This window comes from Gordonia sp. L191, from assembly GCF_030077625.1.
Classification (GTDB): domain Bacteria; phylum Actinomycetota; class Actinomycetes; order Mycobacteriales; family Mycobacteriaceae; genus Gordonia; species Gordonia polyisoprenivorans_A.
Map to the genome: position 1 here is coordinate 4,480,982 of NZ_CP125996.1, position 57,671 is coordinate 4,538,652.

44 protein-coding genes and 2 pseudogenes (2 of these 46 running past the window's edge) are annotated in these 57,671 nt (G+C 67.6%); 23 read left to right on the forward strand and 23 right to left on the reverse strand.

Annotated elements, in window-relative coordinates:
- Positions 1–1,432, forward strand: partial view of an MFS transporter gene (locus QNM97_RS20370; RefSeq protein WP_283820057.1) — the 3' portion only. It extends 89 nt beyond the left edge of the window; the window shows 1,432 of its 1,521 coding nt (coding positions 90–1,521); its start codon lies off the left edge, out of view; the stop codon is at positions 1,430–1,432.
- Here QNM97_RS20370 and QNM97_RS20375 read toward each other — a convergent pair.
- Positions 1,419–3,074, reverse strand: coding sequence for an acyl-CoA dehydrogenase family protein (locus tag QNM97_RS20375; protein ID WP_283820058.1), 1,656 nt, complete (start codon positions 3,072–3,074; stop codon positions 1,419–1,421). The genes QNM97_RS20370 and QNM97_RS20375 overlap by 14 nt on opposite strands.
- Positions 3,075–3,168: 94 nt before the next feature.
- On the opposite strand from QNM97_RS20375, the gene QNM97_RS20380 reads away from it, so the two are divergent.
- The 6 genes from QNM97_RS20380 (at position 3,169) to QNM97_RS20405 (ending at position 10,846) form a co-directional block, all read left to right on the forward strand.
- Positions 3,169–3,930 (forward strand): PaaX family transcriptional regulator C-terminal domain-containing protein, encoded by a 762-nt coding sequence (locus QNM97_RS20380; RefSeq protein WP_283820059.1) that lies wholly within the window; start codon positions 3,169–3,171, stop codon positions 3,928–3,930.
- A 145-nt stretch (positions 3,931–4,075) separates the two neighbouring features.
- On the forward strand, positions 4,076–4,648 hold the full coding sequence (locus QNM97_RS20385; RefSeq protein WP_283820060.1) for a nitroreductase family protein: 573 nt from the start codon (positions 4,076–4,078) through the stop codon (positions 4,646–4,648).
- A 15-nt stretch (positions 4,649–4,663) separates the two neighbouring features.
- Positions 4,664–7,648 (forward strand): ATP-binding protein, encoded by a 2,985-nt coding sequence (locus QNM97_RS20390; protein ID WP_283820061.1) that lies wholly within the window; start codon positions 4,664–4,666, stop codon positions 7,646–7,648.
- A 48-nt stretch (positions 7,649–7,696) separates the two neighbouring features.
- Complete coding sequence (locus QNM97_RS20395; protein ID WP_283823265.1) at positions 7,697–8,680, forward strand: ATP-binding cassette domain-containing protein; 984 nt, start codon at positions 7,697–7,699, stop codon at positions 8,678–8,680.
- Positions 8,677–9,525, forward strand: a complete 849-nt coding sequence (locus tag QNM97_RS20400; protein ID WP_502874941.1) for an ABC transporter permease — start codon at positions 8,677–8,679, stop codon at positions 9,523–9,525. The genes QNM97_RS20395 and QNM97_RS20400 overlap by 4 nt, the downstream gene beginning before the upstream one ends.
- Position 9,526: 1 nt before the next feature.
- Positions 9,527–10,846, forward strand: coding sequence for a hypothetical protein (locus QNM97_RS20405; RefSeq protein ID WP_283820063.1), 1,320 nt, complete (start codon positions 9,527–9,529; stop codon positions 10,844–10,846).
- Positions 10,847–10,863: 17 nt separating this feature from the next.
- Here the strand turns inward: QNM97_RS20405 and QNM97_RS20410 are convergent, their stop codons facing one another.
- Genes QNM97_RS20410 through QNM97_RS20420 form a run of 3 tightly spaced genes read right to left on the reverse strand, consistent with a single transcriptional unit; the run spans position 10,864 to position 14,631 of the window.
- Positions 10,864–12,237 carry a glycosyltransferase gene (locus tag QNM97_RS20410; RefSeq protein ID WP_283823266.1) on the reverse strand — a complete coding sequence of 458 codons (1,374 nt, stop codon included), beginning with the start codon at positions 12,235–12,237 and terminating at the stop codon, positions 10,864–10,866.
- 23 nt (positions 12,238–12,260) lie between these two features.
- Entirely contained in the window at positions 12,261–13,649 is a 1,389-nt protein-coding gene (locus QNM97_RS20415) for an amino acid adenylation domain-containing protein (RefSeq protein ID WP_283820064.1), read from the reverse strand.
- Between the two features lie 10 nt (positions 13,650–13,659).
- Positions 13,660–14,631, reverse strand: coding sequence for a glycosyltransferase family 2 protein (locus QNM97_RS20420; RefSeq protein WP_283820065.1), 972 nt, complete (start codon positions 14,629–14,631; stop codon positions 13,660–13,662).
- Between the two features lie 615 nt (positions 14,632–15,246).
- Between QNM97_RS20420 and QNM97_RS20425 the strand changes: the two genes are divergently transcribed.
- Genes QNM97_RS20425 through QNM97_RS20435 form a run of 3 tightly spaced genes read left to right on the forward strand, consistent with a single transcriptional unit; the run spans position 15,247 to position 19,387 of the window.
- Positions 15,247–16,713 (forward strand): condensation domain-containing protein, encoded by a 1,467-nt coding sequence (locus QNM97_RS20425; protein WP_283820066.1) that lies wholly within the window; start codon positions 15,247–15,249, stop codon positions 16,711–16,713.
- Complete coding sequence (locus QNM97_RS20430) at positions 16,710–18,110, forward strand: condensation domain-containing protein (RefSeq protein ID WP_283820067.1); 1,401 nt, start codon at positions 16,710–16,712, stop codon at positions 18,108–18,110. Before QNM97_RS20425 ends, QNM97_RS20430 begins: the two co-directional genes overlap by 4 nt.
- Positions 18,110–19,387, forward strand: coding sequence for an amino acid adenylation domain-containing protein (locus QNM97_RS20435; RefSeq protein WP_283820068.1), 1,278 nt, complete (start codon positions 18,110–18,112; stop codon positions 19,385–19,387). The genes QNM97_RS20430 and QNM97_RS20435 overlap by 1 nt, the downstream gene beginning before the upstream one ends.
- Positions 19,388–19,727: 340 nt before the next feature.
- Here the strand turns inward: QNM97_RS20435 and QNM97_RS20440 are convergent, their stop codons facing one another.
- Positions 19,728–21,017 (reverse strand): HNH endonuclease, encoded by a 1,290-nt coding sequence (locus QNM97_RS20440; protein WP_283820069.1) that lies wholly within the window; start codon positions 21,015–21,017, stop codon positions 19,728–19,730.
- Positions 21,018–21,892: 875 nt separating this feature from the next.
- Positions 21,893–22,054, reverse strand: a complete 162-nt coding sequence (locus tag QNM97_RS20445; protein WP_208793970.1) for a hypothetical protein — start codon at positions 22,052–22,054, stop codon at positions 21,893–21,895.
- A 158-nt stretch (positions 22,055–22,212) separates the two neighbouring features.
- On the opposite strand from QNM97_RS20445, the gene QNM97_RS20450 reads away from it, so the two are divergent.
- Together QNM97_RS20450 and leuA are read left to right on the forward strand one after the other, a co-directional pair.
- Complete coding sequence (locus QNM97_RS20450) at positions 22,213–23,835, forward strand: FUSC family protein (RefSeq protein ID WP_349632364.1); 1,623 nt, start codon at positions 22,213–22,215, stop codon at positions 23,833–23,835.
- A 196-nt stretch (positions 23,836–24,031) separates the two neighbouring features.
- Positions 24,032–25,882: a 2-isopropylmalate synthase gene (gene leuA, locus QNM97_RS20455; RefSeq protein ID WP_283820072.1), complete on the forward strand. Its 1,851-nt coding sequence runs from the start codon at positions 24,032–24,034 to the stop codon at positions 25,880–25,882.
- Positions 25,883–26,068: 186 nt separating this feature from the next.
- On the opposite strand, the pseudogene QNM97_RS26690 reads toward leuA, so the two are convergent.
- The 3 genes and pseudogenes from QNM97_RS26690 to QNM97_RS20470 form a co-directional block, all read right to left on the reverse strand.
- Positions 26,069–27,477 (reverse strand): annotated as a pseudogene (locus tag QNM97_RS26690) (DUF2252 domain-containing protein).
- Positions 27,474–27,776: an SHOCT domain-containing protein gene (locus tag QNM97_RS20465; RefSeq protein ID WP_283820073.1), complete on the reverse strand. Its 303-nt coding sequence runs from the start codon at positions 27,774–27,776 to the stop codon at positions 27,474–27,476. The pseudogene QNM97_RS26690 and the gene QNM97_RS20465 overlap by 4 nt, the downstream one beginning before the upstream one ends.
- 21 nt (positions 27,777–27,797) lie before the next feature.
- Positions 27,798–28,229, reverse strand: a complete 432-nt coding sequence (locus QNM97_RS20470; RefSeq protein WP_502874942.1) for a DUF6325 family protein — start codon at positions 28,227–28,229, stop codon at positions 27,798–27,800.
- A 185-nt stretch (positions 28,230–28,414) separates the two neighbouring features.
- Here QNM97_RS20470 and QNM97_RS20475 point away from each other — a divergent pair.
- A pseudogene (locus QNM97_RS20475) lies at positions 28,415–28,794 on the forward strand (SHOCT domain-containing protein).
- Positions 28,795–29,050: 256 nt separating this feature from the next.
- On the opposite strand, the gene QNM97_RS20480 reads toward QNM97_RS20475, so the two are convergent.
- Positions 29,051–30,457, reverse strand: a complete 1,407-nt coding sequence (locus QNM97_RS20480; RefSeq protein ID WP_283820076.1) for an amidohydrolase family protein — start codon at positions 30,455–30,457, stop codon at positions 29,051–29,053.
- Positions 30,458–30,537: 80 nt separating this feature from the next.
- Positions 30,538–31,701 carry an ATP-grasp domain-containing protein gene (locus tag QNM97_RS20485; protein WP_283820077.1) on the reverse strand — a complete coding sequence of 388 codons (1,164 nt, stop codon included), beginning with the start codon at positions 31,699–31,701 and terminating at the stop codon, positions 30,538–30,540.
- A gap of 256 nt (positions 31,702–31,957) precedes the next feature.
- Here QNM97_RS20485 and QNM97_RS20490 point away from each other — a divergent pair, with 256 nt between their 5' ends.
- The 3 genes from QNM97_RS20490 (at position 31,958) to QNM97_RS20500 (ending at position 34,510) form a co-directional block, all read left to right on the forward strand.
- On the forward strand, positions 31,958–33,064 hold the full coding sequence (locus QNM97_RS20490) for a DMT family transporter (RefSeq protein ID WP_283820078.1): 1,107 nt from the start codon (positions 31,958–31,960) through the stop codon (positions 33,062–33,064).
- A gap of 63 nt (positions 33,065–33,127) precedes the next feature.
- Positions 33,128–34,000 (forward strand): SCO6745 family protein, encoded by an 873-nt coding sequence (locus tag QNM97_RS20495; protein WP_283820079.1) that lies wholly within the window; start codon positions 33,128–33,130, stop codon positions 33,998–34,000.
- Positions 34,001–34,054: 54 nt separating this feature from the next.
- Entirely contained in the window at positions 34,055–34,510 is a 456-nt protein-coding gene (locus tag QNM97_RS20500) for a nuclear transport factor 2 family protein (protein WP_283820080.1), read from the forward strand.
- Between the two features lie 347 nt (positions 34,511–34,857).
- Here QNM97_RS20500 and QNM97_RS20505 read toward each other — a convergent pair whose 3' ends face one another.
- From QNM97_RS20505 to QNM97_RS20530, 6 genes are all read right to left on the reverse strand, one after another.
- Entirely contained in the window at positions 34,858–37,458 is a 2,601-nt protein-coding gene (locus QNM97_RS20505) for a helix-turn-helix transcriptional regulator (protein ID WP_283820081.1), read from the reverse strand.
- 78 nt (positions 37,459–37,536) lie between these two features.
- Positions 37,537–38,319 (reverse strand): DUF2705 family protein, encoded by a 783-nt coding sequence (locus tag QNM97_RS20510; RefSeq protein ID WP_283820082.1) that lies wholly within the window; start codon positions 38,317–38,319, stop codon positions 37,537–37,539.
- Positions 38,316–39,449 carry an ABC transporter ATP-binding protein gene (locus QNM97_RS20515; RefSeq protein ID WP_283820083.1) on the reverse strand — a complete coding sequence of 378 codons (1,134 nt, stop codon included), beginning with the start codon at positions 39,447–39,449 and terminating at the stop codon, positions 38,316–38,318. The genes QNM97_RS20510 and QNM97_RS20515 overlap by 4 nt, the downstream gene beginning before the upstream one ends.
- A gap of 93 nt (positions 39,450–39,542) precedes the next feature.
- The gene (locus tag QNM97_RS20520) at positions 39,543–40,247 is read right to left on the reverse strand and encodes a thiazole synthase (RefSeq protein ID WP_283823267.1); all 705 of its coding nucleotides are present in this window, start codon (positions 40,245–40,247) and stop codon (positions 39,543–39,545) included.
- 85 nt (positions 40,248–40,332) lie between these two features.
- Entirely contained in the window at positions 40,333–40,530 is a 198-nt protein-coding gene (gene thiS, locus QNM97_RS20525; RefSeq protein ID WP_283820084.1) for a sulfur carrier protein ThiS, read from the reverse strand.
- Positions 40,527–41,639: an FAD-dependent oxidoreductase gene (locus QNM97_RS20530; RefSeq protein ID WP_283820085.1), complete on the reverse strand. Its 1,113-nt coding sequence runs from the start codon at positions 41,637–41,639 to the stop codon at positions 40,527–40,529. Before QNM97_RS20530 ends, thiS begins: the two co-directional genes overlap by 4 nt.
- Positions 41,640–41,816: 177 nt before the next feature.
- Here QNM97_RS20530 and thiE point away from each other — a divergent pair, with 177 nt between their 5' ends.
- Together thiE and QNM97_RS20540 are read left to right on the forward strand one after the other, a co-directional pair.
- Positions 41,817–42,518 (forward strand): thiamine phosphate synthase, encoded by a 702-nt coding sequence (gene thiE / locus QNM97_RS20535; RefSeq protein ID WP_283820086.1) that lies wholly within the window; start codon positions 41,817–41,819, stop codon positions 42,516–42,518.
- Positions 42,519–42,823: 305 nt separating this feature from the next.
- Positions 42,824–43,192 (forward strand): hypothetical protein, encoded by a 369-nt coding sequence (locus tag QNM97_RS20540; protein ID WP_208793956.1) that lies wholly within the window; start codon positions 42,824–42,826, stop codon positions 43,190–43,192.
- Between the two features lie 14 nt (positions 43,193–43,206).
- Here QNM97_RS20540 and QNM97_RS20545 read toward each other — a convergent pair whose 3' ends face one another.
- Positions 43,207–43,689 carry an NUDIX hydrolase gene (locus tag QNM97_RS20545; protein WP_208793955.1) on the reverse strand — a complete coding sequence of 161 codons (483 nt, stop codon included), beginning with the start codon at positions 43,687–43,689 and terminating at the stop codon, positions 43,207–43,209.
- A gap of 262 nt (positions 43,690–43,951) precedes the next feature.
- Between QNM97_RS20545 and QNM97_RS20550 the strand changes: the two genes are divergently transcribed.
- From QNM97_RS20550 to QNM97_RS20565, 4 genes are all read left to right on the forward strand, one after another.
- Positions 43,952–45,397, forward strand: coding sequence for a GlnX family signal transduction membrane protein (locus tag QNM97_RS20550; protein ID WP_283820087.1), 1,446 nt, complete (start codon positions 43,952–43,954; stop codon positions 45,395–45,397).
- The gene (locus tag QNM97_RS20555; protein ID WP_283820088.1) at positions 45,394–46,407 is read left to right on the forward strand and encodes a transporter substrate-binding domain-containing protein; all 1,014 of its coding nucleotides are present in this window, start codon (positions 45,394–45,396) and stop codon (positions 46,405–46,407) included. The genes QNM97_RS20550 and QNM97_RS20555 overlap by 4 nt, the downstream gene beginning before the upstream one ends.
- 6 nt (positions 46,408–46,413) lie before the next feature.
- Positions 46,414–48,921, forward strand: coding sequence for a serine/threonine-protein kinase PknG (locus QNM97_RS20560; RefSeq protein ID WP_283820089.1), 2,508 nt, complete (start codon positions 46,414–46,416; stop codon positions 48,919–48,921).
- A 603-nt stretch (positions 48,922–49,524) separates the two neighbouring features.
- Positions 49,525–50,814: an HNH endonuclease gene (locus QNM97_RS20565; protein WP_283820090.1), complete on the forward strand. Its 1,290-nt coding sequence runs from the start codon at positions 49,525–49,527 to the stop codon at positions 50,812–50,814.
- Between the two features lie 514 nt (positions 50,815–51,328).
- Here the strand turns inward: QNM97_RS20565 and QNM97_RS20570 are convergent.
- Genes QNM97_RS20570 through QNM97_RS20590 form a run of 5 tightly spaced genes read right to left on the reverse strand, consistent with a single transcriptional unit; the run spans position 51,329 to position 57,478 of the window.
- On the reverse strand, positions 51,329–52,825 hold the full coding sequence (locus QNM97_RS20570; protein WP_283820091.1) for a flavin-containing monooxygenase: 1,497 nt from the start codon (positions 52,823–52,825) through the stop codon (positions 51,329–51,331).
- Complete coding sequence (locus tag QNM97_RS20575) at positions 52,822–53,406, reverse strand: TetR/AcrR family transcriptional regulator (protein WP_283820092.1); 585 nt, start codon at positions 53,404–53,406, stop codon at positions 52,822–52,824. The genes QNM97_RS20570 and QNM97_RS20575 overlap by 4 nt, the downstream gene beginning before the upstream one ends.
- A gap of 54 nt (positions 53,407–53,460) precedes the next feature.
- Positions 53,461–54,672, reverse strand: coding sequence for an acetate kinase (locus tag QNM97_RS20580; RefSeq protein ID WP_283820093.1), 1,212 nt, complete (start codon positions 54,670–54,672; stop codon positions 53,461–53,463).
- The gene (gene pta / locus QNM97_RS20585; protein ID WP_283820094.1) at positions 54,669–56,858 is read right to left on the reverse strand and encodes a phosphate acetyltransferase; all 2,190 of its coding nucleotides are present in this window, start codon (positions 56,856–56,858) and stop codon (positions 54,669–54,671) included. Before pta ends, QNM97_RS20580 begins: the two co-directional genes overlap by 4 nt.
- Before the next feature lie 29 nt (positions 56,859–56,887).
- Positions 56,888–57,478, reverse strand: a complete 591-nt coding sequence (locus QNM97_RS20590) for a TetR/AcrR family transcriptional regulator (protein WP_283820095.1) — start codon at positions 57,476–57,478, stop codon at positions 56,888–56,890.
- A gap of 29 nt (positions 57,479–57,507) precedes the next feature.
- On the opposite strand from QNM97_RS20590, the gene QNM97_RS20595 reads away from it, so the two are divergent.
- Positions 57,508–57,671: the start of a GNAT family N-acetyltransferase gene (locus QNM97_RS20595; RefSeq protein WP_283820096.1), read on the forward strand. It continues 445 nt past the right edge of the window; only the first 164 of its 609 coding nucleotides appear in the window; it begins with the start codon at positions 57,508–57,510; the stop codon falls past the right edge of the window.

Genomic DNA, 57,671 nt, shown 5'->3' on the forward strand with positions numbered 1-57,671 from the left:
GCTGCCCGTCCTGCTGGTGTCGATGGACTTCTCGGTGCTCTATCTGGCGATCCCGTCGATCACCGATGCGCTCGACCCCAGCGCCGCCCAGCAACTCTGGATTCTCGACATCTACGGGTTCCTCATCGCCGGTCTGTTGATCACGATGGGCAATGTCGGCGACCGGCTCGGCCGGCGACGGATTCTGCTCGCCGGTGCCGCGATGTTCGGTGTCGCCTCGGTCGTCGCCGCCTTCGCCCCGAGTGCCGCGATACTCATCGCCGCCCGCGCACTGATGGGTATCGGTGGTGCGACCCTGATGCCGTCGAGTCTGTCGCTGATCGCCAACATGTTTCCGAATGCCCGGGATCGTGCCCGCGCGATCGGCGTCTGGACGGCCGCCTTCGCGGGCGGTTCGGCCATCGGTCCGGTGGTGGGAGGCATTCTGCTGCACCACTTCTGGTGGGGCGTCGTCTTCCTCATCAACGTCCCGGTGCTGGCCGTGCTGTTCGTGCTCGCCCCGCGCCTGGTCCCCGAATACCGTGCACCGTCGACCGATCCCTTCGACTTCCTCGGCGTGGCGTTGTCGCTGCTGGCGATCCTGCCGATCGTGTACTCGATCAAGACGATGGCCGCCGACGGCGTCACCCCGCTCGTCGCGGTGATCGGCGTCGTCGGCGTGATCATGTTCGCGGTGTTCCTCCTGCAGCAACGTCGTACCCGAGCCCCCTTGCTCGACCTCAAGCTGTTCGGCAACGTCGCCTTCAGCGCCGCGGTCGCCTGCGCGCTCGTGGGCATGATGGCGCTGGGCGGTATGTCGTATCTGACGGGTGTGTACCTGCAGTCGGTGATGGGTCATGACGTCCTGGCCGCCGCGCTGGCCGGGCTGCCGATGGCGATCGCCGTCGCTGTCTTCTCGATCGGTGCCAGCCGGGTCTCGGCCTGGGTGGGTACCCGCACCGCGTTCGTCGGGTCGGTGGTGCTCGCCGCGCTGGGCAACCTCGGGTTGCTGTGGCTGTCCACCGACAGCCCGCTGTGGATCTATCTGGTGTCGACGTCGATCGCCGGCATCGGTTACGGCGTGCAGTTCAGCCTGGTCTCCGACGTCGTCGTCGGATCGGTTCCACCCGAACGGTCGGGTGCGGCCTCCGGCATCTCCGAGACCAGCTTCGAATTGGGCACCGCACTCGGTCTGGCGCTGCTCGGCTCACTGGCGACGCTCGTGTTCCGCGAGCACAGCTCGGGAGCCGATTTCGGCGACACCCTCGGCGAGACCCTGCATCGGGCGACCGGCATGGGTGCCGACGGCACCGCACTCGCCGACGCGGCCCGCACGGCCTTCGTCGACGGGGTTCACGCCGCCTCGCTTGCCGCGGTGATCACGCTCACCGCGCTGGCGGTGGTGCTCGCTGTGGTGATGCGGAACCCGAAGGACGCGATCAGCGGGAGCTGATCTTCGGTGTGGCCCGCTCGATGATCGACCGGGTGTCGACGCCTGCGGCGAGTGTGCCGAAGACGTCTCCCCGCTCACCCCCGAGTCGACTCGCGGTGAAGGCGTCGGCGACGGCCGGGTGACCGAAACGCACCAGCAGCGAACCCTGCAGCACCATCGCCATGTCGCCGACGATGCGACGGGCACGGTACTGCAGGGCATCGGTGTCGGCGGGATCGAGGGCGCCGAATGTCGATTCGAGATCGGCGACGGCCCGGTCCAGATGCCGGTCGGCCCCGCCCGCCCGCTTCACCTCGTCGAGGAACACCCCGAGCGTCTCGGGCTGTCTGGCGATGGCCCGCAACACGTCCAGTGCGGCGACGTTGCCCGAGCCCTCCCAGATCGACAGGAGTGGCGACTCCCGGAACAACCTGGGCATGCGCGAGTCCTCCACATATCCGTTGCCACCCAGACATTCCAGCGACTCCGCGGCATGGACGGGCCCGCGCTTGCACACGTGATACTTGCTGACCGCCAACGCGATTCGCCGGAGCAGGCCGGCACGCGCATCACCACGGGTCGCGACATCGGTCAGATCGGCCAGCCACAACGCCACCGTCGTCGCCGCCTCGGCCTCGACGGCGAGGTCGCTCAGCACGTTGCGCATCAGGGGCGCATCGGCGAGTGTCGTGCCGAATGCGCGGCGGTATGCGGCATGGTGGGCCGCCTGGGTGACGCCCGAGCGCATTGCCGTTGCGGTCCCCAGCACACAATCGAGGCGGGTGAGGTTCACCATCTCGACGATGACCTTGACCCCGGCACCCTCGTCCCCGACCCGCCAGCCCACGGTGTCGTCGTATTCCACCTCACTGCTGGCATTGGAGTGATTGCCGAGCTTGTCCTTGAGTCGTTGCAGCAGAAAGGGATTGCGGGCGCCGTCGGGCAGTACCCGCGGGACGAGAAAACAGGTCAGCCCGTCCGGGGCCTGCGCGAGCGCGAGGAACAGATCCGACATCGGTGCGGAGGTGAACCACTTGTGTCCGGTGATCCGATAGGTACCGTCTCGGTGGCGCACCGCGGTCGTGGTGTTCGCCCGAACGTCGGAGCCGCCCTGCTTCTCGGTCATCGACATCCCCGCGATGAGTCCACGCTTGTCGAGCGGAGACCGCAGGCCCGGGTCGTATACGCGCGAACTCAGCAGTGATTCATAGGTTGCGGACAATTCGGGTGCGGCCCGCAACGCCGGGACGACGGCATAGGTCATCGAGACCGGACACAGGTGCCCGGCATCGACCTGCCCCCATGCGCTGAGTTGCGCGGCTCGACGCAGATGGGCGTGCGGAGACGGATCGGCCCACGGCGCCGCGTGCAGCCCATGACCTATCGCGTGGTCCATGAGTTGGTGATAGGCGGGGTCATAGGAGACCTCGTCGATCCGATGGCCGTAGCGGTCGAACACCTGCAACACGGGCGGATGCTGTTCGGCCAGATCCCCGAGCGCGAGGGTCTCCGCGCGGCCCGCCAGTGCGCCGAGCGCTTCGACTGCACCGATGTCGTCGGCACTCAGGCCGAGATACCGCATGGCGTCGGCGACGACCGGGGACCGGGCGGGATTCGCATCGCGCAGCGGAGGAACCTGATTCGTCACTTCGTGGGTGGCCATCCACCGAGCATTACATATGAAGATCACCTGATGCAATGGTGTAATGGCGCCGTTTCATCGGCGCCGCCGATGCGCGGTGTAACGTCCGGATGCGATGACCGATCCGCTCGCCCCTCCCGTCCCGGCGCGCTCGGCGATCCTGAGCCTGCTTCTCGGTGCTCACCCACCGACGCTGACGGTGCGCGAGATCGTTGGCGCCATGCGGCTTTTCGGCATCGCGGAGTCCACGACGCGGGTAGCGCTGACGCGCATGGTGGCCGGCGGTGACCTCATCCGCGACGACGCCGGCCACACCTTGTCCGAGCGCCTTGTGCAGCGCCAACGAGACGTCGAACCACCCGAACGCCGGCCGTGGACCGGGTTGTGGGAGATGGCGGTCGTCACCACCACCGGACGCGACGCCGCTGACCGGGTCGCCCTGCGCTCGGAGATGGCACGCCAACGGGTTGCGCAACTGCGCGAGGGCGTCTGGACCCGGCCCGCCAATCTGGACCGACCGTTCTCGGCCCGTCTCCTCGAGGTGTCGACCTGCTTCGAGGCCCGCCCGCTGTCGGGCTCCGCCGAACTCGCCCACCGACTGTGGGATCTCGACGCCTGGTCGCGCCGAGGCCACGCGTTCCTCGACGCTCTCGACGATGTATCCAACCGAGGTGCGGCCGACGAGCCCAGGCGGTTCCGGATCATGGTCGCCGCTGTACATCACCTACAGACCGATCCACTGCTGCCCGACGAGCTACTCCCGGCGGGCTGGCCCGCCGAGGCACTGACCACGGTGTACACCGAATACCGCGCATGGCTCGCGGCCATGCGCGAAAACCTCCGCGAGGACCAGGTCGCCGATACCGAGCCGCGCTGACCGGGTCGCGGACCAGAGCCCGACGGGGTCTGTCACAGTGCCCACCCGAGATGGCCTCGGACACAGTGCTCAGGTCGTGCGCCGCGCATGACAGCCACGCTGCGCTCCCCGGCCGGCCACGAGCCGACGACGTAGTCTCGACGGCGTGCACGAACTCATCGAAGACCGCTGGAGCGCGCGGGGATACGACCCCGACGCCGTGATCAGCGCTGCGGAGATCACCGACATCCTCGAGGCCGGGCGGTGGGCGCCGACGTGGGGTCGAATCCAGCCGGTGCGCTTCGTCGTCGGTCTCCGCGGCGACGCCACGTTCGAGCGGCTGGCTTCCACCCTCACTCGCGGCAACAAAGGGTGGGCGCCTGCGGCCGGCGCGCTGATCCTGGTGTGCACCAGCGACGCCGCCGACGACGCCAAACTACACGACTACGGCGCCGTCGACCTGGGTCTCGCGGTGGCCCAGATGAGCATTCAGGCGGTATCCATGGGGATCAACCCCCATCCCATGGCCGGCTTCGACGCGAGCGACGCACGTGCGGCATTCGACGTCCCGGCCGACAAACGGCCGATGGTGATACTCGCGCTCGGCCGCCTCGCCGACGACCGCACGCTTCTCGACCCGGACGTCGCCGACCGCGACAGCCAACCCCGAGAACGGTTGCCGCTGAGCGAGATCGCGTTCGCCCGCAGGTGGGGCGAGCCGTTCGCCACCGCACAGTGATCCCGGCCTGACATCGTGACCGAGGCGGCCCGGACCCACCCGAGGGTCGGCGTGCTGGGGCCGGTCTGTGTGTTCACCGCCGCGGGCGAGCCGACGCCGGTCACCTCGGGACGTGCGCGCAGCCTGCTGGTGTCACTCGTCCTTGCCCATCCGCGACCCGTCTCCGTCGACACGCTCGTCGCCGATGCCTGGCCGGACCGGGCTCCCCAGAATCCGAACGGGGCGGTCCAGACCCAGATTTCGCGTCTCCGAAGAATTCTCGGCGCCGGTGCGATCGCCGGCTCGGCGGCGGGATATCGCTTGGTCGTCGACGGGCCGGTGTCGGATCTCGCTGTCGCCGAGAGTCTCTCACGGTCAACGCGGCCATCCGACACCGGATGCGGTGCCGGGCTGCAGAACTGGCGCGGCCAGCCGGGCGCCGACCTCCCCGACGGCGATCTGCGCGAACGGCTCACCGCCCGTGCCGAACGTGTATTTCGCGCACTACAGGAGGCCGACTGGCGCCGGCGGCTGCGGACCGAACCACAGATCGTGGCCACCGAGTTGGCGACCGCACGCGAGGGCCGACCACTCGACGAGCATCTCGCCGCGGTACACATGCGGGCCGCCCTTGCCGCCGGAGACCCCAACGCCGCCTTGCAGATCCACGCCCGGATCGCCGCCGAGCTCGCCGAGGCGCTCGGCGCCGACCCCGGACCCGAACTGGCTGCGGCCCACAGCGCCGCGCTCACCTACGCGCCGCCGCCACGAACTCCCCCACCTCCCTCCGACGACTACCTCGCCGATCCCGAGATGATGACGCAGTTGTCCGCGGCGCTACGTGAGTCGTCGGTGGTGACGGTGCTGGGTCCCGGCGGGATCGGCAAGACACGACTGGTCACCGAGTACATCGCCGTCCAGACCCCGATCAATGTCTTCGTGGATCTGTCCGCCGCGCGGTCCCCCGACGACGTGCGTGCGGCCGTGGCGGCCGCACTCGGGCGCGGTGCCCTGCCCGAGCAGGGCACCGCGCCTGCACCGACACCCGGTTCGGGGTCCGCGGCCGCCATCGCCGGTGCCGCCCTGGCACACCTGGCCGCCGGCGGCGCGCTGATCGTGCTCGACGGCTGCGAGCACCTGGTCGGCTTCGTCGCCGATCTCATCACCGACATCCGTTCTCGACGTTCGGATCTCACCATCGTATCCACCAGCCGCATCGGGCTCGGCCTGGTCGACGAGCGGGTCGTCACGGTGTCACCGTTGACCCCCGAATACGGGGCCGAACTGTTCGAACGGCGGATTCGCGCACTGCGACCGGGAATACAGACCGATGTCACGGTGCTCGGTGAGTTGTGTACTCGGCTCGACGGTTCACCCCTGGCCATCGAACTCGCGGCCGCACAGCTACGGCACCTCTCCCCCCGCGACCTCCTCGATCGCGTCGATTCACGGTTCGAACTCCTCACCCCGACCGGCGGCGGACGCCGGCGATCACTGGCCGAGATCGTCTCGACGAGTTGGGAACTGTTGCCCGACAACGCACAGCACGCGCTGGAGGCACTCGCCTCGCTTCCCGGTGACGTGCGCCTCGACGACGCGCTGATGTTCGCCGAGGTGACCGAGCGATCACTGGCCGAGGTCTGCAATCATTCGCTCGCCGCCGTCGTCGATCATCCGGACGGGGCGACCCGGTACCGACTCACCGAGACGGTCCGGGAGTTCGCTCGAGCCCGCACCGCTGCCGATCCCGCGCGCGCAACCGCGCTGCTTCGCGAGAAGGTCGCCTGGGCAAGCCGACTCATGACCGACGTCGCGGAGAAACTGACGGGCACCGACGTCACCGCCACCCTCGCTCGGCTCGACGAGACGACCGACGCGGTGCTCGCCGTCCTCGACTCCGTCGTCGGCGACCCCGACCCCGACGACCCCGGGGCACCCGCCCGGCTGCTGCCGATCACGCTGTGGCGGGTGGTGCGCACCGGCGGACAACCGGAACTCGGGGACCTCGCCGAGGCAGCCGTCGCGAGCGGCGACGACCCGGCCGAGATCCCCGGACTCCTCAGTGCCACCGGCTATCTCATTGCACTCGGCCGGTATCGGGCAGCCGGGCGGGCCCGTACCGCGCTGCGCCGGACGGCGCGGCGACACCCTCCCCCCGAGCATCTCGCCCCGATCGTCGAGGCCGTGTGCGGCTCGCCACGCCGGCTCGCGTACGTGCTCGCGCGGGCCTCGCGTTCGGCGAATCCGATGGTCGCCGCCGTGGCCGAGATGGCGCGCTCCGACATCGCCGAGTTCGCTGCCGCGACGTCGATGTCCCGGCGGTCGGCGTTGCGGGCGGTCGTCGCCGCCGAACGCTCCGGTCATCCATGGTTGACCGCGGCGGCACGCCACCGTCTCGGCCGCGGACACCTGCTCCTCGGCGACCGTGCCGGTGCCGCAACCCTGTTCGCGCGTGCCGCCGACGGCTATGCGGCCCTGGGATTCCTGGAAGAGAGCTCCCGCACCCGGGTCCATCAGGCGATCGCGTTGTCGGTCTCCGCGCCGGATGTTGCCGTCGAGTTGCTCGAGACCTGTCTGCGCGACTCCGGTGATTCTTCGCGAGCGTTCGTCGCGACCGCCCACGCCGCACTTGCCGATCTGCGGGTCGCCGACGATCCGTCGGGCGCTCGCCGATCCGCCGAACGCGCCATCGAGATCATCGGGCCACCCGCCGATGCCCACTGCGCCTACCTGCACGGTGTGCGCGCGGTGATCCTGCAGCGCACCGGCGAGGTGGTCGCCGCACGTCTGGCCGCCGAGTCGTTGCGGGTTTCGTTGTCGCACTTGGTCGCAGCGCCGGTCGTCAACCTGCCCGCCTTGGGCGCCGCGGCCGCCGCGGTCACACTCGTCACCGGCACCGGACCCTCCGATGTCCTCGCCGCCGCCGCTCGGGGCGCCCGCTATCGGCGCGATTTCGCGGTCATCGATCTCGGCGACGGTCCCCGCTCACGACGCACCGCACTGGTCACACTCTTGCGCTGACGAGCACGTGAAAGCGAAATGAAAGCGGCGTCGGGCAGGCTCGACACCATGCTCGCCGACAGCACTCACCATGCCGACACGCTTCCGGACACCGCGATCCACGCCGAACACCTGCGCAAGACCTTCGGTGGCGTCGTCGCCGTCGACGACGTGTCGTTCACCGTGCCTCGCGGAACCATCCTGGGCGTCCTGGGCCCCAACGGCGCGGGCAAGACGACCACCGTGCGCATGCTCGCGACGCTGATCCGCCCCGACGCCGGACGCGCGACGGTCTTCGGCCGGGATGTGACCGCCCAGGCCACCGCGGTGCGTTCGCTCATCTCGCTGACCGGCCAATACGCCTCGGTCGACGAGGATCTCACCGCCGCGGAGAACCTCGAGTTGTTCGCGCGGCTGCTGGGGTTCAGCAGTCGGGCCGCACGCGCTCGTGCCACCGATCTCATCGACCGGTTCGGGCTCAGTGCCGCCGCGCGTCGTCCGGTCAGCGGATTCTCCGGCGGCATGCGGCGCCGGGTCGATCTCGCGGCATCGATGATCCGTACCCCGGCACTGCTGTTCCTCGACGAACCGACCACCGGCCTCGACCCGACCACCCGCACCCAGGTGTGGTCCAGCGTCCGCGATCTGGTCGCGCAGGGCAGCACCGTCCTGCTCACCACGCAGTATCTCGATGAGGCCGACCAACTCTCGGATTCGTTGATCGTCATCGACAAGGGCCGGGTCGTCGCCTCGGGAGACGCCGACACCCTCAAGGATCGGGTCGGCGACCGCTCGTTGGAGATCACCGTCGACCCGGTACACCTCTCCGAGGCGCGCGAGGTACTGCGCACCGCTCTGGACACCGCGGTCACCACCACACCCGAGAACGGGCAGCTGATCGCCGCGATCAGTGATCCGTCGGCCGCGGCCCGTGCGGTCGTGGCGCTCGACGGCGCAGGCATCGGTGTCGGGGAGGTCTCGGTGCGACGGCCCAGCCTCGACGACGTGTTCTTCTCCCTGACCGCCGGGCCGTCCACGGAGGTGGCGGCATGAGCACCGCCACCGGAGGTGGCCACATGAGCACCGTAACCGAAATCCCCACCCCGGGACTGCACCTCGACGCCCCCGTCGACCACATCGGTATCGGCAAGGCCGTCCGCGACACCATCACGATGGCGCGCCGAGGACTGTTGCGGCTCAAGCACACTCCGCAGCAGCTGTTCGATGTGATCGTCATCCCGATCGTGTTCACCGTGATGTTCGCCAACATCTTCGGGGGCGCCATCGCCGGCAGCGTCGACGCCTATCTGCCGCAGCTGGTTCCGGGCGTGCTGGTTTCGGTCGCGATCACCGCGTCGGTGGTCACCGGCGTGCAACTGCGTGAGGACATGGACCGCGGTGTCTTCGACCGCTTCATCTCCCTGCCCATCGCGCGTATCGCGCCACTCGCGGGCTCGTTGATCGCCGACGTCGTGCGGTATCTCATCGCCGCGGTCATGTCCATCGGCGTCGGCATGATCCTCGGGTATCGGCCGTCGAGTGTGCTCGGCACGATCGCCGGCATCGTCCTGACCCTCTTCGCGGCCTTCGCGATCAGCTGGATCTTTGCGCTGATGGGAGTGCTCATGTCGAAAGCCTCTGCGGTTCAGGGGGTGTCGATGCTGGTGCTCATGCCACTCACGTTCACCTCCAACATCTTCGTCCCGGTGACGACGATGCCCGACTGGATGCGCACGCTCGCCGACGTCAATCCGATCTCACATCTGGTGTCGTCGCTCCGCTCGCTGATCAACGACGGTCAGGTCACCGCACACGTGGGCTGGACCCTCATCGGTGCGGTGGCGATCATCGTCGTCGTCGCGCCGATCACCGTGCGCGCCTACCTCCGTCAGGCGTGAGGTGTCCCCCGACCAGCCCGAACGTCTCACCGTCGACGACGACCTGTTCCTCCGTATGGAACACGCCCTCGGTGTCCCCGTCGTCAATCAGGCCATCTGGCGTCTTCCGGGCCGCGTCGACCCCGGTGAGTTCGCGGAGCTCGGCGGCGCCCTGAGCGGCGGACGCCTGGCCCGACTGGTGAATCGGACGCCGTTCCCGCAGCGGGACAGATGGATTCACACGCCCTCTGCCGGCGCCCACGCGGTCTGCGGCGAGGCAATCGCGGCGCACGAGATACCGGGGTGGGCCCCGCGGCAGGCCGAAGTCGGTGTGGATGCCGTGGTGGGCCCGGCATGGCGACTGACCGCCGTCCACGTCGACGACACCGGTGAAACCGTCGTGTCGTGGGTCAATTCGCACGTCGTCGCCGACGGCGGTGCGGTGATCACCGGTATCGAGGAGGCCGTGGTCGGCGGGACCTTCGACACCGCCGACGCCCGGGCCGGCGTGGGTGACGCGGTCCGGGACGGTGCCCGGACCCTGCTGCGTGCCGCCGATGCCGCCCGAGCGCTGGTAATGTCACGGCCCACGACCCCCACCCGCCCGCCGGCACCGCCGGTCGAGCCGCTGCCCGCGACCGGACAACCGGGCGTTCCCGCACCGAGCCCATCGGTGGTGGTCACCGTCGACGAGACCGAGTTCGACTCGGCCGCAGCCGCTGTCGGCGGGACCGCCAACACCCTGTTCACGGCGGTGGTGATCGGCGTCCTCGAAGCCACCGGCCGGGTTGCCGACGGCGACGAGATCCCCGTCGGGCTACCGGTCTCGACCCGAACGCCCGGTGATCGACGGGCCAACGCCACCACCGGTGCCACCGCGCTCTATCGGTTGAGTGCCGCACGACACCGCGATCTGCGTCCGCTACGCGCGGCGAGCAAGGCTGCGTTCGCCGCGGTGTCCGACGAGCCGGGAGCGCTCGAACTCCTCGGTCGGATCGCGCAACCGTTCGGCAACAGCATCGTTGCGCGTCTGGCCGCCGATGCCCGGGCACCGTTGTGCCTTGCATCGAACCTCGGATCGCTGGGCAACGACTTCGCCGGCCTGGGCTTCGGCCGACCCGGACCGGTCGCCATGCGGTCGATGACGCTGGGCGCCACCCCGGAAGTGTTGCGCCGCATGGACGGAGGCATCAGCGGATGGTCGTCACGCAGCGCCGGTCTGGTCACCCTGTGCCTGACCGCTCTCGACCCCGTTCGGGTACCCGACGAGCCGACGCTGAGGGGCCTCGTCGCCGAGGAACTCGGGCGCTGGCGGTTGCCCGTCACAGTCTGGGGTGCCTGACCGCCTTCAGACCGCTGCTATCGGGAAAGTCCCTGCGGCACACGTGCGTCGACGATGTCAGCGGCGGTGCGAACCGCGTGATCCGGGCTGATCATCCTCGCCGCGAATTCGGTGGCGGCGGCACGAACCGAGGCGCTGCGCGCGACCGCCAGGTCGTCGAACACCGTCTCGGTGGTGAGGTGAGAGAAGCGCCGCCCGGTGCCCAGCCCGAGGTCGGCGATCCGGCCGGCCCAGAACGGCTGTTCGGCGGTGAACGAGTACACGATCGCCGGGATGCCGGCACGCAGACCGGCGGCGGTGGTTCCGGCGCCTCCATGATGTATCACCGCAGCACACCGCGGCAGCAACCATGAATGATCCACTGCAGCCACGTCGTAGGTATCGAAAGATTCCCCGGCTGCGGAGGACGCACCGGAATCCGAGGAAATACTCTGCGCCCCCGGCCGATCACCGAAGGCGAACACGCATCGCATCCCGTGGCGCCGGGCAGCCGCGGCGATCATCGCGCGCGTCGCCGCGGGATCGGCCATCGGCATCGACCCGAATCCCACGAACAGCGGCGGCTCCCCGGCATCGAGCCACCGCACCAGATGCACATCGGCACCTGATGTTTCGTCGAGCGCCGCACGCGCACGGGAGGGCAGGTCGAGGAAGCCGACAACCGGTTTGATCGACGGTCCCGGCCGCCACTGCTCGGCCAGGCCGGGCACGATGCCCGGATCGTAGGCCTGGATCTGCGGGATCTGTGCGAGGTTCAGTCGCTCCGCGCACGACGTGCGAACCGGATACAGACCCGCTCGTCGCCGAAAGCGGTTCTCGCCGTGTCGCATCAGCGACCACACCACACCGTCGTGAGCTCGCCACGCCCGCCGCGTCCAGTGCGGTGTCCACCCGTCGGTGACCCCGGGGATCGGTCCGATCACCGTGTTCTCCGACATCGGCGCGTATCGCAGCACTGTCAGCGGCACACCGAGTTTCTCGGCCACGGCCAGCCCACGAGCCTGACACAGCGGTGCGGCGATGAGGGCATCGACCTCGGTGATCGTGGGATCGTCGTCCAGAAAGGTCGCCATCATCGCGTCGTCGAATGCCGCGATACCCGAACGCGCGGTGTCGAGCGCGAATTTCGCCGCACGCAACGGATGTGCCGTTCGCTGGGCGTCGAGTGCCTCGTCGGAGGACCATTGCCGATCGGTGTCGGCACCGATCGGCACCACCTCCCCGGCCCCGGCAGCGGTTGCCAGCGGCACGAGGTTGGGCGGAACCGCAAGCGTGACACGGTGTCCGCGGCTCGCCGACTCCAGGGCCAGACACAGGCCCGGTTGGATGTCGCCTCGGCTGCCGTAGAGCAGGAACACCAGGTGCGCCCCACCGGGCGTGCCGGTACGCATGGCTGTGTGGATCACCGCCGAGTTCACCAGAACCTGTGTGGGAGACCCCACGCGGACAACTCGTCGCCGACCAGTCCCGCGAGACGTTCGCCGTCGCCGTAGTACTCGGGCACGAAACCGGCGAACGTCATGGTGACACGGTCGCCGTACTCGACGATCCACGTCGACAGACCCGGGCCCGGCACCGCGAGATCCCGGTCGGCGCCGTCGCGCACCAGCAATCGCAGCAGGAACGACGACGCGGGCACACCACCGATCGCGCGGACCTTCTCGTCGAGCACCCCGAGATTGGACACACTGACATCGGGTGCCGGAACACTGCGCAACGCGACACCCAGAACGCGGCGTGGCATCATCCGGACCAGCGGCTGCAGATCGTCGGGGACGTCGGTTCCCGACGTCGCATAGGCGGCGAACGCATCTCGACTCAGTGCCCGAAGGTATCCCAGATCGTCCGGCCAGCGGCGCCGAGGGTCGATCCGCAGCCATACCCCACCCGAGGCGTTCGCCCGCTGGTCCTCGGGCCCGCCACGCTTGCTGACCGCCACGCTCACGCGCAGCTGTTCTCCGACAGGAACTCCCGACCTGTGCACCACACCGCAGGTCACGGCGGTGTACAGGGTGTTTCCGGTGCCGCCATGGGCTTTCGCGCACGCATGCCATCGGTCACGGTCGATGTCCACGGCGACCAGGCCGGCGCGGTAGGGATCGTAGGTCGGTGCAGCCGAGACGCTTTCGGCCGTGGACGCGGGGCGAGCCGAGTGACGTTTCTCCCGCGCCGAACGCAACGCCGCCCGGGCCGAGCGTCCCGCCGCCCGCACCTGGCGCGCGCTGTCGCGGAAATCGGCGCGCACTGCCGCCAACCCCCGCGCGCTGTGTATGCCCGGCAGCTCGACGACCGCACCATCGGCGGCCGCGATGATCGCACGCATGATCGCCTCACCATCGGCGACGAGGTGTGAAGCCATGAGCACCACGACGCGGCGTTCCTGCGTCGTGGTGGTGGTGTGCAGGCGCCACGCCGGTCCTCGTGACGGCCGGAGATCGGTGGCGCGCAGAACCTCGTCGGCCCATGCACCGATGGCGGCATCGTCGATACGGGCACCGGAGATCATCTGGGGCGCAGCCGGTGACCGCAACCACCGGCGCTGCGCCCCCGGTACCCGGCGCGGTCCGACACTGCGATGGAGCAGTCCGCGACTCAGCGCCTCGGCGAACCGATCGACGGCGTCGCGCCCGGGGTCGTGATCGAGGACCCAACAGTATTGGATGGATGTGCCGTAGCCGAGTTTCTCCTCGGCGAGCAGGAACGCCTCGTCCGGGCCGCTCACCCGCGGTACGGGTGGCGCCGCCGCACCGCGACGTGGTCCGGCACCGACGATGTTGCCGGGGTTGTCGACTCGCGCGGTCATGAACGTCCCGTCACGGCAGACCCCGTTCGGTGGTCGAGCGCGGCAGGTTGCGGACCGAGAACGTGCCGGCGTCGGCGTCGTAGGCGCGGATCAGGACCAGGCGCGCGGCGTGGACGATGATGACCGGCGGCAGATAGCCGAACGCCGCACCGGCGGCCAGCCCATAACGGCGATGTAGCAGCAGGGTCCGCGGCAGGAAACTCATGTACTCGGCGAACGCCGACACACCGGTCTCCATCCGCCGCGGGGACACACCCACTGTCAGCGATGCCAGGAAAGCGTTGCGCCCGTTGATATCCTGCACGCACAAGCCCATGTCGACGTCTTCGAAGATGTCGCGGCGCATGCTCACTCGCGTGCGGATCACCTGCCACACCTCGCGCCGGACCACCATGTTCGATCCGTAGAGGACCGGGATCTCGCGGGGTTCGGACGATTCTTGCGCGCTCGCCCGTTCGCGACGCAGGCGCCGCGCCACCGGCCGGAGCAGCCGCGCGATCCTGCTCATCGAGCCCTCGAAGGGCAACCCGTAGGCGGCGCCCCGACCGCACAGCGCCGACCATTGGCCCTGCGAATCCGCCTCGAAGAACTCCACTATGGTCCGCGCCCACCCCGCCGGAATCCGGGTGTCGGCGTCGATGCGGGCGATGACGTCCCCGGTCGCGCTGTCCATTCCGGCATTTCGCGCATGCACAAGACCTTGGGTGGATTCATCGACAACCCGGATTCTCGGGGTCCTCCGTGTTCGCTCCTCGACGATCTCGCGCGTCGCGTCCGTCGAATTGTTGTCGACCACGATGATTTCGGCGATGTCGTCGATCTGGTCGATGAGCAGATCCAGGCAGGTCCCGATGGTGTCCGCCTCATTGAACACCGGGATCACCACCGACAAGAGAACCCGGCCGTCATCCTGCGGCACCGACTCGACACGATCGGCATGTGCACCATCGCGAACCGCACGGGTGGACGTCTCTGAGATCACCGTAATCCCTTGTGTCGTAGCCGATCGGCACCACGGCCGGCCGACAAGGCAAATCCACCGGCATCGGTGCCGGATCGCATTGAACATCGGGTGAAGACACACCGGAGAACGGTGATCGGCGAGCACGCGCATCGCCACCGTCGTCGAACATGACCCCCGTGATGTCCTTCCCTGCGGAGCTTAGGTCAGGTTCGGATGCCTGGCAATACATGGGGTTCTGGGTCACATCAACGAATTCGCATGAAAACGACCACGTCTGCCCACCGCGTCAATTCTCGGACGCTCGCCTCCCCCGATTCCTCAGGCCGTGATGAATCACGGGAAAACCGGGTATTTTGCATCATTAACCACGGACACGGCAAGCCCGGCGAAACGTCACCTATGTCTCACCCTGCTCCGCTGGTCACCTCACTGCGGCGGCCCTAATGTCATACACGTGTCACCGTCAGCGGTTGGGGATGGCGGTCGGCACACGCCGCCGACGACCCGACGACGGGCGATGCCGACGGCATTCACGGCTATCGATGTGAAGCCTTTCTCCCCAACGGCGTTGACGCGCGGAACGGGGACCGTGCGCACGCCGTTTCCGTCCGTCTAGTCACCCCGGGGGATGTCATGGAGTACACAGAGCTCGCCGACTATCCGGTCCCTGCGGGCCGCATCACCGAGTGGATCCCGACGGTCGAACCCGACCGCTGGCAATCCGACGATCGACCACTGTCACCCAATCACACTGCGCATCTATACAATTCGGAGTCGACGCCGGAGACCGGAGATCTCGGATTGGGATCGTGGATCGGTACCGCCTTCCGGTTGCCCGCCGATTTCGATCACTCGACGTTCGCCGCGGTGCTGCGCGCCTGGATCGTTCGGCACGACGCCTTCCGGACCACCGTCACCCGCCGTGGCGACACCCACGCCCGGGTGGTCGTGGTCGCCGACTCGGTGACGATCTCCGCGCGGGAACAGCAGACTCCCCCGCCCGGTGTCGGCGTCGACCGGCATCTCGAGCGGTTCTTCGCCCGTGAGGTGAGCGCCGTGCGGTGGCCACATGTCGTTGCCGTCACCATCGAACCCGACAGCCCGATCGAGGCGGCGAAGGGCGTCACCGTCATCGTCGCCGCCGATCACTCGGTGATGGACGCCTACACCCAACTACTGCTCATCGCCGAGTTCCGCGAGATCCATCGGGCGATCGTCGAAGGGCGGACACCGGCGCTGCCGTCGTGCGGCTCCTACGTCGACCACTGCGCCCGCGAGTTCCGGACCGCCGAAACCATCACCGCCGAACACCCTGCCGTGCAGGCGTGGCGGTCCTTCCTCACCGCCGACGACGGCCGGCTACAGATGCCTCGCCTCCCCTTGCCGACACAGCCCACCGGAGCGGTGGCCGACAGCGCAGGATGGCAATCCAGCATTTCTCGATGGCTGCTGACCGCGCAGGAGACCGACGCCTTCGCCGCGGCCTGTAAGAATCACGGCGCGTCGATGTCCGGTGGGGCGTTCACCGCACTCGCAGTGGCGATCCAGCGGCTCACCGGCCGCACGACGACTCGGTTCGTGATGCCGATGCACACGCGCACCGATCCGCAGTCGCTGGCCGCGGCTGGCTGGTATGTGGGACTCGTGCCGGTCGAGATGTCACTGGAGGGTGCCGAAACCTTCAGTGCTGCGCTGGGTTCGGTGAGCAGTGGGGTGCGTAGGCATGCGGCTCTCGCACATGCGCCGCATCCGCGTATCGCCTCACTTCTCGGCATCACCGAGGCGCCGCGCTTCGCCGTCTCCTTCGTCGACGGGCGGCACGTACCCGGTGCCGACGCCTGGGGCGACCGGGATCGCGCGCTGCGCAGTCGGATTCACAACCTCGACGAGGTGTACCTCTGGATCAATCGCCTCCACGAGGGGATCAACATCTCCCTTCGTTTCCCCAACAACGAGATCGCCGCGGCGTCGATCCATGCTCTGCTCGCCGAGTACCGGGCGGTCCTCCTCGAGGTCGCCGGTCGCGGTGAACTGACGCTCGACACCGCGACGCCGCCGGAGCACATCTTGTCGACGACGCGCTCGGCGGAGCCGCGATGAGACTCGGTCCGGCTCACGAGTGGGCACCCGCTTCCGGTGACGTCGTGTGCTGGGCGCCGTCGGAACGGTCCCTCGCCGCGGCGGCCGTCGCACCGCCGCATCCGGTGGGGCCGTCCTTCCTGCAGCACGACCACATCTCCTCTACGCTCCGGCACCGCGAGGCCGGGCGCGAGCACCGCGGATTCACCTGCAGCGTCATCACGGTGCACGACGATCTCGACACCGAGCGCATGACCACGGCCCTGACGGACTTCGTCCGTGCGCATGAGGGTCTTCGATCGTCGTTCCGGCTCAACGGTTCTGCGGTGACTCGGTATGTCGTCGACGTCGAGGACGTGGCGTTCACGACGATGACGCTCGGTGCGATCGATCCGCATCAGCATTTGGCACAACGCCTTCCGATATCAGCGGTGTTCGATTCGTGGCCGGGCTGCGCGTTCGGGGCGGTCGTCCGTCCGGGATCGTTCGATCTCTACTACGGCGTCGATCACGCCTACGGCGACGGAGCGTCGCAGATACTCGGTATCGCCGAGATCCTGGCCCGCTACCGTGGCCTGCCCGACGATCCGCTGGTCACCCATACACACGACAGCTTCCTCGACCACGTTGCCGCCGAGGCGACTTGCGCAGCACAGGTCTCGGCGCACTCACCGGGCGTGGCCGAGTGGCGCCGAGTGCTCGGACGGTCGGGCGGGACAATCCCCGCCTTCCCCTTACCTCTGGGCCTCGACTCCGACGACGGTGGAGTGGTGATTCCACAGCCCGTGTACGTCGACGCCGACATCCTCGCCGACAGCGAGACGACGACTCGGCTGGCCACGCTGGCGAACGGACACCAGACCTCGATGACAGCGGTGATCTACGCAGCACTCGGACTGGCGCTGCGGTCGGTGGCCGACGCCGAATGGTATGCCACGGCAGCCGTTGTCAGCACCCGGCGGGCCGACCACTACGCCGGCTCCCAGGGGTGGTTCTGCAATTTCGCACCCGTGGGCTTCGAGGTGGCCGGCGACACGCTCGAGGATGTACTCGACGACGCGGCCGCTGCTCTTGCCCGATCCCGGGCGGCCGCGAGCGTCCCCGTCCATGCCGCGCTGGGCGTCCTCCTCGCCGAAGGCGCGATCGACCCAGCTGTCGTGGCGAGCCCACAGATGGTGACCTACCTGGACCTCCGATGGTTTCCGACACCTCCGAACACCACCGATCTTCTCGTCTTCACCGGCGAGGGACGTACCAGCAATGCGTCGTTGTGGATCACCCGCGATGAGGACGGGCTCCGGATCATCACCCAGCGCCCCGACAACCCGGTGGCCTCCGACTCGGTGAGCCGCTGGTTTCGCACGCTCCGAGACATTCTCGCCGCCGCAGTGGCGGCCAACACCGTGGAGGTCAGCTGATGCGCGTCACCGCCATCGATCAGGTCGAGTTGACCGGTACCCTCACCGAGATGTCGGTGACCTGGGTCGGCGCGCCCGCTCATCGCGGGCTGCCGGTCGGCTTCAATCAGGGCAACCATCTACGGGCCCAGCGCAGTGGCCGCGGGGCATGGCTGGCCGGGAGAGTGACCCTGCCCGACGCACGTCCCGATCCGTCAAGGGTCGCGGGAGCGGTGACTCGCCTGCTCCGCGAACATGATGCCCTCCGAGCGTCTTTCACCGTGTCCGTGGTCCCGACGCAAGACATCTTCGACGCCACGCAGTTTCAGGTCCGTCCCAGAGTGGTCGGGCGGGTGTGGCACGGTTTCGTGGAATCATTGCTCACACAGCGTTGTCGGGCCGGCGAGGTTCCCGGGGTATTCTTCGGAATCCTCGACGACACGGTGATCTGCGCGTTCGACCACGCTCACGCCGACGCAATCACCATCGACCTGGTACTCCGACGGTTGTATGAGTACTACACCGACGCGACAACGCCGTCACCTGCGACGCTGCGCTACGCCGATCGTTGTCTGATCGACGCCGCCGGGGCGTCGTCACAGAACCGGTGTGACGACGCCGACTCAACGCGACTGATGCAGGTGTGGCACGACTTCTTCACTCTCACCGAGGGTGCCGTTCCGGCGTTTCCGCTGTGCCTCGGCACCGGCCGCGCACCGCAACGAACCAACGTGACTCCTCTGCTCGATGACTCCGAGTGTGCTGAACTGCTATCGGATTTGTCGTTCGCGACGATCCTGTCGGCACTCGCCGCCGCGTTCGCCGACGTGGGTGGCCCGAAACGCCTGGCGACGCTGATCCCGATACACACACGCGGCCCCCGAACCTCCGGATGGCATGACACGGCCGGGTGGATGGTGTCCAACGCCCCGGTGGTCGTGAGTGCCGGTGACCCCGAGAGCGCAACCACGTGGTTACGTCACACATCCGAGTTGACCGACCTGCCTCTCGATCACGTTCTGGCTCAGTGCCGTCCACACCTGCCCACCGAAGACATCTTCATGGTGTCCTACCTGGACTACCGCAAGTTCGGACCGGCACTCCCCGGCGCAGAACACATCTCGGCGGTGACGTCGACCGATACGGCGCAGTTCTGGTTCACCCGTTCCGACACCGGCCTCGAATTGCGCGTTCGTTACCCCGCGCGACCCGTCGCCGATGAGGTCATCGCCGGTCTACTGACAGCACTCCACAGCCGGTTACGCGAGCCCCGGCCGGTCGCCCTACCCGCACACTGATCGAGACGTATCCGGGCAACCGGTATACGCCGGCGCCCTTCCGACCAGACGGTCATCCGGGCCACAGTGGTCCGGTTCCAGCTCTGCTGCAAGCAGTTTCGAGGCTCGCCGCACGCGGCTCGCACCTCGACCAGCGATCTGAGATGCTCCGCCCTACCCGCACCCGGTGGTCGTCCCATCCCGATGGTCGAGGTGCCGAGGAGCGACAGCGACGAGCCTCGAGACCCCTTGTGTCGAAGAGATTCCGGGCCACAGGGGGCACCCTCGGCCATCGGGTGAGGACAATCTCTATGGAGTTCTCAAAGAACAGATACGGTTCCGGCCACGCCGGGTGCGGGAATCAGGCTGCGGCGTCGTCGAGTCGCATGGTGCGTCGGTGATAGGACGGCACTGGCCGTCGTTTCGGATCCACGCTGGCGGGTGGGATCAGCCAGGGGTGTCGGTCGAATCCCATGATGATGTCCCAGCCGTGGTGGTGGACGTCGTCGTGGCAGCTGGTGCAGAGGAGGCAGCCGTTGTCGAGGTCGGTGGGACCGCCGTCGGCCCAGTGGTGCACGTGGTGTGCTTGGCAGCGCCCGGCGTGGGCGCCGCATTTGATGCACCCGCGATCCCGCACCAGCAAGGCTTTGCGTTGGCCGGGGGTGAAGAAGCGTTCCTGGCGTCCGACGTCGAGGGGTACACCGTCAGAATTGAGGGTGATCTTGGTGATGGTGGTGTCACACGACAACATCCGCGCGGTGGCTTCGGTGATCGGACCCATGTTCTGCAGGTCCCCGCCGAGGGCCGGGTTGTCGGCCGACCACGTCCACAACAACCCGTTGGTGGGTTTCGCGGAGAAGGTCGTGTCGGCCAATCCTTGTGCCGCGAGTTCGACGATCGTTTCGAACGCGGCGGCACAGATTTGTTCCGGGGTGCGGGGGTCGGGTGACCCGTCGGGTTGAGGTTTGGGAGCCGACAGGGTTTCCATCAGGGTGCGGGTCTTTTCGCCGGCGATGATGTCGAGGTTCGCCGAGATTTCCAGCCGTCCGTCGTCGGTGATGCGGTCGGTGTAGGAGTTGATCGTCTTGTCCTCCGCCGCTGGTAACCCACCAGGCGTCTCCGCGGCGAGCTCGTTACCCAGCTGCCGTGCGTAGAGGTTGATCTCGGCGGGGGTGAATCCGGCGAAGTAGTGTGACAGCAGTTTCTGCAGAAACTCGCACCGTTGGACGGTGTCGAGGGGTTCGGAGGAGCGGGTGTCGATGTGGGCCAACCCGCGCACGATGGCGTCGGTGTGTTCGGAGGAGATGGACCCGTCCGCGGCATGCGCGAGCAGTAGATCAATGTCGGTGGTGGCCGAGATCCGCACATACCGACCCGCGACCGAGGGCGCGAAACCCATGCTGATCAACAACTCCCGCAGTCGGGTCGTCTTGTGGTCGGCGACGCCCAGCCGGTCCAGTTCGCCGGTGAGGGTGGTGGCGTGATGATCAACCAGGTTCCGCAACAACAGGATTTGCTTCATCGCACCGAAAGCCTGGGGTCCGGTCATCTCCGGGTTCCATTGCAGGTCGCTGAGTTGGGTGACGATGGTGGCGAAGACCGCTTCGGCATCAACATCTTTGACGTCAAGAATTGTGGTGGTGTCGATCATGGGCCCCTCCCCGGTGGCTGATCGGTGTGATGGGTCCAGTCTACATCGCCAGGGTGTTCGACGCAAGGGGTGTTTTGGTGAATTCTGGTTGTGGACAACGTGTTTCGGCGCCGATCTTCTGTCGGTGGGGTGTGGTAGGGGGTGCGGGTTTCGCTTGTCTTGCTTTGGATGTGGTTGGGAAACAATCTATCTCGCCGGGTCTCGAGGCTCGCCGCACGCGGCTCGCACCTCGACCATCGAGGGAAAGAGTTCTCGACGGTCGGGTAGGGCGGGTTACTCGACCATCGGGGGGAAGGGGGGGTTGACCGTCGGGAATAATGCGTCCGCGGCTCCACTGTGCAGACGCGGCTGGTGCAGCGGAAGCGTCTGCAAGTTCGGCTCGCGTTCGAGTCGTGTGGCGGTGGATATGGTTGGGAGGCACTCTATCTCGCCGGGTTTCGAGGCCCGGCGCTAGGCGCGCCGTGCACCTCGACCATCGGGAAGGGGGGTTCGCGACGGTCGGGTAGGCGGGTTACTCGACCTCCGGGGGAAGAGGGGTTCGCGACGGTCGGGTGGGCGGGTTACTCGACCATCGGGGGGTGACCGTCGGGAGTGATGAGTTCGCGGCTTCAATGTGCGGACGCGGCTCGTGCAGTGGGGGCGTCTGCGAGTTCGGCCCGCGTCGGGCCCTGCTAACAATGGATGCGGTTGGGAGACTTGTTGTCTCACCGGGTCTCGAGGCCCGGCGCCTGGGGCGCCGTGCACCTCGACCACCCGGAGGGAAGGGATGCTCGTCGATTGGGAAAGGGCACCTCGACCACCGGGGGAAGGGATGCTCGTCGGTCGGGAAAGGGCGCCTTGACCGTCAGGGGACGAGGGTCTCGCGAATCGGCGCTCTACTTCTGGACGACCGGCGCGGTGATCGGGGCGGTGACGGGAGCAGGGGCCGCGGGCGCGGCGGTGGCCACGCCACCGGAGGCGGCGGCGGTCACGATGCCGACGCCGACCACACCTATCGACAGTCGACGGAACACCGGGCGGCGGATGTGCTTACGCATGGGGACTCTCGGCTCCTTCTGGATTGATGTCGTCGGCGATCGGCTCGAAGCAGCGATCGACTGGAGCCAACCGTATGAGGCAATGTTGGGAGCCGGCTGTCCTCGTGCTGCTGATCGCCGGTGACCGTGGCGGTCGCGCGCTCTACAGTGAGTCGGCGATGCCCCACACCGACCCTCGACCTTCGCCGCCCCCACGTCCGTCGATCAGACGTGCGTTCTTCGCCGTCCCCGACATCCGCGGGCGATGGGCTGCGGCGCTGCGCGCCGGTCTGGCATTCGCGATACCGGCCGTGGCGCTGTATCTCGTGGGTTTCGAGCGGGATGCACTTCTCGCGGCTCTCGGCGGGTTCGCCGCCTTGTATGGCGAGAAGCGGCCCTACCGGGTGCGGTGGCGGGCGGTGCTCACCGCGTCCGTCCTGCTCGTGGCGGCGTCCGCCGGGTACGGCGCCCTCGGTGCGTGGGCCGGACCCCACGCGTCAACACCCCAGGATCTGGTGATCGTCGCACTGTTGGTCGCCGGTGCAGCCCTGGTCACCTTCGGGGTCAATGCGCTGCGCCTCGGACCGCCCGGCCCGTTCTTCTTCGTGCTCACCGCGGCGGTCGCGTCCGTGGTGACGCGCCACGGGGTCGATCTCGTTCCACTCGTCATCGCCACCACCGCCGGTGGCGTCGGAGCATTGATCGTGGCGATGGCGCCCGGGCTGTGGCGACCTCACGGCCCGGAAACGGCGGCAACCCTCGCCGCGATGGCGGCGGCGGAGGATTACCTGGAGGGCAATCGTGGCGCCGATCGCGCACGACGGCACGGCGTCGCCCTGTCGACTTTGCACGCGTGGACCGTGCTGCATGACGCTGCGGCAACGAATACCGCTTTGGCACAACAGCTCTGGCAGGCGATGCATCGACTGCACGGCGCTCGCGACCCGCTGGCGATCTCACCTCCGCTGGGACGCCCGACGGTCGCTCACCGCCTACGCAAGGCCGCGGCCCCGTTCAGCCACGCCCGGATCACCACCGGCCGGGTGATCGTGTCGGCGTTCTGCGCGGGCGCCATCTCGGTCGTCGTCGGGCTCACCCGGCCCGATTGGGCGATCCTCGGCGCGGTGCTCGTCCTGCAGTTGGGACCGGATCGGATTCGGGGGGTCATCCGCGGCGCACACCGGCTGGCCGGCACCGTCGTCGGGCTGGTGGTCTTCGCAGCCCTTCATCTGCTCGATCTCGGCGTTCCCGCGCTCATCGTCTCGATCGCCGTGCTCAATGTGCTGATCGAGCTGACGATCGTCGGTAACTACGCGGTGGCGGTCACCTTCATCACGCCGCTGGCGATGCTCATGGGCACCCCGTCGGCCGACATCACCGTCCCGGTCCGCGATCGTTTCCTGGAGACCCTGGTGGGCGTGGTTCTGGCGATCGCCTCGATGTGGCTGGTCGGCACCCACCTGCATCGACGCAGCGCGACCCGCGCCGACGACGCCGTACTCGTCGACGTCGACCACGTGCTGGAGACGGTCACGGTGGTGCCTGTCGGAGCACCGGAATCGCTGGTCGCCCGCCGGGACCTGCAGTGGACGCTGCTGGAGTCGGAGATGACCGCGACCGACGCGGCCGGCGACGACCCACCATGGGCCCGCGAGCACTGGGCGCACCACGTGGCTGTGTGTCAGGTCGGATACGAGACACTGTCATGGTGCTGGCGTGCAGATCAGAGCCGATCGCTCGACCCGACGCTCGTCGGGATGCTGACCGAGCGCCGGTTGCTGCTCGGTCCCCCGGCACCGTGACCACCGGATCGACGGGGACCGAGAGGCGAGCCACCCCGTGGTTGATCCGTCACGACCATCAGGAGTACTGTCGAGCGCATGCAGCGCGCGCTCCTTCTCGGTTGCCGCGGCGGGGTCTGAATCGACCGGCCCTCCGTCGCGGGCCTTTTTATGCGCCGGTCATCTTCCCTCTTTGACTTTCGGAGATTGACCAATGATGGCAGCAGCAGACACCTTCACCTCCGGCGCAAGCCGTATCGTCGAGCCCACCGGACCCATTCCCGCCGGCCAGCCCGCCTGGAACAAGCAACGCAGCTCGGCGATGCCCGTTCACCGTTACCGCCCCTTCGCCGACGAGGTCGAGGCCGTATCGGTTCCCGACCGCACCTGGCCCGACAAGATCATCGACCGCGCACCCCTGTGGTGTGCGGTGGACCTGCGCGACGGCAACCAGGCCCTGATCGACCCGATGAGTCCCGCCCGCAAACGTCGCATGTTCGACCTGCTGGTCCGGATGGGCTACAAGGAGATCGAGGTCGGATTCCCCTCGGCGAGCCAGACCGACTTCGACTTCGTCCGCGAGATCATCGAGGACGGCGCCATCCCCGACGACGTCACCATCCAGGTTCTCACCCAGTGCCGTGACGAACTGATCGAGCGGACCTTCGAGGCCTGCCGCGGTGCGGCGAATGTGATCGTCCACTTCTACAACTCCACCTCGGTCCTGCAGCGTCGCGTGGTGTTCCGCGCCGACAAGGGCAAGATCACCGAGATCGCCACCAACGCCGCACGCCGGGTCCTCGAGGAGGAGAAGAAGTACCCCGACACCAACTGGCGCTACGAGTACTCGCCCGAGTCCTACACCGGCACCGAACTGAGTTACGCCAAAGAGGTGTGCGACGCGGTCACCGAGATCATCGCCCCCACCCCGGACAAGCCGATGATCATCAACCTGCCGGCGACCGTGGAGATGGCCACCCCCAACGTGTACGCGGACTCGATCGAGTGGATGAGCCGCAACCTGGCTCGTCGCGACTCGATCATCCTGAGCCTGCACCCGCACAACGACCGCGGAACCGCCGTCGCCGCAGCGGAATTGGGATATCAGGCGGGCGCCGACCGCATTGAGGGCTGCTTGTTCGGCAACGGTGAGCGCACCGGCAACGTCTGCCTGGTCACCCTGGGCATGAATATGTTCAGTCGTGGCGTCGATCCGCAGATCAGCTTCTCCGACATCGACGAGATCCGGCGCACCGTCGAGTACTGCAACCAGCTCAATGTGCCCGAGCGTCATCCGTACGGCGGCGACCTGGTCTACACCGCGTTCTCCGGTAGCCATCAGGACGCGATCAACAAGGGCCTCGACCAGATGAAGGTCGACGCGGATGCCGACGACTCCGACGTCGACGACATCACCTGGGCTGTACCGTATCTGCCGATCGACCCCAAGGATGTCGGCCGCAGCTACGAGGCCGTCATCCGGGTGAACAGCCAGTCCGGCAAGGGCGGCGTGGCCTACATCATGAAGACCGATCACGGCATGAGCCTGCCGCGACGCCTGCAGATCGAGTTCAGCCGGGAGATCCAGAAGCTCACCGACGGTGAGGGCGGCGAGGTCTCGCCGAAGGAGATGTGGGACGTCTTCGCCGACGAATACCTGCACCCGGTGCGTCCGCTTGAGCGGATGCGCCAGCGTGTGGACGCCTCCGAGGTCGACGGCGGCGACGACACCATCACCGCAGTCGTGAAGGTCGACGGCGTCGAGAAGGAGATCAACGGGACTGGTAACGGTCCGCTCGCCGCCTTCGTCGACGCCCTGGCGACAGTCGGATTCGATGTCCGGGTCCTCGACTACAGCGAGCACGCGATGACCGCGGGCGGCGACGCCAACGCCGCGTCGTACGTGGAGGCACAGGTCAACGGCGAGACCGTGTGGGGTGTGGGCGTCGCCTCGTCCATCACCACCGCCTCGTTGCGCGCCGTGGTGTCCGCGGTGAACCGGGCTTACCGGGTCACCGCTCCTGCCGACGACACCGCCGACGCCGCACCGCGGACCTGGGCTCCGTAACACCGGCGTATACCAGCCGGGACATCACAGTCAGCCCGATGCGCGGGTGAACCCTGCCGCATCGTGTGAACGCACGGGCCGGACACACCCCGAGTGACCCTCGAATCGTGTCCGGCCCGCGCGGTGTCTCAGCTGAAGATCGCGCGGTGTCTCAGCGAAGACGCAGACGAGAGGCTTTGCTCGAGTTCAGTACTCGGCAATCGCCGTGACCGTCCCCCGCTCGATGGCGGCGACGAACTCGGCATGATCGGCCGCATTCACCTTGCAATACCGAGAAGCGAAACGGCGAATCGCCTTGTCGAACATGTCGGTCTCGCCGAGATAGGCCGAGATGGCCACCGCATCTCCCGAGCGCCCGTGTCCGAAGGCGAGCACCCGCGCGCACATCCGCCCGTAGACCGTGAGCGCGGGCGTGTCGAACAGTTCGATCGCGAAGGAGCCCTTGGCATCCCGGAGCTGGCGTAGATAGAAATCGCGATGCTTGCCGTCGACACCCGCACCGCCGTTCCAGCCGAGGAACACATCGCTCACCGCCTGGATGAGTCGCTGTCCGAGGACGACCCGCTCTCCCTCGTTCTCGTACTCGGGGCCCTCGAGGTAGGCGGCGAGCACCGAGCGCTGGGCCTCTTTGGCCTGCAGGATCAAGGGATCACCGGAGTCCTTGCCCTCGAGGAGGAGAACCCACGCCTGGGTCCGGACACTGCCCACCCCGACGACCTTGCGGGCCATCGCGACGATGTGGAATCGGTCGAGCAACACCTGATGGTGCGGTGCCATGGTGGATCGGAAGTCTCCGTAGCGGACCCGCAGTTCGTCGTAGAATCCCGCGGCGCTGTCCCCGAGGAGACTCTCGATCGGCACGATCAGCGGGGCTGGTCGACGAAGCGGAGCTGACCGTCCTCGACGACGGTGAGCTTCCCCAGTGCCTGCAGACTGTCACGGCCCCAAGCCTTTCGGATGGTGCGGCGCACGGTCTTGGCGGTGGTGCGGTCCAGGAGCGCACCGACCTGTTCGAGTCCCTCGGTCGGCATGGCGTGGCTGTACCAGGCCGTCAGCGTTCCCATGCCGGCGAGCGCCGCCATCGTCTCCCGGTATTCCTGCGCGCAGGCACGCGCTATCTCCTTGCCCGCCTTGGGAGTCGCGCCGTTGGCGACGGCCGCCACGACCAGACTCGCCGCCAATCGTTTGACGTCCCACTCGAACGGGCCGGGGTAGGTTTCGTCGAAGTCGTTGACGTCGAAGGTCAGCTGACGTTCCGGGGTGGCGTACAGACCGAAGTTGCTCAGGTGCGCGTCGCCACACAACTGCACCTGCAGACCGGAATTCGGGGTGCGTGACAGATCGTCGGCCATCACCAGGGCGGCCCCGCGATAGAACGTGAACGGGGTGCGCGCCATCCGGCCGTGCCGGATCGGCACCAGTTCGGGGACGCGGTCGGCGGCTTGTCCGAGCAGCAGCCCGACCGGGTCACGGTCGGCACCGTCGCCGACCTCGCCCAGACCGTCGAGCGGTACCCGCGCAGCCGCCTGTCTCCCAGACTCCGCGCGGTCGGCGACGCTCGGGTGTGGTCGCGCTCCGGCCGACGGTGTGGTCACGACGAGAGGATTCGCCGCTTCTCGGCGGCGAACTCCTCGTCGGTCAGCACACCCGATGCACGCAGGTCGGCCAGTTGCTGCAACTCTGCGATGAGGTCGGCGCTCGACGCCGCCGGTGCCTCGTAGTGCGGTGCGGGAGCGGCATACTGCGGCGCCGCCGCCTGCTGACCGTACTGCTGTGGGTTGTACTGCTGTTGGGCCCACCGCTGTCCCTGACGGCGTGAGACCCGTTTGGAGACCGCCGTGGCGGTACCGGCGACGACCGCGGTGCGGGCCATCCCGCGCAGGAGTCCGGACATGATGAAGTCCTCTCGAGAAGGTTATCGATCCAGAACGGCGAGGAGGTCGGTGACCGGGATGCGGCCCGAGGCGACCACTTGTGCCCCGGTGCGGCTCAGTGCGCCGACGAATGGTGCAGCCCAGCGATTCTCATAGAGGATGATCGCTGCGGCATGACCGGGCTCGAGAACGCCTGCGGCTTCGGCGAGATCGTCATCGCCGATCAGCCCGGAGGCCGCCTCGGCGAACAGCGAGACGTCGATGTCGCCGTCGAGTCCGAGCTCGGTGATGTCAATCGCCACCACCCCCTCCGCGTCTCGGCGAACGATCACGAGATCGAGGACGGCGATGACGTCCCGCTCGACCAGATCTCGCAGGTGAGCGAGGGCAGAGCCGTCGAAGCGGGCGTCGGAGGGGAATTCGACGACGAGATAGTCGATCGGACCGAGTGGCACATCATCGGCGGACATCACCCCAGGCTCGCACCGGGACGTGCCGGAATCATCACCCCATCGGGATGAAGACCGAGAAACCGGTGACCCGACCACTCGTTTTCATCCGCGGCGGGTGATCCGGATGCATCGGCTTCGGCGCAAGGTGGAGCCGACACGTCTGAACGCACCGACCCCGCGCGGGTCCGACACCCGAGGAGATCGACATGTGGAGTTCGTTCTGGGAGTTCACCTGGTCGATGGTGGTGATCTTCGCCTTCGTCGCCTATCTGCTGGTGTTGTTCTACATCCTCAGCGACCTGTTTCGCGATCATCAACTCTCCGGATGGGCCAAGGCGGCCTGGATCCTCTTCCTGATCGTCGTGCCGTATCTGACGTCGCTGGTCTACCTCATCGCCCGCGGCCGCGGCATGAGCCGGCGCACGATCGCCGCGCAGCAACAGATGCAGGATCCGACCAACGACTACATCAGATCCGTCGCCGGGAAATCGGCGGCCGAGCAGATCGCCGACGCGAAGGCCCTCCTCGACGCCGGGACCATCACCGAGGCGGAGTTCGGGCGCTGAAGGCCAAAGCACTGGCTTGACCGGCGCCGACGCGCTCGGATCGGCGCTCGCCCGCGACCGATCCGAGCCGGGTCACATCCGCGACGGACGGGTGAGGATGGACACCATATGCGCTGGTGAGTGGACGTGAGGGCGCTGCCACGGACAATAGGACCACATGACCACCATGGAACTCCTCGCACTCTCCGCAGTGTTCGTACTCGTGGCCTGCGCCGCGGGAATCGGTGCCCTCATCGGCATCATCGCCCAGTCCGGGCCGGGCACCCACGTCCGGACTCACCCCTCGTCCGAGCTCACTCGCCGACCGCGGACGTAGACCTCGGCGATCGCCGGCTCGCGCAGCGCCATCAGCAACGCGAACAGCTCCTGTTCGCGGGCGAGATCGGCGTCGTCGGCGCGAATCCCGTTCGCCAGAACGGACTCGAGCGGCGGCCATCGCCACGGCTCGATCACCAGGAAGTCGGCTTCCTTGCCGACGTCGAGGTTGCCGAACCGATCCTCGGCGTCGAGAGCTCGCGCGCCGGCCAGCGTTCCGGTGAACAACAACTGCGCCGGATGGATCGACACACCCGCGTCTCCCGGCTCGGAGATGTGCACCTTGAACGCATCGGAGAGCACGCGGGAGATCAGCCACTCATCTCCTGCGCCGCAATCACTTCCGGCCGCCACGGTCACCCCGGAACCGACAGTTCTGCGCCACGGCATCGTGCCCGATCCGAGAAACAGCTGCGAGGTCGGGCAGTGCGCGATGGACGTCCCGGTCTGCGCCATCCGATCCAGTTCGGCGTCGGTGCAGTGCACGGCGTGTGCCAGGATCGTGCGACGCCCCAGCAGACTCTCGCCCCCGTGTGCCGAGCCCGGCAGGAACTTCCCATCGTAGGTGTCGAGATAACTGTCGACCTCGAAAAGCTGTTTGACCGTGTCGATCTCACCGGTGCCCGGCCGATTGTTCTCGTTGAGGTGGGTGTGGACATACACCCCGGTGTCGGCCACCTCCGCATACAGCTCGCCCAGAGCCCGCAACGTCTGTGTGGTCACCGACAACGTGAACCGCGGCACGATCGCGGTGTGCAACAACGATGTTGACGGGTCTCCGGTATCGGTACCGTGCCAGCGTTCGATCTCCGCGCGGGTCAGGGCGATGGCGTCGGCCTCGGAGGTGAGTAGCGGCTCGGCGGAATCCGGTCCGACCGTTTGGATTCCGCGTCCACTGACCAGCCGCAGCCCCACCCGGGCGGTCTCGGTGAACAACGCGCCCTGGGCGTGGGTGAACGCCGACCCGAACACCATGGCCGCGGTCGTGCCGGTCGAGATCCGTCGCGTGGTGAAGTCACGGGCGATCCGCTGGGCGAACTCCGGGTCGGCGAGCCGGGCCTCGGCGGGAAAGATGCAGGTGCTCAACCACTCCAGCAGTTGCCCGCCCCCATAGGCGTCGAGCGAATAGGTCTGCGGGAAGTGGATGTGGGCGTCGACGAATCCCGGGATCAGATAGGCGCCACCATGGTCGACGGTGACCTCCTCGGCATCGTCGGGCATGCCGGCGCGCGGACCGCTGTAGACGATGACGCCGGTCGCGTCGTCGATCACCAGTGCGCCGTCGGCGATGTCGACCAGCGCGGCGGGCGCCTGCTGCAGCGTCGGGGCACCGGTGATGTGGATCAGATGGCCGAGATGGATGGTCACCGGAACACGAAAACACAGCGGCGCCGATTCGGCGCGGCGAGCACCGGCGGGTGGCGGCGGGTGGCGGATACCGCCGGATCTCAGATGACGTGCCCGTCCCACTCGTGGTCGTGCATGAAGCCCTCGGCAAGGCCGACCCGGTACTTCAGGCAGCTGCGCACGATTCCGAGATAGGCGACGGGAAGCGCGTAACCCGGCAGTCGGTCACCGCGGACGCCGATGACGTCATCGAATCCGCGCAGGTCCCGGAAGTACTGCCGCATGGTTCGTCCCTGCCGCGCATCCTCGCGCCACCCGAAGATCGTCATGCCGACCTTGATCATGGTGTGCACGTCGTCGTCGGGGACGATCAGCTCGTCGTTCTCGCCGAAGAACGCCTCGTCGACGCGATTGTGCGGCCGGAACATCATGATCCCGCTGGTCGCACGCGGATTGCACTCGATGCAGTAGAGCCCCTTCTCCGGGTGGTCGATGAAGTCGAAGCCGACCTGCCCGGTGAAATCGGTGTCGGCGAGGAACTTCTCGACCCAGTCGAAGATCGGCTGATGCTGCGCCGAGACGAAGGACAGGCACGAGCTGCCACCGATCGCGTACTCGACGGGGTAGGTCGCGTGCGCGAAGATCTTGCCCTCCCGCACCACCGAGTACGTGCAGTAGCGATCGCCGGTCAGCCACTCCTGCGCGAGCCACGGGTTGCTCGGATCGTGATCGAGCCACTCCATCCGATCGCCCGGATACACCTTGTGCACCTTCTGCGAGCCGCGCGAGTAGCACTTCTTGACCGCGAAGGGGCCGGTGAAATCGAGCTTCTCGATGTCCTCCGGACCGTCGAGCCGCGCGAACTTCAGGGTGTCGATGCCGTGCTCGACGAGCATCTCCTGGAAGTCGTACTTGTTGTGCAACCGATTCTCGAGCTCGAAATCGGACAGGAAGAGCTCGCAGTCGGACGGGAACAGTCCCCGCATCATCGACAGGATGTCGGTCTCCTCGTGGATCGGGATGACCATGTCGACGTGTTCGTCGACGACGATCCTGGCCAGTTCACGGCAGTATTCCTGCGGCTTGAACTTGGGCGGCGGGACAAGGTGGAACGAGTCGACGGCCTTCGACACCCGGGTCAGCGCCACCGGAATCGAGTCGACGGTGGTGACCCGATGCCCGGCCGCCGCGAGCAGGCGCGCCAGATTCAGGCTGAGAAAGGACCGGCCGAAGGTGATCAGGATGTGTTTACCGGAGAAGGCCACGGGGCGAGTCTAGGCGTGTGCGCCCCGGTGGCTGCGGCGGCTGCCGGGCCGCCACGGTTTGTCGGACCCCTGCCGCATACTCACCTCACACCGCTTTCGGCCCCGACCCCGGGTGACGACAGTCGGGCGAAGGGTACAAATCGATTGCATTGAGCGGGCGGGGGCGGATTACATGGAATAGCGGACCCGCGGTCATCGTTGGGATTCTCTGGATTGTTAGGTTGGCTACGTTCGGTCGGGCGAAAGGGGTGCGGCGATGCTGTTCGTGATCGGCGTCATCTCGGCATCGCTGGCCGCCGTCGCCTACGGCATGTCGACGGTGCTCCGAGCACTCGGTGCGCGCCGGGTCGCGCAGACCGAACGCGAGGACGGCGTCGTCGGCACCAACGCCGCGGGCGGCCCGTCACTGCAGTCGACCATGTCGACGCTCGTCGACCCCTCCTTCATCCTCGGCACCGTCATGGTGATCGTCGGATTCGCCGGCGGCGCGGTCGCCGCGCGTTTCCTCCCGCTGTTCCTGTCGCAGACCATCGTCTCGGCGAATCTCGTCGTGACGGCGTTGCTCGGCACGATCATGCTCAACATCGCGTTGCACACCCGCGACTGGATCGCCATCTGGCTGGTCGTGTTCTCGCTGTGCCTGCTCGGATTCTCCTCGTCGCACACCACCGGTGAGGGCCAGGCCGACACCATCCACTGGGGCTTGTTCGGGGCGACGATCCTGTTGTCGGCTCTGGCCCTGCTCGGGGTGTACCGGCTCGGACGCCACGGCGCGATCGTCGGTGGCGCGATGGCCGGTCTGCTGTTCGGTGTCATCGCGATCGCCGTGCGCATCCTCGACGGCGTACACCCCTTCGACCTGAAGGTGCTGCTGCTCGACCCGGCCGCGTGGACCATCGCCGTCGCCGGTGCCTGCGGGTTCTTCGTGCAGACCGTCGCCCTGCAGCTCGGGGCGGTCAACGGGGTGACCGCGGTGCTCGTGGTCGGCGAGACCGCGGGCCCGAGCCTCGTCGGAGTGCTGTTCCTCGGCGACACCGCCAAGGCGGGCCTCGGCTGGCTGGCCGTCGTCGGTTTCATCGGCGCCGTCGTCGGTGCGGTTCTCGTCGCCTGGTACGGGTCCGGTGATCCCGACCACTTCGGCGAGGCGCCACCGATGAAGGGCGGATGGCGACGCGGCCGTGAGGATTTCGACGAGGAGGACGAGTTCGGCGAGCAGGAGAGTCTGGAGCTGTCGCCGAACGAGAACGAATTCTGCGACGCCGACTTCACTCTCGTCGAAGAAGACCTCGAGGCCGACCTCGGCATACCGCGCGACGACGAGCATCGCCCGGCGACCCGCAACGGGCACGATCGAGCGCAGTGAACTCTCGGCGACATCCCGGCCGCGCCTTGACACCCGCACCGGTCAGCGGCAAACGTGTGAGGCATGTCGTCTGACCAGATCTCGTATGCGCGCCGCGCGTACGAGACTCTCGAGCCCTTCCACATCCTCGCCTACTTCAACCCCGGCCTCGGTGCCGCACAGGAGGCCACGGGCCTGAATCCGCACGCGTTCTATGTGGGCGCTCGTGGGGCGCCACTGGGTGAGTGTGCGCCGACGGTGGTCACCTCGGCCTTCTTCAACTTCGCTCCCACGTCGATCGCCAAGAGCTGGCCCAAGGCGGTGGCGTGTGGCCTCGAGCGGGTGTCGCAGGCGCGGTGGACGATGCTCGACGAGCAGTTGCGGACCATCCTCGGCGAGCGCGTCGACGATCCGGAGATCGCCCGTCTGGCCGATGTCTTCGCCGACGCCGGACGTACGCTGCCCTACGCCGGTCGCCCGTTGGCCGCCGCGTGGGCGGAGTCACCGGCTCCCACCGCTGCGCACCTGCGACTCTGGCACGCGGTCGCGATAGTGCGAGAATGGCGCGGCGACAACCACATTGCCGCCCTGGTCGTGAGCGGGCTCAACGGCATCGACGCCGCAGTCTTCCACGAGGCCACGCTCCCCGACCCCACCGTACGGCGGCGGTCGATGGGTCGTGCGATGACGCTGCTCACCCGCGGGTGGTCGGAGGAGGACTGGGAGGCATCGGTGGATCGGCTCGTCGAGCGTGGACTCGCCGAACGCACCGATGACGGGCATCGACTGACCGCCGCGGGTGCCGCTCTCTACGACGACGTCGAGGCCACCACCGACGCTCTTGGCGAACAGCTCTGGGCCCGAACCGAGCTCGACGACGCGCTGCAGGCGATCCGGCCGTACGTCAAGGCGGTCATCGACGCCGGTGTGTTGCCGGGGACGACCCGCAAGAGCTGATCAACTCGGCGATTCCGGGGTCATCGGCCATGCCGCTGCGGTAGTCCTCGAAGGGTGAACGACGTCGCCGCCATCGAAGCGCTCAAGTACCGATACCTCCGTGCCCTCGACACCAAGGACTGGGACACCTTCGCCGACACCCTGACCGATGACGTCACCGGCGAATACGGCGACTCCCTGAGCTTCACCACCCGCGAGGAACTCGTCGGCTTCATGCGGACATCGGTGGGACCCGGGGTGATCACCGAGCATCGCGTCTCGCACCCGGAGATCGAGGTGTCCGGCGATGTCGCACACGGGCGCTGGTACCTCTCGGATCGGGTGATCGTGCCCGACTTCGAGTTCATGCTCATCGGCGCCGCGTTCTACGACGACACCTACCGCCGCACCGCGGATGGTTGGCGGATCTGCGCGACCGGATATGACCGCACCTACGAGGCCCACGTCCCGCTGGCCGAGATCCCCGGCTTCAGCCTCAAGGTGGGGCCGGCGATCCGGACCGGCGAGTGAGCCCAGCGCCTCCCCCCGACGTGACGGCGGGCAGCGTCGTTGCTGCCGATGTCGGACCGCTGTGGCCCGGATACGCGTCGGCGCACCGGGTCTCGAGGCTCGTCGCTATCGCTCCTCGGCACCTCGACCATCGGATGGAAAGGTCCGCCGCACCATTCGGTCGCTTCCCCCGATGGTCGACCCGGCCCCCGATGGTCGACCCGCCCCCCGATGGTCGAGCGCTTCCACCTTCCGACGCTTGCCCTTCCCCCCGATGGTCGAGGTGCGAGCCGCGTGCGGCGAGCCTCGAGACAGCTTGCGCCGGTGCTGGTTCGGTCAGACAGGTGGTGCGGATACACCCCTGGCGGTCAGCGTTCGCGCAGGATGAGGTCGGCGATACCGTCGCGGTCGGTGACGTCGAGTTTGGTGCACGCCCGGTAGATGTGGCCCTCGACGGTGCGCACCGAGACGGTCAGCCGTGCGGCGATCTGCTTGTTGGACAGGCCGGAGGCAACGAGGTTGGCGATTTCGCGTTCGCGGGTGGTCAGCGGCAACGGCTGGGCGGCCTCGACGAGGGCCGGGGTGCGCAGCCCACCGCAGGCGGCGGCCAGCCGGTTGGCCATCGACGACGATGCCACCGTCGCCGACCGTCGACCCGAACGGTCGTGGACGGCGCTGGCCTGGGCGGCGACGTCGGCCGCCGACAGTCGACGACCGAGCTTCTCGAGATCGGCTGCGCAGACGTCGAGTTCGATGCCGTCGCCGGCCGCGTAGGCCGCAGCGTGGCGGGCGTAGATGCCCGCGAGCGGGCCGTCGACCTGTTCGGCCAGTTCGGCCAGACGGGGTCCGGCGCTGGCATCACCGAAGCGCACCGCGGTGTGCAACGCCTCCGCCTCCACTGCCAGCTGCCCGGTCTTGGCCGCCAATTCGGCTGCTGCCCAGGCACGTTCGATACCGATGGACACCGTTCCCGCGGCGGCGGCCTGCCACGCCTCGGCGACCCACAGCATCGGCCGGAACACCGCGACGTGCAGCCCGTCCCGGGCGCGTGCGCGACCCAACACCTCCTCGGCGCGGGGCGCCTCGCCCAACGCGCTGAGCGCTTGGGCCAGAAAGACATACGCGGGGAAGTTCCACGATGCCGAGTACTCGTCGCCGTCGAGGGTCGCCAGGGTCTGCTCGATACGCCGCACCACCGACGCGCAGTCGCCGCGCGCCAACTCGACCGCCGACACCAGGATTCCCGACATCGCCCAGCTCAGATACTGTGCGGTGTTGGCGAATGCGACGTAGCGCTGCACCGCGTCACCGGCCGCGTCGACCCGTCCGGACAGGATCAGTCCGAGGATTTCGCCGATGCCTGCCGGGTACCGGAGCAGCCCGTCGGTGTAGCGTTCGGCCTCCCGTGCGCGACGGGCCAGCGGATCGAGTTCGTCTCCGCGACCGGACAACGCGCGCGACAACATCCCGCCGAAGACTCCCCACTCGACCGCCCACGGCAGGGCGTTCGGGGACTCCAGCGCGACGTCGGACAGCGCGATCGCGTCGGCGATGCGATTCTCGAACAGCGCGCACGCCGACGCGATGCCGTCGACGATGCGCAGCAGGTTCTCGTCGTCGACCTCGGCACGCACCTTCTCGAGGATCTCCTCGGCGCGCTCGGCCTGATTCATCACCCAGAACATGTTGCCGACGCGCTGCAGACCGATCCGCAGCCGCAGCGGCGCGTCGAGTCCGGTGGTGTCGATGTGGGCGAGGACGTCCTCTGCCTCGTGGGGATGGCCCTGCCACATAAGAGCCCGGGAAAGCAGTTCGGCCTCGGCCGGACCGCCGCCCTCCTCGATCGCCGCCCGCGCGAAACGTTCCCCCATCGGTGTCTGCGCCAGGTTGAGTGCGTCGCCGGCGGCCGCCGACAATAGACCCAGATCGACCGCCGAGGTGTCGCTCTCCAGCGCCAGCTCGGCCAGCCGGATACGGTCCAGCGGGGTCGCGAGCGGACGTTCCCGCAACGCGCGCACGAGATTCCCCCGCAACCGCCGCGACGACGCGAAACCCAGCCTGCGCCGGATCACCTCACCGAACAGCGGATGGTGGAAGCCGACGTTGAGTTCGCGCCCCTCTCGCTCGATGCGCACGAGCCCGTCGATCTCGGCCTGCTCGACTGCTTCCTCACCGGCGACCTCGGCCAGCACGTCGAGGTTCAGCGGTTCACACAGGCTGAGATACTTCAGCGCGGTCAGCACCGCCTCGTCGAGCTGTTCGATACGCCCGTCGAGCAGTGAGGCGAGTTCGGAGGTGATCGCCGCGCGCCCGCGCAGCTGCCACACGCCGTTGACCTGACGCAGGGTGTTCGCCTGGCGCGCGCCGTCGACGAGATGCCGCAGGAACAGCGCATTGCCTCCCGACGCCGCCCACATCCGGTCGGCCGAGTGCTCCTCGAGCTGCCCACCGAGGACCGACTCCACCAACTCCACACTCTGCTCTTTGGTGAACGGCGACAAGGTGATCCGCAGGAGATGGTTGTCCTTCCACAACGACGTCACCGCGTCCGGGACGGACTCGCCGCTGCGGACGGTCGCCACGATGTGCACGGCTCGGTCGATGGCGAGCTGATGGAGCAGCGTGGCCGAGAGCTCGTCGAGCAGATGGGCGTCGTCGACGCCGATGACCGCATTACCGGCGGCGAGCAACGATTCGCGAGCCGCCGCGAGATAGGTGACCGGATCGCTCGACGTCGCCGGGCCGACGAGGTGGGCGAAGACACCGAGCGGGATCGATCGGGCCGATTCGGTCCCGGCAACCCATCGCACTCCCGTGCCGATCCCGGCCGTGACGTGTCGCGCGAGCGTTGTCTTGCCGACGCCGGAATCACCGGTCAGCACCACACCGCAGACCGCGGTCTCGTCCCGCAGGGCGGCGGAGATGGCTCGGTATTCTTTCTCGCGTTGGACCAGAGGCCAGTTCGCCATGTGGGTATTTTAGTCCTTTTATCAGCTAAAACGCAGCGTTGGTTCAGCTGTTCGACGGGCGCGGACGAGCTGGGCGGCTCACGCGTCGCGTTGATTCGCCAACCACACCCCGGCGACGAAGACGACGACGGCCCACAGCGCGAAGTACACCAGCGAGACACCGGAGTTCCAGTGGTAGTCATCGCCGGCGGTGGCCCCGGAGAGAAAACGTGATCCGTTGGCGAACGGCAGGAACGGCCCGACCCAGTCCTTCACCTTGGGCACCGCGCCGAGGATGGTCTCCACCACGAGCATCCACACCAGCACGATCGAGATCGCGCCGGCTGTCTGCCGCACCAGTGCGCCGACCCCCATCGACAGCAGCACACACAGCGCCGCGTAGACGGGGATGCCCCAGATCTGCCGGATGACGGTGGCATCGCCGAAGCCGAAGCCGCCGATGCCGGCGACCAGGATGCCCACACAGATGACGGTGAGGACCAGCATCGTGACGAAGGTCAGCGACACGTAGACCGTTGCCTTCGCCAGCAACGCCGAGGTGCGCTTGGGCACCGCGAGGAACGTCGCGCGAATCGTCGAGAACCGATATTCGCTGGTGATCCCGAGGACGGCCATGATCATCAGGACGATGACGGCGAACTGGTTGAGCCCGAGGAGCGCGACGCTCAGCGCGGAGCCGTCGACATCGGCCGAGGTCGATGCCGTGGCGGTGTCGGGCCCGGCGGTCTCGTTGACATTGCTGGCCAGACTCGCGAACAGCGCGGTGACGCCGAGACTGAGGATCACCACGAGGCCCATGCACCAGTAGGGCGAGCGGATGGAGGTGAGCTTGATCTGCTCGGCACGCAACAACTGGATCATCGGGGTCCCCCGTCCGCAGGGCCCTGCTGCGGGTGGCCACCGGGCGGTGGGTACTGGCCGGGTGGGTACTGGCCGGGTGGGAATTGTGCGGGCGGGTACTGGCCGGGCGGGACCTGTGCGGGTGGCCCCCATTGACCCGGCCGGCCCGACGCCTGCCCGGGTACCGGACCGAAACCCGGCGCGGGTGCGGGCGGCGCCACGGCAGCGCCCGGCTGCTCGGTGCCGCCGTGATACTCCACGGCGTGGGCGGTCATCGCCATGAACGCTTCCTCCAGCGAGGCGGTCTGCGCGACGAGTTCGTGCACGGTGACCCCGGCGGCCGCGGCGACGTCGCCGACCTGATCGGTGGTGATGTCATCGAGGGCGAGCACCGGCCGACCCTGCTGGTCCTGCTCGGGGCGCGGCGATAGTCCCGCCGAGACGAGTGCGTTGTGCAACTGCTCGGGTTGCGGGGTCCGGACCCGCACCACGGTGCGAGCCGACGCGGTGAAGTCCGACACCGAACTGTCGGCGATCAACCTGCCCTGGCCGATCACCACGAGCCGCTCGGCGGTCAGTGCCATCTCGGTGAGCAGGTGGCTCGACACCAGCACCGTACGACCCTCGGCGGCCAGGGATTTCATGAAGTTGCGAATCCAGACGATGCCCTCGGGGTCGAGCCCGTTGACCGGCTCGTCGAAGAGCAGGGTGTGCGGATCACCGAGCAGCGCGCCGGCCAGCCCGAGCCGCTGCGACATCCCCAACGAGAAGCCGCCGGCCCGTTTACGGGCCACCTGCGTCAGGCCGACGGTCTCGAGCACCTCGTCGGCACGCGTGGCGGGGATGCCGTTGCTCGCGGCCAGCCACCGCAGATGCGAGCGCGCACTTCGGTTGGGGTGCACCCATTTCGCGTCCAGCAGAGCGCCGACCTGCCGCAGCGGATGATCGAGCTCGCGGTAGGGCTTGCCGTTGATGATGGCGCGGCCCGACGTCGGCCGGTCCAGACCCAGCATCATCCGCATCGTGGTGGACTTCCCGGCACCGTTCGGGCCGAGGAAGCCGGTGACGACCCCCGGACGGACCTCGAACGACAGGTTGTCGACGGCACGGACGTTGCCGAAGTCCTTGGTGAGGTTCTCGACACTCAGCATGCCGACGACACTACACACCGCCCGTTACCACAGGCCTGCCACTGAATGACCTCGCACCGTCGGACGAGTGGCCCGTCCGACGAACGGCGCAACTCAGAGCTCCGGCGAGGAGGCCAGCGCCCATCGTCGACGGGGAATCCGGCCCGCGGTGGCGGCCAATCGCCCGGCGGCGACCGCGTGCCGCATCGCCGACGCCATCCGCTCGGGATCGTCGGCGCGCGTCACCGCGGACGCCAGAAGAACTGCGTCACAACCGAGTTCCATCGCCAACGCGGCGTCACTGGCCGTGCCGATGCCCGCGTCGAGGACCACTGGCACCCCCGCGGCCGACACGATCATCTCGATGTTGTGCGGGTTGCGGATACCCAGCCCGGTTCCGATGGGCGACCCCAGCGGCATCACCGCGGCGACCCCGAGATCCTCGAGCCGCGTCGCGAGCACCGGATCGTCGTTGGTGTAGGCGAGCACCGTGAAGCCGTCATCGACCAACTGCCGTGCGCCGTCGAGCAGTTCGACGGGGTCGGGCAGCAGGGTGCGGTCATCGGCGACCACCTCGAGCTTGACCCATGAGGTCTCCAGTGCTTCGCGGGCGAGTTGCGCGGTCAGGACCGCCTCGGCCGCGGTGCGGCTGCCCGCGGTGTTCGGCAGCGGCGCGATCCCCAGGCGCCGCAACACATCCAGGACGCCTGTCGTGCTGCCGGCATCGACCCGGCGCATCGCGACGGTCGTCAGCTCGGTGCCGGAGGCCACCAGTGCGCGTGACAGCACGTCGAGGGTGCTCGCCCCGCCCGTACCCATGATCAGTCGGGAGGTGAACTCGCGGTCGGCGATCCGCAGGGTGCCGGCGGCCGGTGAACCATCGACGGGTGGTACCCGGGTGACGCTAGCCACCTTGCACCGCCGTCACGACCTCCACGGTGGCACCGTCGTCGAGGACGGTGTCCCATCGGCTGCGCGGGACCACCGTGCCGTCGACGGCCACCGCAATCCCCTTGTCCGGCAGGCCCATCGTTGCCAGTAGGTCGCGCACCGATCCGCCCGGGCGAAGCGGGCTGTCGGTGCCGTTGACCGTGATCGTCATGTCGCATTCCTCTCCTCGCGCGCACCGACGAGCGACCCGTCGTCGGCGAGCACACCCATGAACACCTCGGAGGTATACGGCGCCAACACGATTCCGTTGCGCCCGTGGCCACCGGCGACGACGATCCGTTCATCAAGCCGTTCGATGATCGGCAATCCGTCGGGTGAGCACGGGCGAAATCCCGCGGCGGCCTCGACGAGCGCATAGTCGCGGACGCCGGGGAAGACCTCGATCGCGTCGGCGAGCAACTCGGCGACGCCGACGGCCTGCGGCGACGTCTCGCCGGAGCGCCATTCGTCCATGTCGCCCTCGTATTGGGTTGCGCCGACCACGATTCCGTCGTGTCGCGGCACCAGGTACACCATGCGCCCGTCGACCCGTGCCCGGATCACATGACGCGGAGGTGGCACCGTCGTGAGGTCGGCGCGCAGCCGCAGCACCTCGCCCTTGGCGAGATGGATCGGGGCTCCCGGCCACAGATCCGCCAGCCCGGCGCCCGCCGCGAGCAGGATGTGATCGGCGTCGTCGAGCTCGGCGAGATCGGCCACGCGGCGCGTGGTGATCCGGCCACCGGCCGCGACCAGCGCGGTCTCGAGGGCAGTGAGGAGTCGCCGATTGTCCACGGCCCCTTCACCTGTCGCGAGATAGCCGCCGCGCACCCGCGCTCCGATCGCCCGTTCCCGTGCCCGGACCCCGGCGGCGTCGATGCGGCTGAGCCGATCCACGGCGTGCGGACGGGTCGACCACACGAAGTCGGCGAGCTGGGTCAGATACGCCGCGTCGGCGGCGCTCGTCGCGACGAACAGGGAGTCGGTGGCGGTGGCGATCTGCGGGTCGCCGAGTCGCTCGATGAGCGCCGGCCATCGGCGGACCGACCGCTCGGAGATCGCGAGCAGCGCATCCTCACCGGGGTGGCCCTCACCGAGGGAGCCCAGCATCCCGCCGGCCACCCATGCCGCGCGCCGGTCTCGGCCGGCGTCGACGACGGTGACCCGCCAGTCGGCATCGGCGGCCGCAAGTGCGCAGGTCAACCCGATGACACCACCGCCGACGACGGCGAGGGTGCGGCGAGTGCCGCCCGCGGTGTCCGCGCGGTCGGCGGGGTTCATGCTCGGATGCTCATGCTCTGCAGTCCTTCCTTCGCCGGCATGATCCGGATCAGGTGTGACGGTCAGCGGGGGCGTCCCGCACTCTCAGCCCGGCGTACCCCGGACTCCCGTGTCGTGTCCTCCACCCTAACAGCGCGGCGAGGGGTGCGGGTACGCCCGTGCCCTAGCCTGTGAGACATGCCCCGAGAGAACCGGATTGCGCGCGAGATCGCCACCACCGACGATCCACGGCGGGCACGTCTGCGTGCCGCGCGTCTCTACCTGTGCACCGACGCCCGGCGTGAACGCGGCGATCTGCTGGAGTTCGTCGACGCCGCCCTGGCCGGTGGTGTCGACCTTATCCAGTTGCGCGACAAGGGATCTCCCGGTGAGCGGGAGTTCGGGGCCCTCGAGGCCGGCGAGGAGTTGGCGATCCTTGCGGAGATGCGCGGCGTCGTCGACGCACACGGGGCGTTGCTGTCGGTCAACGATCGCGCCGACATCGCGCTGCTCGCCGGTGCCGACGTCCTGCATCTCGGTCAGGGTGATCTGCGGCCCGAGCAGGCGCGGCGCATCGTCGGCGACGACGTGATCGTCGGGGTCTCCACCCACGATCCCGACCAGGCCCGCGCCGCGATCGCCGACGACGCCGTCGACTATTTCTGCGTCGGTCCCTGCTGGCCGACACCGACCAAACCCGGGCGCGCCGCCCCCGGCCTCGGGCTCGTGCGGGAGGTCGGAGAGGTATCCAAGCCGTGGTTCGCGATCGGCGGCATCGACGCCGCGCGGCTGCCCGAGGTCCGCGACGCCGGAGCCCGGCGCGCGGTGGTGGTGCGCGCGATCACCGCCGCCGACGACCCGACGGCCGCTGCCGCGCAGTTGCGCGCCGGTCTGGCGTAGACCGCACCGGACACCTTTGTCGCCCGCGGACACCCGGAACTCCCTTGCCCGCGGGTGTGCGACGGCGTTAGAATGGCCTGATCATGTGCACACGAATCGCGCTCGTAACCCGCCGCAGCGGGGGTCTGATCTGACCGACCCCCCGCTGCGGGGTCGTTGCGCGTTCTCGTCGGTCATCTTCTCTTCGACCGAAACGATGATCCACGATGCACAGTCGTCACCTTTCCCCTGCACCCTGTTCCTGTACCGAGTCGCCCGGCGACGCGGCGCGACTACCCCGAGGTATCCGTGAGGAGGCAGACGGCATGACCTGGCAGGAATTCACCGAGCTGTACGCCGACACCGGCACGATCCGGCTCGGCTCGCTCTCGATCACCCCCGCACCGGCCGACATGATCGAATGCCGCGCGACGATGGCCTACGCCGACCGCATCATGTCGATGTCGGCCACCGCGACCGGACCGGTCGGCGCGATGACCTCGATCCTGCACGACCTCGGCGCCTCGGTGTCGATCGTGTCGTTGCACCAGCGTCCCACCGACGGCGGGTTCGCGGCGTTCCTGCTGTGCGAGCGCGACGACCGTCAGTGCTGGGCCTACGGCGACGGCGCCACCGGCGACGAAGCCAACGTCAACGCACTCATCGCCGGCGCGAACCGACTGCTGCCCCGGTAGCGGCCGGGGCCCGTTCAGTTCTGGGGATCGAGCGCGGCGATCCGGTCCCGCAAATCGGGCCAAGCCTCACCGAATGCCGGATGCAACGGCAATTCGTCGACGTCGGCCTCGTCGACCCAGCGCAGTTCCGCCGATTCGCCGTTGGCGACGGTTCGAACGGGTTCGTCGATGTCGGCGATGACTGTTGTGTACGTCCAGCCACCCTTGGCGCGGTGGGTGACCAGCGCGGCGACCACCTCGACGTCGGCGGGGTCGAGACCCGCTTCTTCCTGCGCCTCACGCAGTGCGGTGTCGATGGCACTCTCGTGCGAGTCGCGCGCACCACCGGGTAGTCCCCACGTCCCACCTTGGTGCGACCACACCGCCCGATGTTGCAGCAATATCAGTGTGCGGCCGTCGGGCTGCGGGGTGCGCAGCAACAATCCGGCCGCACCGTTGACACCCCAGTACCGTGACCCATCGGTGTCGATGACCCAGCCGTCCCCGTCTCCACGCACCGCGACTCCTGACGCCGACCGGCGATCCGGGCTCTCCGGGACTCGCCGCCGACCTCCACCGTATGTGAGTGCGGCCACTGGAGCCAGGTTCCCGGAAACACCACGCGTGGTGAGTCCGAGGTCACGTGCGCGCGGCTAGGGTGGAAACAGACCGGCACCGAAAAGGCGATAAGACCCGAGGGGGCCACGTCGTCACTTCGGACGGGGATGCCGGGGCGAGGACAACGACACGAACGACCGACGAGCCAGAAGGGATCGTGTAGTGACCGGCCAGGCATCTCCCGTGCGGACGGTGCTCACCCGTGCGGGCAAGACCATCCGGCCCAATGCGTCGTCGCCACCGATCCGTCAGGTCCTCGCCGACCGTCGCGAGCTGATGTCGCTGGGGCGCACCCGAACCCAATCGCCGTTGGCCACGATGCGCCACTACGCGGGCACCACGCCCGGGAAGTTGGTGATGATCGGGGTGGTGCTCGTTATCGCCATCCTGGGCGTGGGCTGGTACGGATCGACCGTGCTGCAGGACCGCACCAACGCGCTGAAGAACATGATCGACCAGGGCGAGCCGCTCGCCGAGGCCTCACAGGTGCTCTACAGTTCGCTGTCGATCGCCGACGCCTCGGCCAATTCGGCCTTCATCTCCGGCGGGCTGGAGTCCCCCGATCTGCGTAGCCGCTATTCGAATGCGCTGGCCACCGCGTCGGCGTCGTTGATGAAGGCCGCAGGCACCTCGGGGGCGCCCGGCGAGGACACCGACCACGACGATCGCGCGGTCAACGCCGACCTGCAGACCCTGGCGACGACGATCCCCGTCTACAGCGGGCTGATCGAGACCGCGCGCACCAACAACAGACTGGGCAACCCGGTGGGCAGCGCCTATCTCGGGCAGGCGTCGGCGGTGATGCACGATCAGATCCTGCCCGCGGCGCAGCGCCTCTACGAGCGCCGATCCGGCGCCATCGCCGATCCCCAACGCACCCTGACCATCCCGCCCTACGGGGTGTACTTCGGGTTGCTGGTTCTCGCGCTCGCGCTGATCGGCACCTCACGCTTCCTCAAGAAACGCACCCGTCGTCGGTTCAACATCGGGGTGGTCGCCGCGTTGACCGCGACCCTCGGCGGTCTGGTCTGGCTGTTGGTGTCGGGGCTGGCCTCGGTGGCCGCGACCAATTCGGCGAAGACCGACGGCGCCGACCCGCTGCGGCAACTCACCGAGGCCCGCATCCTCACCCAGCAGGCGCGGTCGGCGGAGACCTTGTCGCTGGTCCAGCGCACCGATCAGTCCGATCTCGATCAGACCTTCTCCGGCGCCACCGCCGGGATCAGCACGATCCTCGCCGACCTCGGTGGCCAGACCAGTTCCGACGACGGCGCGTTGACCAGCACCCAGGTGCGGTCCATCACGACCGCCCTCGATCAATGGCGCGAGTCCGACCAGAAGACGCGCGCGGCCATCGAGCGCGGCGACTTCGCACAGGCCCGAACCCTCACCATCGGCGCGGACCCACAGAGCACCGCGAGCAGTTACGCCGCGGTCGATTCGTCGCTCACCGATGCCATCACCACCACCCGCACGTCGTTCCGCGACGACATCAACACCGCTCAGCGCGTCATCGGATACACCGGGTCGGGGATTCTGGTGTTGACCGTGTTCGCCGCCGTGGCACTGGCGCTCGGCCTGGTGCCGCGGGTTCGGGAGTACCGATGAGGCGCCGCAAATTGTTGGGCCGCAGGTTGATGGGCCGAGATGGCGCCGTCGCGACTGTGGTGCTCGCGTTCGGCCTGCTCACCACCGGTTGTGTCACCTTCACCGCACCCGACTCGCCACCGCCCGCCGCGCAGGCCATCACCCCGACCCCACCGGGCGCGGAGACCGAGACGACCACCGAACCGGTCCCCGACGCCGACGCCTGCAACGCAACGGCCAGCCTGCGACCGCCCGATCCGATGCCGGAACCCAAGCAGATGCCACCGGGCAGCACCATGGCGGCGATCGCGGCGCGCGGGCGACTCATCGTCGGCACCGACATCGGCTCAAACCCGTTCAGCTTTCGCGACCCGATCAGCGGCGACCTGCAGGGTTTCGACGTCGACCTCGCGCGCGAGGTGTCGCAGGCGATCTTCGGCGACCCCAACCGCATCGAGTTCCGGGTGCTCAGCTCCAACGATCGCATCGACGCGCTGCGCAGCGGGTCGGTGGACATGGTGGTCAAGACCATGTCGATCACCTGTGACCGGTTGGCGTCGGTCAGCTTCTCGACCCCGTATTACATTGCCTCGCAACGCATACTCGTGCTGCGTAACTCCGGGATCACCGATGTCGACGGTCTGGCCGACAAACGGGTGTGCTCGGCCCGGGGCGCCACCTCGATCGGACGGATGCAGGCCGAACAGCCACGTGCCAAGATGATCACGACCGTCACCTGGGCCGACTGTCTGGTGATGTTGCAGCAGGGCCAGGTCGACGCCGTCACCACCGACGACGCGATCCTTGCCGGTCTGGCCGCACAGGACCCGTGGGTGCAGATGGTGGGCCCCGGATTCGGTTCGGAGTACTACGGCATCGGGCTCCCCCAGGGCCACGACGACATGGTGCGTTTCGTCAACGGCGTGCTCGCGCAGGCGGTGGCCGACGGACGCTGGTATGCCATCTACAACCGGTGGCTCAGCAACATCGGCCCCGGCTACGGTCCACCACAGGCGATTTACCGGGACTGAGCGACGATGACCGAACACGACGACGAGGCAGACGCCGAGGTGGGTACCCAGCGGGTGGAACCCGCCGACCTCGACATCGGTACGCAGCGAGCCGATCTCGGTGATCTCGACGTCGGCACGCAGCGAGCTGATCCGGCCGACCTCGATCCCGGCACCCAGCGGGCAGATCTCGCCGCGCTCGTCGACACGGGCATGACGTCGTCGGGTGGTCGCACGACCACCTCCCCGGTGACCGGCTCCACCGATCCCGTCGTGCGGTCGGGGCCGGTCATCCCCACCGAGGCGCTGGCCTCGGTGGGCCACACCCGGCGCCTGGTACCCAAACGCCGTCCGCAAGTCCATGATCGGCGGCTCGGTACCGGGCTGGTCGAACTACCGAAGGTCGTCGATATCGAGCCGGCCGACGCCGTTCTGGACTTTCCGGTCATACCCGAGGGCAAGCGCACCTGCTGGCGATGTGGGCGTCCGGTGGGCCGCGACGACGGCGAGGGTGCCGGAGATCTCGCGGGCACCTGCCCGCACTGTGGTGCCCGCTATTCGTTCGTCCCCGGCCTGGCGCCGGGAACCGTGGTCGCCGGCCAGTACGAGATCGCCGGCGCCATCGCACACGGCGGACTGGGGTGGATCTATCTGGCGATCGACCGCAACGTGTCCGACCGTCCCGTCGTCCTCAAAGGCCTTCTCAATTCCTCGGATTCGGAGGCACAACAGGTCGCGTTGGCCGAGCGGCAGTTCCTGGCGTCGGTGAACCATCCCGGTATCGTCAAGATCTACAACTTCGTTGAGCATGTCACCGCCGACGACGACCGTTTCGGTTACATCGTGATGGAGTACATCGGCGGCCAGACCCTCAAGCAGATCACTTCCGCCGGAGCCGATTCTGGTGGTTCGCATGCGGTGATGCCGATCGAGCAGGCGATGGCCTACATCCTCGAGGTGCTGCCCGCGATCGGGTATCTGCATTCGGTGGGACTGGTGTACAACGACGTCAAGCCCGACAACGTGATGGTCTCCAGCGACGAGGTCAAGCTCATCGATCTCGGTGCCGTGTCGGCGATCAACGGATACGGGCATCTCTACGGCACACCGGGTTTCCAGGCTCCGGAGATCGTGCAGTCCGGGCCGCAGGTGGTCACCGACATCTACAGCATCGGTCGCACGCTGGCGGTGCTCACCCTCGACATGCCCATGGAGAAGGGCCGATATCTCGACGGGTTGCCCGACCCGGAGACCATCCCGGTGCTCGCCGAGAACCCGTCGTATTACCTTCTGTTGCAACGTGCCACGGCCACCGACCCGGCAGAGCGATTCTCCTCGGCCGAGGAGATGACCACCCAGATGCTCAACGTGCTCCGCGAAACCGTCGCGGTGCACACCGGGGTGCCGCGACCCTCCCTGTCGACGGTGTTCACCCCGCAACGCTCCACTTTTGGCACCGATCTGATGCTGGCACCGGTGGACGGCTTCTTCGACCCCGACCTCGCAGCGTTCTACGACCCCGTCGACATCGCCCATGCCCTGCCCGTGCCGTTGGTCAATCCCACCGACCCGGCCGCGGGACTTCTCAACTCGGCGGCATTGTCCGACCCCCGGCAGACCCTGGATTCCATCAATGCGGCACGGGCCGAGGGATTCTCGTCACTACTGGGTCGACGGTCGAACAACGCGCACCCGTCACTGGAGATCGATCTGGCCGAGGCCCGCGCACACCTCGAACTCGACGACGTCGACACCGCATTGTCGGTGCTGCAGAACGTGACCGCACAGCACGGCGAGTCCTGGCGGGTGGACTGGTACATGGGAATCTGCGCCCTCATGAACGACGAACCCGAACTCGCCCATGAACGATTCACCGATGTGCTGCAGGCGATGCCCGGCGAGGTGGCCCCGAAGCTCGCCGCCGCCGGAACCGCCGAGATCATCGGGCGGTGGCTGACCGACGAGAAACATCCGAGCGAGGAAGAGCCGGAACATTCCCCGGATGCACGCATCGCCGAGATGTACGACGTGGCCGATCGGCTCTACCACGACCTGTGGCTAACCGACCACAGCATCGTCACCGCTGCTTTCGGTCTCGCACGCCTGGCTGTGGCCCGAGGCGATTTCGACGCCGCGATCGAACCGCTCGACGAGGTCCCGCCGACCAGCCGGCACTACAACACCGCTCGTGCCACCGCCGTCCTCGCCCTCGTCCACGGACGCGCCCCCGAACTCGTACAGAAGCGTCAGCTCGTCGAGGCGGCACGACGCCTGGAGGCGATGCCCGACTCCGAGCCGAGGAAATCGCGTCTGCAACTGATCGTCCTCGGTACCGCGATGGGGTGGATCATGGAGCATCCCGACGAGTCGGGCGAACCCAGCACACTTCTCGGCGTTCCCTTCACCGAGCGCGGCCTGCGTGCCGGTACCGAGCGCTCGCTGCGCACCCTCGCCCGACAGATGCGCAACAACCGCGACAACCGTTTCCTCCTCGTCGACCTCGCCAATTACGTTCGGCCCGATAGCCTTTTCTGATCTCGTCAGCCCGGGAGCCGACGCCACTTCTCCCAATGGTCGAGGTGCACGGCGCCCAGGCGCCGGGCCTCGAGACCCTCTTCCCCGATGGTCGAATAAACCCGCCCCACCCGGCCGTCGCGAACCCCTCTTCCCTCGATGGTCGAGGTGCGAGCCGCGTGCGGCGAGCCTCGAGACCGGGCGAGATAGCGCTTCTCCCAACCACATCTACCGTCGCACGACTTGAACGCGAGCCGAATGTGCAGACGCCCCCAATTCACCAGCCGCGTCTGCACAGTGAAGCCGAGGACACATCACTCCCGACGGTCACCCCCGGATGGTCGAGTAACCCGCCCTACCCGACCGTCGAGAACTCTTTCCCCGATGGTCGAGGTGCACGGCGCCCCAAGCGCCGGACCTCGAGACCCGGCGAGACAACAAGCCTCCCAACCACATCGAAAGCAAGACAAACGAAACCCGGACTCCCTACCACACCCCACCGACAGAAAATCGGCGCCGAAACACGTTGTTCACAAGCAGAATTCACCAAACTTCCCCTTGCATCGAACACCCTGGCGAGGCACACTGGACCCATCACACCGATCAGCCACCGGGGAGGGGCCCATGATCGAATCCACTACCATTCTTGACGCGGAAACCGTTGACGCCGAAGCAATCTTCGCCACCATCGTCACCCAACTCAGCGACCTGCAATGGAATCCGGACATGACCGGACCCCAAGCCTTCGGTGCCATGAAGCAAGTCCTGCTGTTGCGGAACCTGGTCGATCACCACGCCACCACCCTCACCGGCGAACTTGATCGCCTGGGCGTGGCCGACCACAAAACCACCCGGCTACGGGAGCTGTTGATCAGCATGGGTTTCGCACCCGCCGTAGCGGGTCGATATGTGCGGATGGCCGGCACCACCGACATTGATCTGTTGCTCGCGCATGCCGCCGACGGGTCCATCTCCTCCGAACACACCGACGCCATCGTCCACGGGTTGGCGCACATCGACACCCGATGCCCCGAACCTATGGACACCGTCCACCGGTGTGAATACCTGCGGAAACTGCTGTCACACTACTTCGCCGGATTCACCCCCGCCGAGATCAACCTCTACGCACGGCAGCTGGGGAACGAGTTGGCGGCCGACACACCTGGCGGGTTACCAGCGGCGGAGGACAAGACGATCAACTCCTACACCGACCGCATCACCGACGACGGACGGCTGGAGATCTCGGCGAACCTCGACATCATCGCCGGCGAGAAAACTCGCACTCTGATGGAAACGCTGTCGGCGCCCAAACCTCAACCCGACGGGTCCCCCGACCCCCGCACCCCGGAACAAATCTGTGCCGCCGCGTTCGAAACGATCGTCGAACTCGCGGCACAAGGATTGGCCGACACCACCTTCTCCGCCAAACCGACCAACGGCCTGTTGTGGACCTGGTCGGCCGACAACCCGGCACTCGGCGGCGAGTTGCAGAACATGGGTCCGATCACCGAAGCGACCGCCAAGTTGTTGTCGTGTGACACCACGATCACCAAAATCGTGCTCGACCCCAACGGTGTACCGCTCAGTGTTGGTGAAGAGAAACGCTTCTTCACACCCGGCCAACGCAAAGCGTTGTTGGTCCGCGACCGTGGATGCATCAAATGCGGCGCCCACGCCGGCCGCTGCCAAGGACACCACGTGCAGCACTGGGCCGATGGTGGTCCCACCGACCTCGACAACGGCTGCCTCCTCTGCACCAGCTGCCACGACGATGTGCACCACCACGGCTGGGACATCATCATCGGATTCGACCGACACCCCTGGCTGATCCCACCCGCCAGCATCGACCCGAAACGACAACCAGTGCCGTCGTATCACCGACGCACCATGCGACTCGACGACGCAGCAGCCTGACCTACGCTGCCCCACTACCTGATTCCTGCACCCGGCCGGCCGGGACCGCATCTGTTGTTTGAGAACTCCATAGTGAAATCCCACGGTGGTGACCCCCGGAGGGCGGGGGTCACCACCCGATGGTCGAGGTGCGAGCCGCGTGCGGCGAGCCTCGAGACCACCTGCAGCAGAGCTGGAACCGAACCACCGTGGACCGGAAGCCTGTCGACACAAGGGGTCTCGAGGCTCGTCGCTAGCGCTCCTCGGCACCTCGACCACCGGGATGGAAACACCCCCAATGGTTGCGATGTCGCGCCACCCGTGGCCCGGAAACCCCTTCGACACAAAGGGTCTCGAGGCTCGTCGCTAACGCTCCTCGGCACCTCGACCATCGGGATGGGACGGGCTGGAGCATTCCCGCGCGGGGTGGGACGGCAATCCGGGAGGGACCGGTCCCCCCGATGGTCGAGGTGCGAGCCGCGTGCGGCGAGCCTCGAGACCGACTGCTATGACGCTGGATTCGGACCGCAGGACGTCACGAGCGAGCCAGCGGTTCGCGGACGGGGGCGGGCACACCGATGACGTGGTCGGCGGGGTCGAAGTGCGACATCATGCGGCGGTAGGTGCCGGTGTAGGTCGGCCACATCACCGAGTTGCGGCCGGTCGAGTCGATATACCAGCTGCCGCAACCACCGGAATTCCAGACGGTGGTGCTCAGTTGGGCGTCGAGGGCGGCGACGTAGGCGTCGTGTGCCGCCTCGGTGACCTCGACGGTTGGTGCGTCTACGGCTTTCAGGTGCGTCAGGGCTTGCCCGATGTAGTAGGCCTGGGCTTCGAGCATCAAGATGATCGACGAGTGACCGAGATTGGTGTTGGGTCCGTACAGCAGAAAGAGATTCGGGAAATCGGGGACCTCGACGCCACGGTAGGCGCTCGGCGAACCGTGCCACACCTCGTCGAGTCGCCGACCATCGCGTCCGACGATGACTTTCGCCAACGGCGGACTCGTCGGGGTGAAACCCGTCGCGAAAATGACGGTGTCGACGTCGAATTCGGTACCGTCGGCGCTCACCGCACCGGTCGGCGTCAGCGATGACAGAGCACCGGTCACCCTGGTGCGCGGATGCGCCAGCGCCGGATACCACTTGTTACTGATCAGGATTCGCTTGCAACCGATGCTGAAGTCCGGCGTGAGTCGCCGGCGCAACCCCGGATCGGTGACCTGCCGACGCAGGTGCGCGAGCGAGATCGCGCGAAACGCGCGGAGGACTCGTTGGTGGTGCGCCATCGCGAACACATGGAACTCGTGGGTGAGCCACGTGAACTTCCGGGCGGCCCGGTGCGCCTTCGGGAATCGTTGATAGACAGCTCGTTCCATCGGTCCGATGGTGCGGTCCAGACGAGGGATGACCCACGAGGGCGTGCGCTGGAAGACCACGAGTTCGGCCACCTTGTCGACGATCTCGGGAACCACCTGGATCGCCGACGCCCCGCTACCGATCACCGCAACCCGCCTACCCGTCAGGTCGTGCGCGTGATCCCATGCAGCCGTGTGGAAGACGGTGCCTTCGTAGGCGTCGAGCCCCTGGACCGCAGGTATCGTCGGCGCCGACAACGCACCGGGTGCCGCGATGACAAAGCGGGAACGTATCGGCCCCTCGGAGGTCTCGACGGACCAACGCTGCTCGTCGGAGTCCCATGTGGCAGAGAGCACTTCGCATCCATACCGAATCTGATCAATGAACTCGGCGGCGACGGACTCGGCGTAGTTCTTGATCTCCCATCCACGTCCGTAGGTGTGAGACCAGTCCGGGTTGTCGGCGAACGACAACGAGTACAACGAGGTGGGCACGTCGCAGGCGGCACCCGGATAGCTGTTGTCGCGCCACACGCCACCGGGACTCTCGGCGCGTTCGACCGCCAGCGCCGTCAGATCCGGATGGTCGGTCCGCAGACGATGCAGCGCGGCAAGGCCACCGAATCCGACGCCGACGATCAGAACGTCGGGTTCCGCCACAGGGTTCGTGCTCATCGGTTCAATGCCTCCATCAGCGTGGTGATCATCCGACGCGCGAACTCGCGGTCGGCGCCGGGCTCGCGCAACAGCCGTGAGATCGCCAGGCCGCGCGCCAGTTCGGCGGCCAGCTCGATCTGTTCAGTCGAGTACCGGCCGCCGAATACCGCGACACCGGTGGTGACGAGTTCACCGGCGATCCGCTCCTCCACCGGGATCAGCGCTTCCCGCAGCACCGGGTCGGTGCGGGCGGCCACCCACAATTCCAGTGCGGCGTAGAAGAGCGGCCCGTCGAACACCTCGAGGAGCAGCGTCAGATCCTCCGCACCACTGCCGGCGCGTTCGATGATCTCGGCCTTACGACGATCGACGAGGCGTCCGATCGCGGCAACCACGAGAGCCTCCCGCGTGGGGAACTGGTGCAGCAGCGCCCCGCGCGACACCCCGGCCCGGCGGTTGACCTCTTGGGTGGTCGTCGCCCCGTATCCCCGCTCGATCAGTGAGGCGATCGTCGCGTCGAGTACCTTCTCCCGCGTCGCCGCCGAGCGTTGCGCCTGCGTACGCGGCACGGTTGCGGGCGCCGCATCGGTATCAGCCATAGCGGCGATCGTAGCCGCAAAATCAAAAACAGTCCAGAGTGCTTGTAAGTTTGCTCAGGCGCTTTCCCCGACCACCTCGGCCGCCTGCCGGGCGATCGCTAGCTCCTCATTCGTCGGGACCACCAGCACCGCGACCGCACTGTCGTCGGTGGAGATCCGTCGCGCCGTCCTGCTTCGCTCCGCGTTGCGGTCGGGATCGATGACGATGCCGTAGTTCTCCAGCCCGGCAAGCGCATCGGCGCGGACGCCCGCAGCGTTCTCCCCGACACCCGCGGTGAAGGTGATCGCATCCACCCGACCCAGATCGATCATGTACGAACCGATGTAGCGGCGGAGCCGGTGAATGTAGACGTCGTAGGCGAGTTTCGCGGCCTCGTCGCCACGTTCGATGCGCTCGGTGACCGACCGGAAGTCGTTGTCACCGCAAAGCCCTTTGAGACCGGAGTTCTTGTTGAGGAGGGCATCGATCTGGTCGGCGTCGAGCTTGACGACCCGATGGAGATGGAGCACGACGCCGGGATCGATGTCGCCGCTGCGGGTACCCATCACGAGTCCTTCGAGAGGCGTCATCCCCATACTGGTGTCGATGGGGTCGCCACCACGTATCGCCGACGCCGACGCACCGTTGCCCAGATGCAGCACGATCTGATGCACCTCGGACGGGTCCTTGCCCAGCAGCGGCGGCACCTGCCCGGACACATACTGGTGGCTGGTCCCGTGAAACCCGTAGCGGCGGATGGCATGCAGCTTGGCCACACCGCGATCGATGGCGTAGGTCGCCGCCGCCTCGGGTAGTCCGTGAAAGAACGCGGTGTCGAAGACCGCGACCGACGGCACGTCGGGCAGCATTTCGCGGGCCGCCTCGATCCCGGTCAGGTTGGCCGGATTGTGCAGGGGTGCCAGCGAGGAGATACGGCTGATCTCACTGATGACGTGGTCGTCGATGAGTGTCGGGTGGTAGAAGGTGCGTCCACCGTGTACCACCCGATGCCCCACCGCCGAGAGTCCTGCACTGGCGAGATCGATACCGCCCGAGGCGAACAGCTCTCGCACTCGCCGGATGGCGGCGAGGTGATCCGGGAGTTCGAGCGTCTCGGTGGTCTTCTCGCCGCCTTGCTCATGGGTAATCGAACCGTCGTGGTCGCCGATCCGTTCGGCGATCCCCTCGGCCACCACGACCTCGGTATCGGGGTGTACCAGTTGATATTTCAGTGACGATGAGCCCGCGTTGAGAACCAGGACCGCCCCGGCGATGTGGTCGCTCATGCTTCTCGCCGCCTCGTTGTCGCCATGTTCTGCGCCTGGATCGCGGTGATCGCGACGGTGTTGACGATGTCGTCGACCAGCGCGCCGCGGGACAGATCGTTGATCGGCCGCCGAATGCCTTGCAGCACCGGCCCGATGGCGACCGCTCCGGCGCTGCGCTGGACGGCCTTGTAGGTGTTGTTACCGGTATTCAGGTCGGGGAAGATGAGCACCGTCGCGCGCCCGGCGACCGGCGAGTCGGGCATCTTGGTCGCCGCCACCGACGGTTCGACGGCGGCGTCGTACTGAATCGGGCCTTCCACCAACAACTGTGGGGCACGTTCGCGGACCAGATCGGTGGCCACGCGCACCTTGTCGACGTCGGCGCCGGTTCCCGAACTGCCCGTCGAATACGAGAGCATGGCCACCCGCGGCTCGATGCCGAATCCGGAAGCCGTTGCCGCCGAGGAGATCGCGATGTCGGCGAGCTGCTCGGCGGTGGGGTCGGGCACGATCGCGCAGTCACCGTAGGCGAGCACCTTGTCGGCCAGACACATGAAGAACACGCTCGAGACCGTCGAGACCCCCGGCGTCGTCTTGATTACCTCGAATGCGGGCCGGATGGTGTGTGCGGTGGTGTGGGCGGCGCCCGAGACCATACCGTCGGCACGCCCGGTGTAGACCAGCATCGTCCCGAAGTACGAGACGTCACGCATCCGTTCCTGCGCCTGCTCGAAGTCGACACCCTTGTTCTTACGCAACTCCGCATAGATCTGCGCGAACTCGTCGGTGAGCGGTGAGGTCGCGGGGTCGATGACCTGCACACCGTCGAGATCCACCCCGAGCTCGTGGGCGCGGCGCGGTACGGCCGTCTCGTCGCCGAGAATGATCAGCGACACCACCCCACGACGAAGCAATCGCCCTGCCGCGCGCAGGATTCGGTCGTCGTCGCCCTCGGGCAGCACGATGCACCGGCGGTCGGCGCGGGCCCGCACGATCAGCCCGTACTCGAACATCTGCGGCGTCATGATCGCGGGGGTCGGCACCTTGAGTACCTTCATCATCGCCTCGGGATCGATGTGGGTCTCCATCAGACCCAGTGCCGCCTCGATCTTGCGCGCCGACCCGACGGCGACGCGGCCGCGGGTGTTGGCCGCGGTGCGGGCGGTCTCGTAGGTCCCCTGCTCGCACATGATGATCGGCAGCGTCGACTGCAGACCGTCGACGAGCGCGTCGATCATCGGGTGCGGTCGCATCCCGCCATTGAGGATGATGCCCGACAGCCGCGGGAATCCTTGTGCCGCATTCGCATTGACCAGCGCAAGCAGGACGTCCGAGCGGTCGGCGGGGGCGATGACCACGGTACCTTCGGACAGCCGTTCCAGGATGTGCTCGACGGTCATCCCGCCGACCATCACCTTGAGCGCTTCGCGGTCGAGGAGCTCCGGGTCGCCGCTGTACAGACTCGCCCGCAACGAATCCTTGAGTTCGGCCATCGTCGGTGCGAAGAGCACCGGCTGCTCCGGCAGACACCACGTGGGCACCGAGATCCTCGACAGCTCGGCCGCCACCGCCGACATCTGTTCGGGGTCACACCGATTCGCGATCACGGCGGCCGTGGTGGCGTGGATGGCGGCGATGTCGGCGAGTAGATGCTCGGCGGTTTCGCGCACCTCCACCGGCGTACGTCCGGACGCGTTGAGCGCCAAGATGATCGGCGCCGAGAGGTTGGCGGCGACGCGCGCATTGTAGGCGAGTTCGGACGGGTTGCCGACATCGGTGTAGTCCGAGCCGATGATCACCACCGCATCGCAGAGCGCCTCCACCGCGTGGAACCGGGCCACGATCTCGGCGATCGCGCCGTCGGGTGCGGCGTGTACCTGGTCATAGGTGACGCCGATGCAGTCGTCGTAGTCGATGTCGGCCGAGGCATGCTCGATGAGCATCTCGACGAGGTAGTCAGGCTCGCCGGCGCCGGCCCGCGAGATCGGCCGGAACACCCCTACCCGACCGCCGGTCGCACTCAGTAGAGACAGCACGCCGAGCGCGACGGTCGACTTCCCTGTGTCGCCCTCGGCCGAGGCGATGTAGACCTTGGTGGAAACCTCCGGGCCCGACACCTCCGGGCTCGACACCACCGGGCCCGACACCACCGCCCGGTCGTTCGATCCGTCCTCGTCGGTGGCGGTGGTCGTCTCTGCACCCATGGCCGTAACCCTAGTGGTTCTGCTCGACCTCAGTCGGCCGGCCGATCGGTGGCCGGCGCTTCGTCGGGCTCATCGCTGACGATCGCCCGGACCACCAGGTCGGCGATCTGCTCGTCGGACAACGAGCTGTCGGGAACCAGCATCACCGAATAGATCACGCGCACCAGGAACTCGGCTGCCCCACGGGCGTCGGGCACCAGGTGTTGACCGATCTCGGGCGCCATGTCGGGTAGCGCCTCGTCGACGATCCGGGCAACCAGCGATGGCCCCTCGGAGTCGGTGGTGCTGATCAACGCCCGCACGATCTCCTCGGGTTCGTGACGCAGCACATATTGCAGGGCCTCGTGCTCACGGATGTAGGGCAGCACGTGACGGATCTGGGCGCGCACCTTGCCCGCGGCATCGGATTCGGTCGCCGCCCACTCGCGCAACTGCACGCGCAACTGGGCGACCTCGCGGTCGACGATCGCGGCGACCAGCGCGTCGCGGCCACCGAACATGCGGTAGGCGGTCGCCCGTGCCACCCCGGCGTGCCGGGCCACCGAGGTCAGACTCAGCGTCTTCGCGCCGAAACGCGACACGAGTCCGACTCCCACCTCCACCATCCGATCGCGATCCACCTGAAGAACTTATCGAAGACCCCGCGTCGATGTGGAGCGCCCGCATCGGTGAGAATCGCCTCGTCCACACCTATCGAGCATCGGGGGCCGCCATGCACATCCGCGACGCCGAACCCGGCGACGTCGACGGCATCACCGTCATCTACAACCACGCCGTCGAGCACACCACCGCGATCTGGAACGACCAGCTCGT

Excerpts from the sequence above, each read along its gene's own strand:
- QNM97_RS20410 (WP_283823266.1), bottom strand. The coding sequence starts at position 12,237 with ATGCGTACCGGCACGCCCGGTGGGGCGCACCTGGTGTTCCTGCTCTAC.
- leuA (WP_283820072.1), top strand. The coding sequence starts at position 24,032 with ATGGCAGCAGCAGACACCTTCACCTCCGGCGCAAGCCGTATCGTCGAG.
- QNM97_RS20565 (WP_283820090.1), top strand. The coding sequence starts at position 49,525 with ATGATCGAATCCACTACCATTCTTGACGCGGAAACCGTTGACGCCGAA.
- QNM97_RS20380 (WP_283820059.1), top strand. The coding sequence starts at position 3,169 with ATGACCGATCCGCTCGCCCCTCCCGTCCCGGCGCGCTCGGCGATCCTG.
- QNM97_RS20450 (WP_349632364.1), top strand. The coding sequence starts at position 22,213 with ATGCCCCACACCGACCCTCGACCTTCGCCGCCCCCACGTCCGTCGATC.
- QNM97_RS20510 (WP_283820082.1), bottom strand. The coding sequence starts at position 38,319 with ATGATCCAGTTGTTGCGTGCCGAGCAGATCAAGCTCACCTCCATCCGC.
- QNM97_RS20570 (WP_283820091.1), bottom strand. The coding sequence starts at position 52,825 with ATGAGCACGAACCCTGTGGCGGAACCCGACGTTCTGATCGTCGGCGTC.
- QNM97_RS20580 (WP_283820093.1), bottom strand. The coding sequence starts at position 54,672 with ATGAGCGACCACATCGCCGGGGCGGTCCTGGTTCTCAACGCGGGCTCA.
- thiS (WP_283820084.1), bottom strand. The coding sequence starts at position 40,530 with ATGACGATCACGGTCAACGGCACCGACAGCCCGCTTCGCCCGGGCGGA.
- QNM97_RS20520 (WP_283823267.1), bottom strand. The coding sequence starts at position 40,247 with ATGGGTACGGGCGGGGCGAGCACCCTCGACGTGCTGTCACGCGCACTG.
- QNM97_RS20575 (WP_283820092.1), bottom strand. The coding sequence starts at position 53,406 with ATGGCTGATACCGATGCGGCGCCCGCAACCGTGCCGCGTACGCAGGCG.
- QNM97_RS20375 (WP_283820058.1), bottom strand. The coding sequence starts at position 3,074 with ATGGCCACCCACGAAGTGACGAATCAGGTTCCTCCGCTGCGCGATGCG.
- QNM97_RS20415 (WP_283820064.1), bottom strand. The coding sequence starts at position 13,649 with ATGACCGCGCGAGTCGACAACCCCGGCAACATCGTCGGTGCCGGACCA.
- QNM97_RS20430 (WP_283820067.1), top strand. The coding sequence starts at position 16,710 with ATGAGACTCGGTCCGGCTCACGAGTGGGCACCCGCTTCCGGTGACGTC.
- thiE (WP_283820086.1), top strand. The coding sequence starts at position 41,817 with ATGCCCCGAGAGAACCGGATTGCGCGCGAGATCGCCACCACCGACGAT.
- QNM97_RS20495 (WP_283820079.1), top strand. The coding sequence starts at position 33,128 with ATGTCGTCTGACCAGATCTCGTATGCGCGCCGCGCGTACGAGACTCTC.
- QNM97_RS20435 (WP_283820068.1), top strand. The coding sequence starts at position 18,110 with ATGCGCGTCACCGCCATCGATCAGGTCGAGTTGACCGGTACCCTCACC.
- QNM97_RS20560 (WP_283820089.1), top strand. The coding sequence starts at position 46,414 with ATGACCGAACACGACGACGAGGCAGACGCCGAGGTGGGTACCCAGCGG.
- QNM97_RS20515 (WP_283820083.1), bottom strand. The coding sequence starts at position 39,449 with ATGCTGAGTGTCGAGAACCTCACCAAGGACTTCGGCAACGTCCGTGCC.
- QNM97_RS20400 (WP_502874941.1), top strand. The coding sequence starts at position 8,677 with ATGAGCACCGCCACCGGAGGTGGCCACATGAGCACCGTAACCGAAATC.
- QNM97_RS20440 (WP_283820069.1), bottom strand. The coding sequence starts at position 21,017 with ATGATCGACACCACCACAATTCTTGACGTCAAAGATGTTGATGCCGAA.
- QNM97_RS20425 (WP_283820066.1), top strand. The coding sequence starts at position 15,247 with ATGGAGTACACAGAGCTCGCCGACTATCCGGTCCCTGCGGGCCGCATC.
- QNM97_RS20445 (WP_208793970.1), bottom strand. The coding sequence starts at position 22,054 with ATGCGTAAGCACATCCGCCGCCCGGTGTTCCGTCGACTGTCGATAGGT.
- QNM97_RS20505 (WP_283820081.1), bottom strand. The coding sequence starts at position 37,458 with ATGGCGAACTGGCCTCTGGTCCAACGCGAGAAAGAATACCGAGCCATC.
- QNM97_RS20490 (WP_283820078.1), top strand. The coding sequence starts at position 31,958 with ATGCTGTTCGTGATCGGCGTCATCTCGGCATCGCTGGCCGCCGTCGCC.
- pta (WP_283820094.1), bottom strand. The coding sequence starts at position 56,858 with ATGGGTGCAGAGACGACCACCGCCACCGACGAGGACGGATCGAACGAC.
- QNM97_RS20465 (WP_283820073.1), bottom strand. The coding sequence starts at position 27,776 with ATGTCCGGACTCCTGCGCGGGATGGCCCGCACCGCGGTCGTCGCCGGT.
- QNM97_RS20395 (WP_283823265.1), top strand. The coding sequence starts at position 7,697 with ATGCTCGCCGACAGCACTCACCATGCCGACACGCTTCCGGACACCGCG.
- QNM97_RS20540 (WP_208793956.1), top strand. The coding sequence starts at position 42,824 with ATGACCTGGCAGGAATTCACCGAGCTGTACGCCGACACCGGCACGATC.
- QNM97_RS20555 (WP_283820088.1), top strand. The coding sequence starts at position 45,394 with ATGAGGCGCCGCAAATTGTTGGGCCGCAGGTTGATGGGCCGAGATGGC.
- QNM97_RS20530 (WP_283820085.1), bottom strand. The coding sequence starts at position 41,639 with ATGAACCCCGCCGACCGCGCGGACACCGCGGGCGGCACTCGCCGCACC.